Genomic DNA, 55,801 nt, shown 5'->3' on the forward strand with positions numbered 1-55,801 from the left:
CGACACGGTGCGCACCGTGCGCGCCGCGTCGGTCGCCGACGCCGAATAGCCGGACACCATCCGCTGCACGCGCTTCTCGCGCATGTCGTGGTCGTCGAACACGTAGTTCAGCGTCGCCGCGAAATCGGTCGCGTCGGGATCGATCGGCACCACGTAGTGGCCGGCCGGATTCCACAGGTCGAGCCATGCGCGGTAGTCGCGGCGGTCGAGCATCTCGGCTTCGCGCCACACGAATTCGACCGCGCGGGAGAAGGTCTGCTCGGAAAAGAGGGCGTTGCGGTCGTCCATCACTGTTGCTCCATCATCTTGCGCCATTGCTGGTAGGCCTCGCGCATGCCGGTTTCGTCGGTCGCATGCGCGGTCTTTTCGCCGTTCGCGGCGGTCGTCTCGCGGTTCAGCCCGCGATTCACGAGGATCGGCACGTCGGGGCCCGCATGCGCGCCGCGCTGCACGCGCTCCCAGGCTTCCGCGTCGTCGGGGCTGCCGAAGCCGAACGGGCCCTGGAAATGCTCGTGAATGCGCAGCCGCTCGCGGTTCGCTTCGTCGGGGCCGCCGTCCATCGCGAGCGCGACGTGGCGAATCTCGGTTTCGTTCGCGGAGATCGGCCGCAGCACGCGGAAGAACGCCATCGACAGCGCGAGGTTCGGGAACAGGTTCAGGTTGAAGCCGACGCCCATCAGCGAGCGCACGATGCGGCGCACTTCGTCGGGCGAGTGGCGTTCGGCGAGCTTCGCCGCGAGCGGCGCGAAGCGTTCGGGCAGCGGCGCGCCGTCGTCTTCATCGAGATCGATCAGCTCGGGCATCAGCACCGCGAGGCTGTGACCGTTGCCGAGCCCTCGGCAGAACGCGTCCTCGCTCGTCATGAAGCTGGTGATCGCGGCAGCCGTCTCGTCGTCGATCGACTTCATCCACGACTTGTGCACGACCGGGAAGTGGTAGAGGTCGGTGGTGTTCTCGAGCTGGATCTTCCAGTTGCCCTTGAACTTGAACTTGTGCTCGCCGTTCGCCTTGATCGGGTAGCCGGCACCCTGTTTCATGAACAGGTCGATCCACGGCTTCGCGCCGCCGAGGAAATCCTCCAGCGGCTCGATTGCATCGTTGAAGCTCGCGAAGATCAGCCCCTGGTACACGCCGACGCGCAGCTTCACGAGCGGCAGGTCGCCTTTCTCGCACACGCCTTCGTAGCCGTCGCCGTACGGCAGCGCGCGCAGCGTGCCGTCGAGCGCGTACGACCAGCTGTGATACGGGCACGTGAAGCCCTTCGCGTTGCCCTTGTGCGATTCGCACACGGTCGCGCCGCGATGGCGGCAGCGGTTCTGCAGCACGTTGATCTCGCCGGTCTTGTCGCGCACGACGATCACCGGCTGGCGGCCGATCGTCGTCGTGATGAAGTCGCCCGGGTTCGGCAGTTCGCTTTCGTGTGCGACCCAGATCCAGGTGCGGTAGAAGATGCGGTCGAGCTCGGCTTCGAACAGCGCGGGATCGTGATACATCGCGGGCGCGATGCGGTCGGGCTGCGCGAGACCATGCAACGCGCGGGTGTCGATCGTCTGGTAGGCAATGTCGCTCATTGTCGTCGTGGGAAAGAGTCGCGAGGAAGTGCAAGGCCCGGTGGGGCGGACCTCGTGCGGATAGCAGAGCCAGTTTCGTCGTCGCGATCCCATCCGTCAAATTGATCTAAAAAAGGCAATCAAATAAGCCGTATGGATAATTGAATGGTCGGCTCTCGGGAGGCGGCATGCTTCCGACGCGTGACGACGATGCCCCACGCACGTGCGTCAACATCCGCTTCACTGATTTAGAATGCGTTCACGCATCAATTTGACGAATAGCGGAGGCGGTCATGACGTCGGTCGATCATCTCGATCTGAACCTGTTGCGCGTATTCCAGGCGATCGTCGAGGAACGCAGCCTGACGAAGGCCGGCGAGCGGCTCGCGCTGTCGCAGCCGGCGGTCAGCTATTCGCTCGGCCGGCTGCGTACGCTATTCGACGATCCGCTGTTCGTGCGTACGCGTTCGGGCATGCAGCCGACGCCGGTCGCGCTCGAGCTCGCGGGCATCGTCGGCAAGGCGCTCGACATGGTGCGCGTCGCGCTGCGCTACGCGGAGCGCTTCGATCCGGCCACCAGCACGCGCACGTTCCGGCTGTCGCTATCGGATGCGGGCGAGATGGCGTATTTGCCGGCGATCTGCCAGGCGCTGCGCGAGCGCGCGCCGCGCGTGACGCTGAGCGTGCAGCCGTTGCCGGTGGAGGAGATCGAGGAAGCGCTGCGCGCGAGCCGGCTCGATTTCGCGATCGGCAACCTGCCGGAGCTGATGCCGCGCACGCGCCATCAGGTGCTGTTCGAGGAAACCTACGTGTGCATGACGGGGCGCCGGCGCGGGTTGCCGGCCGCCGCGGCGCTGAGCCTCGAGCAGTTCGTGCGCGCCGCGCACGTCAACGTGAAATCGGTCGAGCACAGCCACCACGCGCTCGACGACGCGTTGCGCGTGCAGGGCGTGGGCCGCAACATCGCGCTCGAGGTGCCGCACTTCGTCGCGCTGCCGAGCGTGCTGTCGGTCACCGATCTGTATGCGACGCTGCCGAAGCGGCTCGCGCAGATCCTGAACCGCGACAACGCGTTTCGGCTGTACGACCTGCCGGTCACGCTGCCGCCCGCGCCGGTGACGATGCACTGGCACGAGCACTTTCACGAGGACGAGGGCAACGCGTGGATGCGCGCGCTGCTCGCCGAGATCGTCGAGCGTTTCGACGAATGAAGGCTGGGCCCGTGCGCCGCGTGCGGCTCGGGCGTTGCCATGGCTGAGTTTCAGCCGGTAGCGTGCTGACGCATCAGCGCATCAGCGCATCAGCGCATCAGCGCATCAGCGCACCAGCGCACCAGCGCACCCACGCGTCAGCGCATCAGAGATCGAGGACGAGCACCGCCGAGCGCGCACGCGACACGCAGCAGCAGATCACCGTGTTGCTCGCGCGCTCGGCCTTGCTCAGGCAGTGGTCGCGGTGATCGGGCTCGCCGTCGACGACGGGCACCATGCAGGTGCCGCATACGCCTTCGCCACATGACGTATCGATTTCGATGCCGATGCGCGCGAGCGCGTCGACGATCGACGTGTCGGGCGTCACGCGTACCGATTGCCCGCTGCGTTGCAGGCGCACTTCGAAACCGTCGGCAGAACCCGAGTCGGTTTCGGTCTTGCCCGCATCCGCGGCGACGGGTTCCGCCGCGAAGCGTTCGAGATGGATCGCCTCGTCGGGTACGCGCGTGGCGGCTGCGGCGACGACCGCATCCATGAACGGCCCCGGGCCGCACGTATAGACATGTGCGTGCGCATCGATCGACTCGACGCAGCGGCCGAGTTCGGCCGCGAGCGCATCGGGCTCGACGCCATAGTGGAACGTCACGTGCGACGCGAACGGTTCGGCCGACAGTTCGTCGACGAAGGCCGCGTGGTCGCGGCTGCGCGCGAAATAGTGCAGTTGATAACGCGCGCCGCGCTTGTGCAGCGCATACGCCATCGACAGCAGTGGCGTGATGCCGATGCCGGCCGCGACCAGCACGTGCTCGCTCGCGTCATCCGTCAGACGAAACAGGTTGCGAGGCGTGCCGATCGCCAATTCGGCGCCGACGCTCACGTCGTCGTGCAGCGAACGCGAGCCGCCGCGCGACTGCGCCTCCTTCTTCACCGCGAACAGGTAGCTGCCGCGCTCGTCGGGATTGCCGCACAGCGAGTATTGCCGCGTGATGCCGGACGGCGCGGTGACGTCGATATGAGCGCCCGGTTCGTACGCGTCGAACGGCTGGCCGTCGATGCGCGAGACCCGGAAACAGCGGATGTCTTGCGCCGCGTCGATCAGCGCGTCGATCCGGACCTGGTGGCGATTCGCTTGCATGGGAAATTCCGTGGGGTAGAGGAAAGCGGCGCGGCAGAGCCCCGCGCCGTCATGCAAGCGAGAATAGGGACGGGCATCGCATAAATCAAATCGATTAAAAAGCGATTCCTGAATCAGTGAGATGGATAATGCTCGGGCGCTCGATCGTGCCCGGCGCTCAACGCGCGGCGACCGCTTCGCCTGCGCTGGCCGCCTGCGGCGCCGCGGCCGACGCGTGACCGCGCTCGCGCTCGAGGCTGCGGCGATAGTGCCGGCAGCCGGCGGCGAGCAGCAGCGCGGCCAGCGTGGCCGCTGCGACGTTGACGATCGACATCGAATGGCCGACCGCGGCCGGCACGCCGAACACGCGATCGGTGAACAGCGCGACGACGGTCGTGCCGATCCCGAGCGCGATCAGGTTCGACACGAGCAGGAACAGCGCGGAGATCTGCGCGCGCATCTGGTTCGGCGCGAGCGTCTGCATCGCGGCGGTCGACGTCGGCATCGGGAACGACGCGAAGAACATCGCGACGACCAGCATCGCGAGCGACGCCGGCAGGCTGTCGAGCTGCGTGAACAGCGTCGCGGGGATCACCATGCACGCGGCGCCGATCGCACCGGCACGCATCGGCGCATCGCCGCGGCCGCGCCGCAGCAGCCAGTCGTTGAGCCAGCCGCCGCAAAACACGCCGGCCGTGTTGGCGACCAGCAGCACGGTGCCGAGCGTGTAGCCGGCTTCGACGGCCGTCATCCCGAAGCGGCGGATATAGAACGCGGGCGTCCAGCTCAGCAGGCAGTACAGCGCCATCGCGTAGAACGAGAAGCCGAGGTAGTGGCACGAGAAGGTCGCGCGATGCGTGCTGACGAAGCGCATCGAATCGCGCATCGACACGCGCCGCACGGCGCCCGAGCGATCCTGCGCGAGCCCCTTGCGCTGCGGGTCGCGCACGGTCGCGGCGAACAGCAGCGCAACGAGAATCCCCGGCAGCCCGACGATCAGGAACGTGACCTGCCATGCATGCACCTGCCCGACGACCGGCAGCGTGAACGCGCTCGCATGCTTGAGCAGCGCGATCACGTAGCCGCCGATCAGGAACGCGATGCCGCCGCCGATGAACGAGCCGAGCGAATACACGGCGACCGCGCGCCCGAGCTTCTCCTTCGGGAAGTAGTCGGCGAGCATCGAATACGCGCCGGGCGACAGCGCGGCCTCGCCGACGCCGACCCCCATCCGCGCGACGAACATCTGCACGAAATGCTGGCTGAGTCCGCACGCGGCGGTCGCGACGCTCCATAGCGCGATGCCGAGCGAGATGATGCGCGGGCGCGCATAGCGGTCGGCGAGATACGCGACGGGCAGCCCCATCACCGCGTAGAACAGCGAAAACGCGAAGCCGTTGAGCAGGCTGAACTGCGTATCGGACAGGTGCAGGTCGCGCTTGATCGGTTCGATCATCAGCACGAGGACCTGACGGTCCACGAACGAAAAGATGTACGCGAGCATGCAGATGACGACGACATACCATTCGTACGTATAGCGCTTGCCGTCGGCAGCGCGAGCCGTGGATGCGGACATGCGGGTTCTCCAGGAGCGGGCAGTGGAAAAGCGCGGCATCGGCCTCGCGGGCCGGGCGCCGTCGCGGCGCGAAAGCGTGCGGGTGACACGATCGGTGACGCAGCGTAGTCGGCCAAATTCGGCCGCCATAGCCGGAGTGACAGCCGCGCCACACGGACCTTTACCGACCCGGATAAAGAAAACACCGAGGCCGTGCGCGCGGGCCGCCGCGCAGCGCGCGTGCGGCGGGGCCCGCGTGTCTCATGCGGCGCATCTATAAGCGTTATAGAGCGCATTGCGTCGACGTCCGAAATTGTCGTTCCTAGACTCGGCCCGGTTTTGATCGGCAGCGTTGGCCGTTCGCGGCGAACGCGCTTCACACCACGCGGCGCGACGCTGACCGGCGCCGGCACTTCTACGGGACGACGAACATGAACCAATCGAACGGGCGGGCCGACCGGCTTGCCGTACCGCTTGCCGCGCTGCTCGCATGCATGACGCTGCCTGCCGTCGCGCAGTCGAGCGTGACGCTCTACGGCCGCATCGATACCGCGATCGAATACGCGAACGCCGGGCCGAACCACGTGACTCGCATGGGCAGCGGCAACCTGTGGGCGTCGCAGTGGGGGCTGAAGGGGGTCGAGAATCTCGGCGGCGGCTACGCGACGATCTTCAAGCTCGAGGACGGCTTCAACGCGGCGAGCGGTGCGTTGTCGAACAGCAGCGCGCTGTTCGGCCGCGAAGCGTGGGTCGGCATCACGGGGCCGTTCGGCGGCGTGCAGTTCGGCGAGCTCTACACGATCCTGCATACGACGCTCGTCACGTACAGCCTGCCCGGGCTCGGCGCGGGGCTCGCCTGGGGCAACGCGACCAACAACTTCGTCGGGCCCGCGTTCCTGCGCGTGCGCAACTCGATGCGCTACACGTCGCCGCGCTATGCGGGCTTCCTGCTGCGCGCGATGGCCGCGCGCGGCACCAACGGCGCGGCCGGGCAGCCGGCGACGCTCGGCGATACGTACGGCGCCGGCATCAACTACGTGCGCGGCGGCTTGTCGGTCGACGTCGACTACATGCAGCAGAAGTTCAGCCCGGTAGCCGCATCGACGCTCGGCGCTACGAGCACGGCCGCGAACGGCAACTACACGCTCGGTGCGATCGCGTACGACTTCAACGTCGTGAAGGTGGCCGCGCTGTACATGCGCCATCGCGGCGGCCCCGATGTTGCCACCGCGATCGACAGCCAGAGCGCGTATCCGCACAGCGACATCATGGAGCTCAGCGCGACGGTGCCGATCGGGCGCGCATCGCTGCTGCTGAGCGTCGGCCATTACCGGAAGGTGGCCGACAGCGACGGCAACGCCGATTCGTACGGCATCCGCTTCGACTATCCGCTGTCGAAGCGCACGGTGCTGTACACGGGCGCCGCGATGGTGCGCAACGGCGCGCATGCGCGCTTCGTCGTCAACGGCGCGGCGGGCGGCGGCGTCGCGGTGGCGAAGCCGGGTGCGACCGCGAGCTCGCTCGTCGCGGGCATCCTCACGTCGTTCTGACCGTTTCGGCGGACCCGCGCCCGCACCCGTGCGCGGGCCCGCTTGCGCCGCTATGCGCAGGCGGGCGGCTGCGGCGCGAGCCATGCATCGAACGGCGCCTGCTCGCCGATGTTGAACAATTCGAGCAGCAGCGCACGCAGCCAGCGATGACCGGGGTCCGCGTCGAAGCGGCGGTGCCAGTACGCGTTGACGGCCCATTCGCCGGCGCCGGCGATCTCGTACAGCACGCACGGCTGGCGTGCCGCGAACGTGATCGCGATCGTCTCCGGCAGGATCAGCGCGTAATCGCCGTCCTGCAGCAACGCCGGCACCACCATGAAATCGGGCAGCGCCGCGCGTATGCGCGGCATCAGTTCGTGCCGTTCGAGCAACTGCATCGATTGCGGATGCGACGAGACCGCGACGAAGCGCAGTGCATCGGGCGCCGTGCCGTCGAGCACGAAATCGTCGGGCAGCCCGACGCGCTGCGCGGTGCGGCGCGGCATCAGCAGCACGCAGCGCTCGTGCAACAGCGCGGTGCGCTGGAAGTGGCTCGACGCATCGGCGAAATGCCCGAGCGCGAAGTCGATGCGCCCCGATTCGAGCGCGACGTTGAGCTGGCATTCGTCGACGTGCAGCGTCTCGATCACGGCGCCCGGCGCGCGCCGGTCGAACGCGGCGAGTAGCGTCGGCAGGAATGCGCTCGCCGCGAAATCGCTCATGTGCAGGCGGAACACGCGCTGCGTGCTGTCGGGCGTGAAGCGCGAGCCTTCGTCGAGCACGTCCTGCAGGATCGCGAGCGCCTTGTCGACCGAGATCGCGAGCCGTTGCGCGCGCGGCGTCGGCTCGACGCCGGTGCCGGTGCGCACGAACAGCGCGTCGCGGAACATCAGCCGCAGCCGGCCGAGCGCGTAGCTGACGGACGGCTGCGTGACGCCGAGCCGCAGCGCCGCGCGGCCGACGTGCCGCTCTTCATACACCGCGCGAAACGTCTTCAACAGGTTGAGATCGAGATCCTGCACGCGCAGGCCGTCGGACGCGTCCGCGTCGTGCGGCGCAGGGTCGGAGCGGCCCGCTGGCCGGCTGGGGGCGGAGTGCGTCATCGAGCTTGCCTCGCGGTGACCGAAGGCGCATGGCCGTAACGCCGCGCATACGCCTTCGCGAAATGGCCGAAGCCATGGATGCCGTGCGCGATCAACACGTCGGTCACGCTGCGCGCGTCGCCGCGTTGCAGCGCCGCGTGCACGGCGGCGAGCCGGCGCTCGCGCACGTACGCGGCCGGCGTGGTGTGCAGGAACGCGCGGAACGCGTGCTGAAGCGTGCGCGGCGCGACCCCGGCGACGGCCGCCAGCGCGGCGAGCGCGAGCGGCTCGCCGAGGTGCGCATCGACGTGAGCGCACGCGCGCCGCACGTGGGCGGGCAGCGGCGGCGTGCCGCGCAGCAGCGCGTCGCTGTACGCGTGCGGCAGGTGTGTGAGCAGCAGCGACATCAGCCACGCGGTGAGGTCGGCGCCGAACACCGGCGAGGCCGCGCCGATGCCCGGCTGCGCGCCGAGCCGGCACAGGTATTCGAAGGCCGGCAGCACGAGCGCGGCGCCCGCGCCGCCGGCCGCGAGGTCGAATTGCAGCGGCCGCGTGAGCGTCGTGTGCAGCATGTCCTGCAGCTTGCGTTCGAGCGCGCCGCGTTCGAGCCGCAGCACGAGGTTGCGGCAATCGGGGCTCGTGCGCAGGCGGCTCGCGAGCGCGGGCGACGACACGGTCAGCGCGCCGGGGCCGGCGCGCGCGACGACGCTGCCGGCCTGCAACTCGCACGCACCGGCGAGCGTCAGCCGGAACAGGAAGTGATCGGCGTCGTCGCCGAAATCGATGCGCGTCTCGCGGCCATAGCAGAGTTCGAGCAGCGCGCCGTGATGCAGCGGCACCTCGTATAGCTCCGCATGAAACGGATCGCGGCCGGACGCGGCCATCCGGTGCGGCCCGAGCCGGTGCGCGACCGCGCGTTCGACTTCGTCGGGCGCCTGCAGCGTGCCGAGCCGGTTCGGCGCATGGCGGGAAAGGGCGATGTTCATGCCTGGACCTCGTAGCGGATGCAGGGGCGCGGCGGCATGCGCATTGCCGCGATTGCGTTGCGCGAACGGGCGTGTCGTTGCGCGTTTTGAAGCGACGCGGCGCAGGCGGCCGCGTAGTCTCGGACAGACTCGATCACCAGGAGAAGACGATGAAGGTATGTGTTCTGGGTGGCGGCCACGGCTGCCATGCGGCGGCCATCGACCTGCTCGAAAAAGGCCACGACGTGACGTGGTGGCGGCGCGATCGCGAGCCGCATGCGCGGCTGCGCGAGCTTGGCGTGCTGAACGTCACCGACTATCGCGGCAAGCGGGCGGTGCCGCTCGGCGATGCGCCGGGCGCGATCCGCCTGACCGACGATCTGGCCGCCGCGCTGCGTGGCGCGCAGCTCGTCGTGGTGCCGCTGCCGGCCACGTCGCACGACGCGCTCGCCGCGCAGGTCGCGCCGCTGCTGACGGATGGCCAGGTCGTGTTCTTGCCGCCCGGCACGTTCGGCAGCGTCGTGTTCGCCCGCGCGGCGGCCGACGCCGGCAACCGTTCGCGCGTCGCGTTCGCCGAAACGGGCACGCTGCCGTACCTGGTGCGCAAGCATGGCGACAACGATGTTGTGATCAGCGCGTACGCGACGCGCCTGCCGACCGGCGTGTGGCCGGCGGACGCGGCCGGCTGGGCGTTCGACGTGCTGCGCGCGGGCTATCCGTCGGTCGAGCCGGTCGAGGATGCGTTGTCCGGCGCGTTGATGAACGCAGGCCCCGTGATTCACCCGCCGCTGATCCTGATGAACGCCGGGCCGCTCGAACACTTCGACGCGTGGGACATCCACAACGAAGGCACGCAGCCGTCGATCCGCCGCGTGACGAACGCGCTCGACGCCGAACGCATCGCGGTGCGCGAAGCGCTCGGCTACCGCGCGCCGCATTTCCCGCTCGCCGATCACTATGCGACCGACGGCGACGAGTGGATGTACGGGCGCGGCGCGCACGGCAAGCTGACCGATAGCGGCGGCTGGCGCGAGAAGATCGATCTGCGCACGCATCGCTACATGCTCGAAGACACCCGGCTCGGGCTGTCGTTCATCGTGTCGTGCGGGCGCTGGGCCGGCGTGCCGACGCCCGTCGCGCAAGGGCTGCTGAGCATCGCAAGCGCGGTCGCGGTGCGCGACCTGTATGCGGAAGGCCGCACGCTGGAACGGCTCGGGCTCGCGGCGCTGTCGAAGGACGCGCTGCGCGCGCTGCTCGACGCGGGGTACGCGGCATGAAGGCGGCCGCCGATGTGACGCGCATCCACGTGCTCGGCGCGGGACGCATGGGGCAGGGCATCGCGCTCGTGTTCGCGTTCGCGGGCCTCGACGTGACGCTGATCGACTTCAAGCCGCGCGATGCGGCCGGCCGTCGCGCGTTCGACGATCGCACGCGCGACGAGATCGCCCGGCCGCTGCATGCGCAGGTCGCACTGGGCCGCATCGATGCCGCGCAGGCCGACGCCGTCGTCGCGCGCATCGCGCTTGTGGCGCGGGACGGCGCGGCGGACGCGGTGCGCGATGCCGAGATCGTGTTCGAAGCGCTGCCCGAAGTGCTCGATGCAAAGGCCGACGCGCTGCGCTGGCTCGGCGAACACGTCGATGCGCACGCAACGATCGCGTCGACCACGTCGACGTTCGTCGTGACCGAACTGCAGCGCCATGTCGCGCACCCGGAGCGAATGCTGAACGCGCACTGGCTGAACCCCGCGCTGCTGATGCCGCTCGTCGAGGTCAGCCGCAGCGATGCGACCGATCAAGCCGTCGTCGACGCGCTCGCGGCGCTGCTCGAACGCGTGGGCAAGAAGCCGGTGATCTGCGGGCCGGCGCCCGGCTATATCGTGCCGCGCATCCAGGCGCTCGCGATGAACGAGGCCGCGCGGATGGTCGAGGAAGGCGTCGCGAGCGCCGAGGACATCGACACGGCGATCCGCACCGGCTTCGGCCCGCGCTTCGCGGTGCTCGGGCTGCTCGAATTCATCGACTGGGGCGGCTGCGACATCCTGTACTACGCGTCGCAGTACCTGGCCGGCGAGATCGGCCCGCGCTTCGCACCGGCCGCGAGCGTCGTGCGCAACATGGAGGCTGGTCGCGACGGCGTGCGCACCGGTGCCGGCTTCCACGACTATGCGCAGGTCGACGTGCCGGCCTACATGCGGCAGCGGCTCGGCGAGTTCGCGCGGCTGCTCGATCATCTCGGGCTCGCGCCCGAATTCGACGGCGCACGGCGGCCGGTCGGCGAGTAGGCGTTGCGTCGAGGCGTCGTGCGCACGCGTTGCCGCGGTCGCGGACCAGGCCGGGCGACGTGGCACGCCGCGCCGCGAGCCGTCGACCGTCCCGGGCCGCGCGAGCGCATGCCGCGGGGGCACGGTCATGCCGCGTCGCCGCGCGAACCGTCGGCGGGCGTGGTGCGCGTCTCGCGCATCACGCACAGCGTCGCGACGGTCACGAGGCCGAGCGCGACGAGGAACAGCGACACCGGCCACGACGCGTGATAGCGCGCGAGCAGCGCGGTCGCGATCAGCGGCGACATCCCGCCCGCGAAGATCGACGCGACTTCGTGGCCGAGCGCGACGCCCGAGTAACGCACCTCGGTGCTGAACAGTTCGCCGACGAGCGCCGGCAGCGTACCGATCATCGCGCCGTGGCTCACCGCCGTGCCGACCGTCAGCGCGAGCCACACGAGCGGCGTCACGCGCGTGTCGAGCAGCCAGAAGAACGGAAACGCGCACGCGACGAGGCTCAGCGCGCCGATCAGGTACACGGGCTTGCGGCCGATCCGGTCGGACAGCCGGCCCCATGCGAGCATCGCGCCCATTTCGACGATCATCGCGATCATCACGCCGGTCAGCATCGTGCCGTTCGGAATCCCGACGTACTTGCCGTAGACGAGCGAGAACGCGAGGAAGATATAGGCGCCGCCGTTCTCGGCCACGCGCAGCCCCATCGCGAGCAGGATTTCCTTCGGATGGCGGCGGATGCACTCGACGATCGGCAAATGCGTGTGCGCGCCGCGCTTGCCGGCCTGCTCGAAGTCGCGGCTTTCCGGCAGATGGCGGCGGATATAGATGCCGATCGCGAAGATCGCGATGCTCGCGAGAAACGGCAGCCGCCAGCCCCACGTGCGGAATGCGTCGTCCGGCAGCGCCTGCGCGGCGAGAAACGCGGCCGACGACAGCACGAAGCCGCCACCCACGCCGAGCTGGCTCCACGCCGCGTAATAGCCGCGTTGCTCGGGCGGTGCGTTCTCGCTGATCATCAGCACGCCGCCGCCCCATTCGCCGCCGGACGCGATGCCCTGCAGCAGGCGCAGCACGACGAGCGCGGCCGGCGCCCACAGGCCGACTTGCGCATAGGTCGGCAGCAGGCCGATCGCGAAGGTCGACGCGCCCATGATCAGCAGCGTCCACACGAGCGACGCCTTGCGCCCGTAGCGGTCGCCGACGTGGCCGAACACGATCCCGCCGAGCGGCCGCGCGACGAAGCCGAGCGCGAATGCCGCGAACGCGGCGAGGCTGCCGGCGAGCGGCGATGCGCCGGGGGGAAAGAACACGTGACCGAACACCAGCGCCGCGGCCGTGCCGTATACGAAGAAGTCGTACCACTCCATCGCGTTGCCGGCGACGGAGGCGATGACGATCCGGCGCAGTTGCCGGTCGGCGAGCGGCCGGACGGCGCTCGGGGATTGCACGGTGTCGGTCGGGTACATGGCGGACTCTGAAGGGGAGCGGGCGCGTGCCGTCTGTTGCGGCGCTGCGGGCTAGTGTTGTCGGCCCGCCGCTCCCCGGTCAAATCCGCAGAAAAAGGGGAGTGTCATCACTCCGGCAAATGATGGTCGGGGCGCGCGGGGTAGTGCCAGCGCGCGCCGGGGCCCGTCACCGCTCGATCTGCCGGCTCCAGCGCGTATCCCACTGCGCGCGGCGCGCGTTGGAACCGAAGATGCTGTCGCGGGCGAAGTCGCTACTGAGCGATCACGTGGGCACGGCCGCCACCGACGTACCGGGAATGAAGTATCCGGTGTCGCCCCCATTCTCACCGAATGGCGTTTTTCGAGGGTTATAAGACCTTTGCGCCATTAGCCTCCCGTTCCATACTTCACCTGGACGATCAAGCCGGAACAACCACGCAAACGCAATGGCGCGTCGCGTATTCGGCCTGGTCAATCACGGACATGAAAAGGAACGGAAAATGAGACTCAAGAACAAGTCGGCGTTGATCACGGGCGGCACCAGCGGCATCGGTCTGGCCACCGCGAAGCTGTTCATTGCAGAAGGTGCGCGCGTCGCGGTGACGGGGCGCGACGAGGCCGTATTCGAGCGCGTGAAGGCGGAGCTGGGCGAGCATGCGGTCGTGCTCAAGGGCGACGTGCGGTCGCTCGACGACATGCGCGCGATTGCCGCCGAGGTCAACGAGACGTTCGGCGGCCTCGATGTCGTGTTCGCCAACGCGGGTTGGGCTTTCCCGTCCGCCGTCAACGACATCGACGACACGCTCTACAACGACATCATGGACGTGAACGTCAAGGGCGTGGTGGTCACGCTTCAAGCCGCGCTGCCGTATCTGCGCGAAGGTTCGTCGGTGATCCTCAATACTTCGTTCGTCGCGCAGACCGGCAAGCACGGCATCTCGTTGACCGCGGCGGCGAAGGCCGCCGTGCGATCGCTGGCCCGCAGCTGGTCGTACGAATTTCTCGACCGGAAAATCCGCTTCAACGCGATCGCGCCCGGCGTGATCGACACGCCTCTGCTCTCCAAGTGGGGCATGCCCGACGAATGGGTGCGCGAGCGCAAGGCCGAATTCGCCGAGGCGATTCCGGTGGGCCGCATGGGCAAGGCCGACGACATCGCGTACGCAGCGCTCTATCTCGCCAGCGACGAATCGTCCTTCGTCGTCGGCACCGAGCTGGTGGTCGATGGCGGTGCGTCGCAGCTTTAAGCCTGCGCTTCACGCTTCCTGAGCCCGGCACGTCATCCCGGCGCATCCCCATCCCGATTTCACGTCCGCCGCGCCGTTCGCCGTGGCGGTTATTCCATCCGGCCCGGCGGGGTTGCGCTCGCCCATGGGCCGAAGTGCAAGGAGCAATCATCTTGACCGACAGTAGCGATAACCCTGTCTCGGCCGGGCAACTCACGCGGGCAGGCCGTTCGCGCCGCGATGTCCTGAAGTTCGGCAGCGCCGCCACCCTCGGCGCCGTGCTGGGCGGCGGCGCGTTGCTCGGGCGCGTCACGCCTGCGCTGGCACAGACGGGCAGCGCAGGGCTGCTTGCCCCGAACGAGCCGCTCAACATCCTGATCGTCAATTACGACGGCGGCACGCTGCTCGACTTCGCGGGCCCCAGCGAGATCTTCCACCGGCTGCCGAATACGAACGTTCGCTACGCGAGCCTCGATGGCGGCAACGTGACGCTCGAATTCGGCGTCGTGTACGGCAAGACCGAACGGCTGGCCGATATCGACAGGACCGACGTGATCCTCGTGCCCGGCGGGTCCGATTTGTCGGCGCCGATGCGGCCGGCGTATCAGGCGCAGATCCGGCGTCTGGCGGAAAGCGCGAAACACGTGACGTCGGTGTGCAACGGCTCGCTCGTACTCGCCGCGACGGGCGTGCTCAATGGCAAGCGCAGCGCCTGCCATTGGGCGTTCGTCAACAAGCTGGCCGAATACGGCGCGATTCCTGTGCCCGATCGCTTCGTCGAAGACGACAACGGCCGCTTCATGAGCGGCGGCGGCGTGACGGCGGGTATCGACTTCGCGCTGCGCGTCGCGGCGAAGCTGCGCGGCCAGCAGGCTGCCGAATACACGCAGCTCGTCATTGAATACGATCCCGCTCCGCCGTTCCACTCCGGTCATCCGAGAGATGCACGGCCCGAACTCGTCGCGATGGTCGACAAGACGCTGCCCGGCGCGTCAAAGGGACTCGCACGCATTCCCGGCGTTCGCTGACACGCTTGGCGGCAACGCATGCAGGGTCGCCGCCTCTTTCATTCAAACCTGATTCGGAAATCACTCGATGCGACAGATTCATCTTGGTACGGCTGCGCTTGCAGCGTGCGTGTCCTTTTTTGCATTCACGGCGCCGGCTATCGCCGGAGGTACGCAACGCCCGCCCGAAGCGGCCATCAAGGCCGAAAACGTGCGATGGGCGGATGCTTTTGCGCGTGGGGACTACGACGCGATAGGCCGCCTCTATACCGACGACGGCACGCTGTTGCCGCCGGGAGGCGACAAGGTCACGGGGCACCGTGCGATCACCGAGTACCTCGTCAAAGGGTATGCCGGATCGAAACCCGGCACCGTGGCGTTCAGCAATTACGAGTTCTACGGTAATGACCGGGTCGTGACCGAGGTGTCGGACGCGGAGGTGCGCGATCACGACGGAAAGCTCACGGTCCGCGCGAAGCAGACGCTCATCTTCCTGAAGCAGGGCGGCATGTGGAAGCTGCATCGCGACATGTGGAACGCTTACCCGCCCGTCAAGGATTGACGGTCATCGACGTCCGGCGAAATGGCGCGTTGCGTACTCACGCGCCAATCATCCATTAGCGAGACGTCGACCCTGCAGCGCGCTGATCGGCAGACGGTCGATCAGCGCGCTGCCGCTGCGTTCGATCTGCTCTCGCGTCGAATCGCTTGCGGCGGGTGTCCAAGCAGCTTGATGAAGGCTCGGCGCATCCGTTCCGGATCGGTGAATCCCACCGCCAGCGCAATCTGTTCGATCGGTTCGCTGCCGCCCTGAAGGCGCAGCCTCGCGGCTTCGACGCGTAAACGCTCGACGGCCCTCGCCGGTGTTTCGCCGGTTTCCCGTCGAAACGCGCGCCCGAACTGACGCAAACTCAAGCTGGCCGCATCGGCGAGCCGTTCGACCGGCAACGCCTCAGCCAGATGTTCCCGGGCGAAATTCAGCGCGATGCGGATGCGATCCGATTCCGGCTCCATCTGCGACATCGCGGAGAATTGCGACTGCCCGCCGGGCCGCCGATACGGAACGACCAGAAGCCGCGAGACCTCGCGCGCGATCTCCGCACTCATGTCCCGTTCGATCATGCCGAGCGCCAGGTCGATGCCGGAGGCGATGCCCGCCGACGTCCAGACATGGCCATCGACGACATAGATACTGTCGCCGTCGACCCGTGTGAGAGGGAAGCGCGACTGCAATTGCGCGGCGTAGCGCCAGTGCGTCGCCGCTCTCAAACCGTCCAGCGAACCGGTTTCCGCAAGCAGAAATGCGCCCGTACACACGCTTGCCACCCGCGGCGTCTTGGCGGCGAGCTTGCTGGCCGCGGCGATATTTTCCGAAGTCTGCATCGGGGCGATATCGCCGCCGACGAACACGACGGTGTCGAACGCGCGCCTGCCGATCGGCTTCGTGTCGATCGAAAGGCCGGTATTGCCGGGAATCGGGCCGCCGGAAGGCGAGATGACGTGAAGATCGTATGGCGTATGGCCGGCGGCCGTGGCCACCTGATTGAAGGCCGACAGCGGCCCGCCAAGATCGAGCGCGTCGTAGCCGCGGCAGACGAAAAATCCAATTCGATGCATGACGAAGCAATGAGTCGATAACCCCGGAATGGCGAATTTTACCGGGAACCCTCGAATCATGTCATTTGGCTCGAAACGAGGGAAAGACGTCGTTTACGCCGTCATCGATTGGCTGTATTCGTTTGCGCCGCGCTTACGTGATGCCGACAGGAAGCGACGATCAGCGACGGTAGATGAACTCCAGATCGGTCGATTCGCCGACCTTGAAATCGTACGTGCCGACACGCTTGAAGCCGGCCTTCTCGTAGAACGCGATGGCCTTCGCATTGCCCGACCACACGCCCAGCCATACCGGGCCGGGGCGCGTCGCGGCGAGGTACGCGAGCGCGGCGTCGAACAACGCCCGTCCGGCGCCGGTTCCCTGCGTGCCGCGTCGAAGGTAGATCTGATGGATCTCGCCCGAACCGTCTGCCACTTCCGGGTGCGGAAGCTTGCACGGCCCTGCTTGCGCGTACCCGACCAGCGTGCCGTCGTCGCCTTCCGCGACCCACGTGCGGCACTGCGGGTCGCCGAGCTGCTCGGTGATCGCTGCAACCGAGTACGTACGGGCTTCGTACTCGGCCAGATCGTTCGGCGGGTAGTCGATGCCGAACCCGTCCTGCAGAAAGGTTTCGCGAAACGTATCGCGCTTCAATTCGGCAAGCGGGACGGCATCGGCCAGGGTCGCAACGCGGATCAACATGGAGCATCTCTCGGTTCGGTGTCGGGCCGACAGTTTATCCCGAGTGATCTCGAGAAGATGCATCGCCACCCCGCATCGCCTCCCCGCGTTGCCACCCGTTAACCGGCGACGGTCGCGGTCGGGCGCACGACGATTTCGTTCACGTCGACATCGGCAGGCTGCGCGATCGCATACGCAATGGCCGCCGCGATTGCTTCGGGTTCGAGCGCGATGCTGCGGTAGCGCGTCATCGCTTCGGCGGCGACCGGGTCGGTAATCGTGTCGGCCAGTTCGGACGTGACGACACCCGGGCAGATGCTCGTGACGCGCAGCTTGTCGTTCTCCTGCCGCAAGCCGTCGGAGATCGCGCGCACCGCGTACTTCGTCGCGCAATAGACGGCGGCCGTCGGCGATACCCGCAATCCGCCGATCGACGATACGTTGACGATCTGGCCGAACCCCTGCCGATTCATCACCGGCAGCGCGGCCGCGATGCCGTACAGCACGCCCTTGATGTTGACGTCGACCATGCGGTCCCACTCGTCGACCTTCAGCGACGCCATCGGCGACAGCGGCATGACGCCCGCGTTGTTGACGATGACATCGATCCGGCCGTACTCGGCGAGCGCGGCGTCGACGAAGGCGACGCTGTCGTCGCGCTGCGTGACGTCGAGCGCGCGCCAGGCCGCGGTGCCGCCACCGGCGCGAATGTCGTCGGCGAGCGCGGCAAGGCGTTCGGTGCGGCGCGCGCCGAGCATCAGGCGTGCGCCGCGCGCGCCCAGATAGCGGGCGGTGGCCTCGCCGATGCCGCTGCTCGCGCCGGTGATCAGGATCACTTTCTGTTCGATGTTGTGGTTCGTCATATCCGTTCCTCGGTGCGGGATGAAGAACCGACAGCATCGCGCGGAAACGGGCGCGGCCGTTATCTCGCGAGTCCGCATTTCTTGCACGATTCTCCGAGAATGCGCGGAGCACGATCCGGTGCGTGGTTGCGTATGCGGTTTTCCCACCCGGTAAAAAAACGTCGATTTTGCAGCGCAGCGAAAGTCGGCGACGCCCGTCCGGCCCGGCCTCGGTAACGAACCGAAACCGCCGGTGCGGAAATCATGCGGATGCCGATGGTTGACCGCCGGCGGACATGCTAGGATTTCCATCAAACAACTCCGGAGACTGCGATGCCGTTCATCTGCGAAAACGTTGAATGTCGTGCCGTGCTGGCTCGCGGGCAAGTCAGGCACCATCAGGAAGGCGCGGGCTGGTGCTTCTACTGCCCCGACTGCAACACCAGGAACGAGTTGATGAATATCGGCACGGTCAGCGGCCCGGTCGATCTGGTTCAGCCGGAGCGGGCGAGCCCGCCGCACAAGGTCGTCGCGAAGGCCCGACCGCTGGACGACGGCCGATACGCGGCGCAGTTGAGCGTCCAGCGGGCGCTCGCCGTGAAAGGCACCTACGCGGCCGAAGAGCACTGGGATCAGCTCGGCGTATTCGGCGACGCGCAGCAAGCCGTCGCGCATGCGAAGTCTTTCGCCACCGACCTGCTGCAGCGCGCGGCGTAGTCGGCACTTTTCCGTGAATGAACAAGGGGCGTCGCGCATTCGCGCGCGACGCCCCTTTGCGTTTTCCGCCCGCGTTCGTCAGTCGTGGGTACCGAACGAGCAGTGCCGCTTCGCGATCCGCTGATACGTGCCGTTCTGAATCAGGATCCCGAGAAAGCCATGCGCGGTCACGCAGCCGGCGCCTGCGCCGCGCGGGCCTGTTCGCGGGCCGCGACGAGCGCCCGGATCCGCGCACGGTCGGCCGGCGTCGCCGGCGTGAAGATCACGAGGCTCAGGTCGGGGCGGCCGGTGACCGAGAAAGCCGAATAATCGAGCGCGATCCGGCCGGCCTGCGGATGGCGGATCTCCTTCGTGCCTTCGTGATGCGAATGGATATCGTGGTCGCGCCACATCGCGTCGAATTCGGTGCTCGTCGCGCGCATCTCGTCGACGAACGTCTGCACGGCCTGCGTCGCGCCGCTGCGCGCGACGTCCGCACGAAACCCGCCGACCGCGAACCGCGCGATGCGCTCCCAGTTCGGCTGCGCGTCGCGCACGCGCCCGTCGACGAAGATCAGCCGCAGGATGTTGCGCGCGGCCGGCGGCAGTGTCGCGTAGTCGGTCAGCGTCGCGGCCGCCGCGTCGTTCCACGCGACGACGTCCCACGTCGCCGTGCGGATGATCGCCGGGCTCGCGTCGAGCGAATCGAGCACGTGCTGCAGGCGCGGCGTCACGCTGGCCGGCGCGTGATAGCGCACCTCGGGCGGATGGCCGACGCCGATCAGGAACAGGTGCTCGCGTTCGGCCTCGTTGAGCATCAGCGCGCGGGCGAGCCGGTCGAGCACGTCGGCCGACGGCGCGCCGCCGCGCCCCTGTTCGAGCCACGTGTACCACGCGGCGCTCACGTGCGCGCGCTGCGCGACTTCCTCGCGCCGCAGGCCCGGCGTGCGGCGGCGCGTGGCCGGCAGCCCGAGCGCGGTCGGGTCGAGTTTCTCGCGGCGGTCCCGCAGGTACGCGCCGAGCAGGTTGTCGGGGGCGTCAGCCATATCCTGTTAGTTCGTTTACCGGTAAACCGTCACGACTTCACCGTGAGCGGCCATCGGCAGATAGTAAGCCTCCATTTCATCCGGAGGTGCTGAACATGCGTGTCTTTGTTACGGGAGCGTCGGGATTCGTCGGCTCGGCCGTGGTGGCCGAACTCGTGGCGGCCGGGCACTCGGTGCTCGGGCTGGCGCGATCCGATGCGGCCGCGGCGTCGGTTGCCGCGGCCGGCGCCGACGTCCATCGCGGGTCGCTGGAGGATCTCGACAGCCTGACCCACGGCGCCGAAGCCGCCGACGCGGTGATCCACACGGGATTCAATCACGATTTCTCGCGCTTCGCGGAGAACTGCGAACTCGACCGCCGCGCGATCGAGACGATCGGCGCGGTGCTCGCCGGCTCGGCGCGGCCGCTGGTCGTCACGTCGGGCCTTGCGCTCGTCGCGCCCGGCCGCGCGGCGACGGAGGACGATCCGCACGTGCCGGTGTCGGCGAATTATCCGCGTGCGTCCGAAGCGACCGCGGTCGCGCTGGAAGCGCGCGGCGTGCACGCGTCGGTCGTCCGCCTGCCGCCGTCCGTGCACGGCGATGGCGATCACGGCTTCGTGCCGCGCCTGATTGCGTTCGCGAGGGAGAAGGGCGCGTCGGCGTTCGTCGGCGACGGCGCGAACCGCTGGCCCGCCGTGCACCGGCTCGATGCGGCGCGCGTGTACCGGCTCGCGATCGAACGCGGCGCGGCCGGCGCGCGCTATCACGCGGTCGACGATACGGGCGTGCCGTTCCGCGAGATCGCCGAGGTGATCGGCCGGCGGCTGAACGTGCCGGTCGTCGCGAAGTCGGCGGCGGAAGCCGGCGAGCACTTCGGCTGGTTCGCGATGTTTGCGGGAATGGATGCGCCGGCAACCAGCGAGCGCACGCGGGCCTCGCTCGACTGGGCGCCGACGCAACCGCGGCTGCTGGCCGACATCGACCGGCCGCAGTATTTCGAAAGCTGACGAGCGGCGCGCGCCGCCCGCCATGGGTGCGGCTCGGACAGCGGCTCAGACCGTGACGACGATCTTCCCGACCTGCGCACCGGCTTCCATATAGCGGTGCGCGTCCACGATGTCGTCGAACGCGAACGTGCGATCGATTCGCGGCTTCAGCGTGCCGGCCGCGAGCCCGTCGACGATGAAGCGCTTCGCGCGTTCGAGCCGCTGCACGTCGCCGGTGATCTCGAACAGCTCGTAGCCGCGCAGCGTCAGGTGGCGCGCGAGCAGGTCCATCACCGGCACCGGATGTCGCGCGTATCGAGCGCGCCGTACTGGAAGAACGTGCCGTCGGTGGCCAGCGCGCGCAGCCGCACGCCGAGCGCCTGTTCAAGCTGCTGCACGGTTTTCGTGACGGCCGGCCGATGCAGTTGCAGCGCGTCGGCGGCCTGCGTGAAGTTGCCGCGTTCGACGATCTGTACGTAGATCTGCATCGTTTGCAGGCGGTCCATGGCGTTCCCGGATGGCGTGGCGAGCGGCCTCTTCGCACACCGCCGGCGCGCGGCCGCCCGCCTGCGGTGCGTCATTCGACCGGATGCAGATCCTGCAGCAGCGTCGGCACCAGCTCCGACACGGTCGGGTGGATGTGCATCGCGCGGCTGATCGTCGTGTACGGCGCGCCGGCGGTCATCACATCGAGCATCCCGTGCACGACTTCGTCGCCGGTCACGCCGAGGATCGACGCGCCGAGGATCGCGTGACTGTCCGCGTCGACGATCACCTTCATGAAGCCCTGGCTTTCGCCTTTCTCGACTGCCCGGCCGACGCGCGTCATCGGGCGCGTGCCGACCAGCAGCCGGCGGCCCGTCTGCTTCGCTTGCGCGAGCGTCATGCCGACGCGGCCGAGCGGCGGATCGATGTACATCGCGTAGGCCATGACGCGGTCGGACACCTTGCGCGGATCGTCGTCGAGCAGGTTGGCCGCGACGATCTCGTAGTCGTTGTACGCGGTGTGCGTGAACGCGCCGCGCCCGTTGCAGTCGCCGAGCGCCCAGATACCGGGCACGTTGGTGCGCAACTGGTCGTCGACGGTGATGTAGCCGCGCGCATCGGTGTCGATGCCTGCGCGGTCGAGCCCCAGGTCGTCGGTGTTCGGCACGCGCCCGACCGCGAGCAGCAGGTGCGAGCCCGCGACCTCGCGGCCGCCGCCCGCACAGTCGAGGCCGACCACGATGCCGTCGCCGTCGCGGCGCGCGCTCAGGCAGTTCGCGTCGAGCTGCACGTCGATCCCTTCGTTTTCTAGGATCTCGCGCACGGCCTGCGACACGTCTTCGTCCTCGCGGCCGATCAGGCGCGAGCCTTTCTCGATGATCGTGACCTTCGAGCCGAAGCGGCGGTACATCTGGCCGAATTCGAGCCCGACGTAGCTGCCGCCGACGATCACGAGATGCTCGGGCAGGAAGTCGACGTCCATCATCGTCGAGTTGGTCAGGTACGGCACCGAGTCGAGGCCCGGCATGGCGGGCACCTGCGCGCGTCCGCCGACGTTGATGAAGATGCGTTCGGCTTCGAGCACTTCATCGCCGACGCGCACCGCGTTCGCGCGTTCGAACCGGGCATGACCCTGAAAGACGGTCGTGTTGTCGAGGCCGCGCACCCATTGCTCGACGCCGTGGTTCGAGCGGCCGGAGATCTGGTCCTTGCGCGCTTTCACGGCTTTCATGTCGACGGTGACGGGGCCGCCGACCGACACGCCGTATTCGCCGGCGCGCCGGGCGAGCTGCGCGGCGTATGCGCTCGCGATCAGCGTCTTGGTCGGGATGCAGCCGGTGTTCACGCAGGTGCCGCCGAAGCGGCCGCGCTCGACGATCGCGACTTTCATGCCGGCGCCGGCGAGCCGCGCGGCGAGCGGCGGCCCGGCCTGGCCGGTGCCGATGACGATCGCATCGAAGTGTTGCGTCATGACGTCCTCCTGTGCGGGGGCAACGAGGAAAGGGGCAGGCGCAAGCCGCATGCCGTGCCGGCGGTCGCGCGGGCGACGAGCGCCTATGGTAGACCTGTTGGCCGGGTGCCGCGAGCGGCGGGCGGGCGACGCGTCGCGTCGCGTTGCGTTGCGTTGAAAAACGGCACCGCCGCGGGCGTCACGGCGCTCAGCGTCTAGTCCTTGCGTTTCCATTGCCCGAACGACACCGGCCGGTGCGCGTCGGCGCGCGTGACGGTGACGTGGTCGGGCTTGTCGTCGAGCGGAAACGATTCGGTGACGATCTGGTTCGAAAACAGCCAGCCGTGCGTGCGCGGGTCGTAGCGGAACGTGATGTAGTCGGTCCAGTGCTGCCCGCACGCGACGAAGTTCTGCACGGTGAAATAGCGGCCCTTTACCGAAAGGCCGTTGTCGGCCGCATCGTCGGGGTCGAACGGATCGCACTGGCCGCCTTCGTTCGCGCGCAGCACGACCTGGTCGTTGCGTGCGGCGAGCCGGTAGGTGTGGTCGGCCTGTTCCTCGTAGATCAGCAGCGGGCGCGGCGATGGCTGCTCGCGCGTATCGACCGCGCGATGCACGACGACGAGGAAGCTGTGCCGTCCGTTGTCGAGATCGGGGCCCGGGTGCTCGCTCAGCATCTGGTAGCCGGGCGGCAGTTGCGCGGCGATCGACTTCGGCAGGCCGTCGGCGCGGGCGCCGAACGAGAGTGCGGCGAGCAGCGGGAGCAGCAGGGCAGAAAGGCGAAGAGCGCGCATGGCGGGCGGTCCGGTCGATGGAAGAAAAGGGGATGAGCCGCGCGGCGTTACAGATCGCGCCCGGGAAACTCGGTGCCGGGCGTCGGATTTCCGGGCGCATAGTCCTGGAGGGCGAAGCTGACGCTCGAGCGCGCGACGTACCCGCGAAAGATCGCTTCGACGGCAGCGGCATCGTCGGGATGGCGGGCGGCGCGGATCTCGATCATGGGGCGGCGCGGAATGATAGGAAAGAGGGCCAGCATAGCAGCGCACGGCCGCTTTCGGCCATGCGCGAAGCGTGCCAGAATCAGCGCTCCGACCGTCGGAAACGACACGCAGGCGCCGGCGAAGCGGCGTCGCTGACCAAGGAGGTTTCGATGACCGCATCGGCTGCCGTACTCGCCATCCTGGCTGCGCTGTTTCTCGGCGCGATGATTCCAGGCCCGAGCTTCGTGCTGGTTGCCCGCAATTCGATCGGGCTGTCGCGCCGCGACGGGCTGGCCACCGCGCTCGGCATGGGCATCGGCGGCATCGTGTTCGGCGGCGTCGCGCTGGCCGGGCTCTACACGCTGCTGCAGGCCGTCGAATGGTTGTATGTGGGCCTCAAGGTCGCGGGCGGCGTTTACCTGATCTACATGGCGTCGAAGATCTGGCGCGGCGCCGACCGGCCGATCGCCATGGACGATCCGCAGGCGATGGCCGGCGGCAGCGCGCGCAAGTCGTTCTGGACCGGCCTCACGACCCAGCTCAGCAACCCGAAGACGGCGATCTGGTACGGCAGCATCTTCGCGGCGCTGCTCCCGCAGCATCCGCCGCTGTGGTGCTACCTCGCGCTGCCGCCGCTCGTGTTCGCGGTCGAATTCGGCTGGTACATGCTCGTCGCGCTGTGCTTCTCGACGCGCCGGCCCCGCGAGCTCTACCTGCGCGCAAAGAAATGGGTCGACCGCATCGCGGCCGGCGCGATCACGCTGCTCGGGCTGCGGCTGATCCTGAATGCGCCGAAAGCGGGGATCTGAGCGCTTTCATTCCCGATCTGCGGCAGCGCGCGCGGCGGCCGATCATGGCCATCGTCGTCGCCGGCACGAACCGGCCGGCGACGGCCGGCCCGCCCGCCCGAGCGCGCGTCGGCGTTCCGCAAACGCGTTGCTTCCCGATGGCGCGGCCGCTCGCCGGCCGCCGCCGAACATGTTTTCCGCCCGTCACCGCCGCCCGCCGAGCCTTGCGCGACGGGCGTTCGCGTGGGTCGCACGACGCGCCGGACCGCGCCGCTTCCCCGATTCTGGCGGTCGACCGCCCGACGACGTGTAAACTGCTGCCTTTTTTGACGGTTTGCAGCATGGTGCAAGCATCTCCGCGCCCGGCGTTGAGCGGTCCGACGCTCGTCCGGCTGCTCGCGCGCCTGGCCGATGCCGACGTCGCGGAATCCCGGCAAACGCTGTCCGACCGGCTGAGCCAGTGGCTCGGCTGGACCGACGCGATCACGCTGTCGTCCGCGCTGAATGCGAGCCCGCCGGGCGTCGCGGCCGGCGTGCGCGGCTACGACGCCGAGCGCGACTGCGCGCGCGTGCGCCACGACCTCGCGCAGGCGATCACGGCCACCCACCGGCCGCGGGCGCGGCGCCGGCCGGGCGACCTGCCGCCGCCGGCCGCCGACACGGCCGATTTCGCGGATTTCCGCCAGCGTTATCTGACCCTGCAGCAGGACATGGAAACGGCGATCGGCCAGTTGCGCGGCCGCCTGCGGGTCGCGCTCGCCGCGCGCTCGTCCGGGATGGCGCGGCTTGCGACGCTCGACACGATCATGGAGCGTGTGCTCGGCGCGCGCGAGCGCAGCCTGCTGTCGGCCGTGCCCGCGCTGCTCGGCACGCGTTTCGCGCGGCTGCGCGACGCGGAGCGGCAGGCGCTGGCCGAGGCCGAATCCGCGGCCGCCGCTGCGCCCGACGCCGCCGACGCATCCGCTCCGGCTGCTCCGGCCGCGGAAGGCGCGGCGGCCGGCACCCCGGCCGTCGCGGCAATCGTGCCCGGCGCATGGCTCGATACGTTTCGCGACGAGATGCACAGCATCCTGCTTGCCGAACTCGAAGTCCGGTTTCAAACGGTAGACGGGCTGCTCGCGGCCCTTCGCACCAGCTAATCAACACGCTATGTCCAGAATTCGCCTTGATCTCGTTGTCTTCGTCGCCGGTCTGCTCGCAGTGGGCTGGATCGGTGCCGGCTATGTCGCGTCGAACCCGCTGGCGGCGGCCGTTACGCTGCTGATCGGCGCGTGCTACGTCGCCGGCGCATGGGAGCTGCTGCGCTACCGGCAGGCGACCGCCACGCTGTCGCGCGCGGTCGCCGGCCTGACCGAGCCGCCCACGAAGCTCGACACGTGGCTCGACACGCTGCATCCGGGCCTGCGCGGCGCGGTGCGCGCGCGTGTCGAAGGCGCGCGCGTCGCGCTGCCGGGCCCGGCGCTCACGCCTTACCTCGTCGGCCTGCTGGTGCTGCTCGGCATGCTCGGCACGCTGCTCGGGATGGTCGTCACGCTGAAGGGCACGGGCGCCGCGCTCGAGAGCGCGACCGATCTCGATGCGATCCGCGCGTCGCTGATCGCGCCGGTGAAGGGGCTCGGGTTCGCGTTCGGCACGTCGATCGCCGGTGTGGCCACGTCCGCGATGCTCGGGCTGCTGTCCGCGCTCGTGCGCCGCGAGCGGATCGACGCGGCCCAGCAGCTCGACGCGAAGATCGCGACGACGCTGCGCGTGCATTCGTCCGCGCACCAGCGCGACGAATCGTTCCGGCTGCTGCAGCGCCAGGCCGACGTGATGCCGGCGCTGGTCGACCGGTTGCAGACGATGATGACGACGCTCGAGGCGCGCAGCGTCGCGTTGCACGATCGTCAGATCGAAAGCCAGCAGGCGTTTTTCGACCGGACCGAGCGGGCGTACGCGGGCCTGGCGTCGAACGTCGGCGACGCGCTGAAGGAAAGCGCCGCCGAAAGCGCGCGCGTGGCCGGTGCGGCGTTGCAGCCGGTCGTCGCCGCGACGATGACGGGGCTCGCGCAGGAGATGGCCGCGCTGCGCGACACCGTGACGGGCGCGGTGCAGCGTCAGCTCGACGGGCTGACGGACGGCTTCGAGAAGACCACCGGCAACGTGACGGCCGTGTGGAACCGCGCGCTCGACGAACAGCGCCGCGCGGGCGACGCCGTCGCGCAGCAGTTGCAGACGACGCTCGGCCAGTTCACCGAGACGTTCGCGCAGCGTTCGTCGGATCTGCTCGACGGCGTCGCGACGCGCCTCGAATCGACCGAAGGCCGCCTGTCGGACGCATGGCGCGAGGCGCTGACGCGCCAGGAGCAGGTCGGCGAGACGCTGGCCGGCCAGCATGCGCGCGCGCTGGGCGAAGCCGCCGCGACGTTCGAACGCCATTCGGCCGCGACGCTCGCCGCGATGCACGAGTCGCACGCGGGTTTGCAGACGCAACTGGCTGCGCGCGACGAAGAACGTCTGTCGGCGTGGAACGATTCGCTCGCCGCGATGGCTGCGAAGCTGGGCGAAGAATGGCAGCGTGCGGGCGTGCATAGCGCGGGCCGTCAGCAGGAAATCTGCGACGCGCTTGCACAAACGACGCGCGATCTCACCGCACAGGCTTCGACGTTTGAACAACGCTCGAACGATCTGCTGTCGACGATTCGCGAGTCGCATACGGGTCTGCAATCGCAACTGGCTGCGCGCGACGAAGAACGTCTGTCCGCGTGGAACGACTCGCTGGCCGCGATGGCTGCGAAGCTCGGCGACGAATGGCAGCGTGCGGGCGTGCATAGCGCGGGCCGCCAGCAGGAAATCTGCGATGCACTCGCGCAAACGACGCGCGACCTTAGCGCACAGGCTTCGACGTTCGAGCAACGCTCGAACGATCTGCTGTCGACGATTCGCGATTCGCATACCGGTCTGCAATCGCAACTGGCTGCCCGCGACGAAGAACGTCTGTCGGCGTGGAATGATTCGCTGGCCGCGATGGCCGCGAAGCTGGGCGACGAATGGCAGCGTGCGGGCGTGCACAGCGCGGGCCGTCAGCAGGAAATCTGCGACGCACTCGCGCAAACGACGCGCGACCTTAGCGCACAGGCTTCGACGTTCGAGCAACGCTCGAGCGATCTGCTGTCGACGATTCGCGAATCGCACACCGGTCTGCAATCGCAACTGGCTGCGCGCGACGAAGAACGTCTGTCCGCCTGGAACGACTCGCTCGCCGCGATGGCCGCGAAGCTCGGCGAAGAATGGCAGCGCGCAGGCGTGCACAGCGCCGGCCGCCAGCAGGAAATCTGCGACGCGCTTGCACAAACAACGCGCGACCTCACCGCACAGGCGTCGACGTTCGAACAGCGCTCGAACGATCTGCTGACGACGATCCGCGAGTCGCACGCCGGCCTGCAATCGCAACTGGCTGCGCGCGATGAAGAACGCCTGTCCGCGTGGAACGATTCGCTCGCCGCGATGGCCGCCGCGCTGCGCGACGAATGGGCACAGACGAGCGCGCAGGCCGCCGCGCGCCAGCAGGACATCTGCGACACGCTGGCCCGCACCGCGAACGACATCACCGCGCAGGCGCAGGTTCACGCGAGCGACACGATCAACGAAATCGCACGTCTCGTGCAGGCTGCATCGGAAGCGCCGAAGGCTGCGGCCGACGTCGTCGCCGAGCTGCGCCAGCGCCTGTCCGACAGCATGGTGCGCGACACCGCGACGCTCGAGGAACGCAGCCGCCTGCTCGCGACGCTCGAAACGCTGCTCGGCGCGGTCAACCACGCGTCGACCGAACAGCGCACCGCGATCGACGCGCTCGTCAGCACGTCGGCCGATCTGCTCGACCGCGTTGGCGCGCGCTTCAACGATACCGTCGACGCCGAGACGCGCAAGCTCGATTCGGTGGCCGCGCAGGTCACGGCCGGCGCCGTCGAAGTGGCGAGCCTCGGCGACGCGTTCGGGATGGCCGTGCAGGTGTTCGGCGAATCGAACGACAAGTTGCTGACGCATCTGCAGCGCATCGAGGCCGCGCTCGAGAAATCGCTCGCGCGCAGCGACGAACAGCTCGAGTACTACGTCGCGCAGGCGCGCGAGGTGATCGACCTGAGCGTGATGTCGCAGAAGCAGATCGTCGAAGACCTGCAGCAGCTCGCCGGCCGGCGGGCGCCCGTCGGAGCGTAACGCATGCACGACGAAATCGACGGCGGCGCGCCATCGGCGCCGGTGTGGCCCGCGTTCGCCGACCTGATGTCGGTGCTGCTCGGCGCGTTCGTATTGATCCTGGTCGGCGTGATCGGCATGCAGCTTCAGCTCACGTCGAAGCTCGAGGAAGCGGTGCGTGCTCGCCAGCTCGAGGCGCAGCAGCGCAAGTCGCTCGAACAGGCCCTCGCCGGGCCGCTCGCGGCCGGCCGCGTGACGCTCGTGAACGGGCGCATCGGCATCAGCGGCAACGTGCTGTTCGCGCTGAACTCCGACCAGTTGCAGCCCGCGGGCCGCGACCTGCTGAAGACGCTGGCCGGCCCGCTGGCCACGTACCTGAAGACGCGCGACGAGATCCTGATGATCAGCGGCTTCGCGGACGACCAGCAGGTGCACGCCGGCAACCGCCTGTTCGCGGACAACTGGGAACTGTCGGCCAAGCGCGCGTTGACGGTCACGCGTGCGCTGATCGATGCCGGCGTGCCGGCGTCGTCGGTGTTCGCGGCCGCGTTCGGTTCCGAACAGCCGGTCAGCTCGAATGCGGACGATGAAGGCCGCGCGAAGAACCGCCGCGTGGAAATCGCGCCGGTGCCGCGCAAGTCGGCGTCGAACGGAGGAAAGGCAAAGTGACGGGCGACGCGACGCACGTGCGCGCGACGCTCGACGCATGGCGCGAGCAGGGCGCCGATCGGCTCGATCCCGTGCGATTTCACCGGATCGACGCGCTCGAACGGCGCGCGGCCGTGCTCGATGGCGCTGCACGCGCGCTGCTCGACGCGCGGCTGGCGACGCTGATCGAAGGGTTTGCGGAGATCGTCGCGCGCGTCGATGACGCTGACACCACGCGCGAGACGGCGGCAGCCGCGGCGGATGCGCCCGCGCGCGGCGCGCTTGCCGCGCTCGTCGAAGGGCTCGCGCGCGATGCGCAGGCTGACCGGCGCGGGCTCGATCCGGAACTGGTCGACTACTTCCGCGCGATGTGGTCGAAAGTCCGCACGGAACAGCAATACCGCCAGTCGCTCGACCAGGTGCCGCGCAATGCGGGGCCGCTCAATTCGAATAGCCTCGTGCACCGCTCGCTCGCGACGATGCGCGAGTTGTCGCCGGACTATCTGCAGCAGTTCCTGTCGTATGTCGATGCGCTTGCATGGCTCGAGGATCTCGCCGGCGGCGGCGCGCAGCCCGAGAAGGAAGCGCCGCGTGCGAAGGCGGCCAAACCGGCGAGAAAGACGACGCGCGCCAAGGCGCGATAACGCCACGGCGCACGCATTCAGCGTGTGGGTCGCCTACCGGTCGGCAGCAGGGTCGTCGATCGCCGCGCGCAGCGCGTGCAACGCTTCGACGAGCGCCGACGCGAACGGCGGATGCGCGGCGATGCCCGCCGCGTCGAGCTGGCTCCCGAGAATCGGCAGCGCGATCGATGCGGGCTCGACGATGCGCGCCGACATCACCGACAGCGTTTCGCGCAGCGCCGCGTCCGCATGCGTCGCGCGCGGCGACGCGTTCAACACCGCGACCGGCTTGTACACGACGGCCTCGCATCCCACGACCCAGTCCAGCGCGTTCTTCATCACGCCGGTTACGCCGTGCGCGTATTCCGGGCTGGCGATCAGCACGCCGTCGGCCGCGTTCAGGCGGTCGATCAGGTCGCGCACGGCGGCAGGCGTCGGGTATTCGGCATCGGGATTGAACAGCGGGAATTCGCCGAGACGATCGAAGCGCGCGATGCACATGCCGCACGGGGCGACGAGCGCGGCTGCGTCGAGGAGTGCGGCGTTGTACGACTGCGCGCGGAGACTGCCGCACAGCGCGACGATGTTGATGGGGCGCTCGGAATCGGTTCGGGTTTCGTTGGCCATCGCGGAACGTGTGGGGTAGGAGGCTCGCGCGGCGGCGCGCGGATCCGCCGAATTATCGCATTGGCGCGTGAGCCACCTGAGCCGCGTGAGCGACGGGCCGCGCGTGGCCGACGCTCCGCACGGGATGTCGTTCGTGTTCGCTGCGCCGCACATTCGCGTTCGCATATTCAGCGGCATCGACGCCGGTCATCCCGACCGCACGCGCGAATTCTCCGATTCCCCACCCATTCCCGAGCAACAGCCGCCGCGTATGCAGCGCACCGTGTACGTCGTCGGCCACGGTTTCGCCGAGATAACGTAGCGCGCGGCCTTCGACATCGACGAAGCCATGCCCGTAATCCTGCGCGAGCGCCGTCCACAACTGCGCGGCGCCGACCGACTGGCGCGCGCCGCTGATCAGACACAGGCCCGCGTCGAGCCCCCATCGATACAGCGTCGTCGCGAGCCCCTTGCGTTGCGCCGAGCCGCGCAGCCGCGTATGCGGCGCGCGCAGGTAGCGGTCCGCGCGGCGCGGGAGTTCGGGAAGCCGGTTGAACACCGTATAGCCGGCGAGCTGGCGGGCCGACGGATCCTCGACATACAGGAAGTATTCGCCGTCCGCTTCGCGGTGGCGGACGATCAGGCCCGAGCGGCCGAGCGCGACGGCCGGCAGGCCGTGCAGGCGATGGCCCGGCTGGTGCAGGCGTTCATAAAGGGTGTCGAGTTCGTCGTCGATGTCGTGTTGGGAATGCTGTACGTCGATACGCATGGCAAAAGGCGCCCGTCCCGGGCGCATCGAGAAAGGGGTTCATGGCAACGGGGAACGGAAATGGAAGCGGCCCCCGGGCTCGGCGAAGCGAGCCGGGGCCGCGAATCAGCTGGGGATGTGCTGGAAACCGGCGGCGATCGCGGCGAGGCCCGCGATGCAGAGTGCGAACAGGATCAGGACTTTGTGGATCACGCCTCTTTCCTCTTGAATGCACGGCGCCGGCGGGCGGCGTCGCGGAGACGGTGAGCGGCGGGCACGGCCCGCACGGCCGTCGTGCGGGACGACGGTCGGGCGTCCGGGCGACGGGCGCACGCGGACGGTCAGCACCATACGCGACGCGCCGGGGGCGGGCAATCGGACGGGCGGAGAAAGGTGACGAAAAGCGGAGAATTGCGATGTTTCGCGACAATTGGCCGCATGGGGGGCTGTGAGCACGCCATGATTCGCCGCGAAGATCCGGGATCGATCGCATAGCGGTTTCCAGTGGCAGCCCGCGTTCAAGCCGGGAAATCGCATACACTTCACCGCGAACGAACCCCACAAGGATCTGACCATGGGAGCAGGCCCGTCCACGGATCGCTGAGCCGCAACAACGTGCTTCACCCGGTTGTTGCGGCGATCTCCTCTCGTCGATGACTCAGCAGGCAGATTGCCGCCGGATTTCCCTTTTCCGAGCGGATGCTTCGTCATGCCTGATCAAACCCAAACTACGCCCGCATGGGCTTGCTCGCTGCCGTCGGCCTTGCTGCTGATGGCCCCTTTCGATCTCCTCGCGTCGCTGGCGATGGACGTGTATCTGCCGGTGGTTCCGGAGATGCCGTCGGCGCTGCGCACGTCGCCCGCCGTGGTGCAGCTGACGCTGAGCGTCTACATGGTCGTCCTCGGCCTGGGCCAACTGGTGTTCGGCCCGCTGTCGGACCGGTTCGGACGTCGACCCGTGCTCCTGGGCGGTGCGCTACTGTTCTCGGCGGCTTCGCTGGCGCTTGCGACGGCGGGCAGCGGCGGCGTGTTCGTCGCGTTGCGCCTGCTGCAGGCGCTGGGTGCGTCCGCCGCGCTGGTGGCGACCTTTGCAACGGTGCGCGATGTCTATGCCGACCGTCCGGAAGGCAGCACCCTCTACAGCCAGTTCGGGGCGATCCTGGCGTTCGTCCCGGCGCTCGGGCCGATGCTCGGCGCGGGCATTGCGCACGGTTTCGGATGGCGCGCGATTTTCGTGACCCTCGGCGGCGCCGGGTGTCTCGCGTTCGGCCGCGCGTTGTCGCACTGGTACGAAACACGGCCGCGGGCCGCCGGCAGGCCGCGGCAATCGGTCGTATCGATCCTGCGCAGTCCGTCTTTCCTCGTCTATTCACTCGGTTTCGGCACGGCCATGGGCGCTTTTTTCGTGTTCTTCTCGATTGCGCCGCGCGTGCTGGTCGGACAGGCCGGTTATTCCCGCACCGAATTCAGTGCAGCGTTTGCCACTGTCGCGATCGTGATGATCGTGGCCGCGCGTTTTGCGCGATGGTTCGTGTCGAACTGGGGGATTCCGGGCTGTTTCGTTCGCGGCGCCGGCATCATGATGGCCGGCGCACTCGCACTGGCGGCATGCACGGTCTTGATGGCGCCGTCGTTCATCGCGTTCGTGATGCCGATGTGGATCGTCGCGGTCGGCATCGTCCTGATGTCGTCAGTGACGGCAAACGGCGCGCTTCGGGATTTCGACGACGCGGCGGGGACGGCAGTTGCGCTGTATTACTGCGTCCAGAGCCTGATCGTCGGCGGGGCCGGCACGTTCGTGACGCTGGTGCTGCCCGGCGATACGCCGTGGCCGCTGGCGGCGTTTTGCTTCGTCATGCCGGCGGCATGCGTCGTCGCGCTCGCCGCATTGAAGCGCACGCGCGGATGAACCGGGGTGTGTGCGTTCCCGGCCGGGTCGATGCATCAGCGGCCCGGCCGGGAATCGCTCCGTCACACCGCCTGCCGCGCCCCAAACGCCTGCCTGATCCGCGCGAACAAGCCGTGCTGCGCGATCCACTCCGCATACGCGCGATAGTCGGGATCGCGCATCAGATGACGCTCTTCCGTCTTCGCGCGCGTGTAGTAGATCAGGTTGACCGCGACGAGCCCCGCGCAGTGCATGAGCCCGATCTGCCAGCCGAGCGGCTCGACGAACGGCACCGACACCATCCAGTACGACAGGTTCTTCGTGATGTAGGCCGGGTGCTTCGTGAAGCGGTACGGGCCCGACGTGATGATCCCGCGGTTGGTGAGGTTCGAGAATCGCAGCCCGAACGAGATCGTGCACAGCGCGTAGGTCAGCAGCAGCAGGATGATCACCGCGCCCCAGACCACGCGCAGCGTCGGCGCCGACAGCAGCCAGTTGTCCCAGAACACCGAGCCTTCGTAGCGGATGTAGTTGTTCGAGATCAGCGACCAGAATGGCTGGTAGCAGATCAGCGCGGCTACCCAGCCGAGCGTCGTCGGCTCGACGGTGCGCACGTGGCTGTCGAGGATGCGGAACGTGCACAGGTAACCGACGGTGCCGAACATCAGGTCCATCGTGAACGACAGGTCGTACATGAACACGAAGGTCGCGATCGTCATCGGCGCATGCATCGCATTCGCGAGCGACGCGCTCAGGTGATCGGCGTCCTTCGACAGGTACACCGTCATCAGCGGCAGGAAGAACGCCTTCACGCCCCAGCCGGCCAGCATCTCGCGCACCGGCTTCCAGCTCGCGGGCTGCTCGCGGCGAAACAGGAAGCGGCCCCACAGCAGGTACGCGTCGTCGGTCTCGCGCTGGTGGCGGTCCATCCACGCGAAGTAGAACGGCGCGGCGACGATCACGTACGGCGCGAGCGAGCGCAGCAGCGACCAGAACGGCAGGTAGAACGCGCCGTGGTATTCGGGCAGCAGCCAGTAGATCACGCCGATGCCCGCGTAGATCGACGTCAGCGCGCCGAGCCGCGTCGCGACGCGCGCGATGCCGAGCGGCCGGACGGCCTGCCGCGACAGCCCTGCGCTCGGGCGCAGGTAGACGCGCGAGATGAAGAGTTCGTGCAGCGCGATCGTGCCGATGATCGCGAGGCTCGAGATGACCGCGCGGGTGGCCGCGTCGAGGGCCGGGTGGTCGCGCGTAATCCACAGCGCGAAGAGTCCGGCCGTGATGCCGAGCAGGCCGGCGCGCAACGGCGTGGCAGAGCGGGGCGGGCGGTCCGGGGCAGCGACGATGCCGTCGAGCGTGGAGTTCATGATCGGATCCTCGTAGGGATGAGGGCCGGCGCCCCCGCTTGGCGGGTGACGCCGGCCGTCGGCCGGGCTGTTTATGGATGCGCGCCCGGCCATTGGCCTGTCGTTCTGATACGTGATGCGTTGACGCTTACTTCTTGGTGCCGCCGCCCAGCAGACCGCCGAGCAGGTTGGTCACCGGCGACAGCAGGTTGCCGGTGCCGCCTGCGGCGGCGCCGCTCGTGCTGCCGGTCAGGCCGGTCACCACGGAGCCGCTGCCGCCCGGCGTCGTCACGGTGCCGGCTGCGCCGCCGGGGCTGACCGTGCCGGTGGCGCCGGCCGCGCCGGCCGGCGTGCCCAGCGCACCCGTGAGCGTGCCGACCGGGCCGCTCGTCAGCACCCCGCCGAGCGTGCCGGACGCGTTGCCACCCGGCGTCGTGACGGTGCCGGTGAGGCTCGCGCCGAGCGGCGTCAGCGCGTTGACGAGGTTGGTGACCGGCGCCAGCAGGCCGCCGACGCCTGCGCCGCTCGTCCCGCTCGTACCACTGGTGCCGCTGGTGCCGCCCGTACCGCTTGAGCCGATGCTGCCGAGCGCACCCGTCACCGTCCCGAGCAGGCCGGTGATCGGCGCGAGCGGGCCGCCGCTGGTGCCGCTCGTTCCGCTGGTGCCGCCCGAACCGCTCGAGCTGCCGCCGCCGAGGCCACCCGTCAACGTGCCGAGCAGGCCCGTGATCGGGGCGAGCGGGTTGGTGCCGCTGCTGGAGCTGCCGCTGGACAGCAGGCCGCCGGCCGATGACACCGTGTTACCGAGCTGGGACACGCTGTTCCCGGCGCTCGTGCCGACCGGGTTGCCGGTTGCGCCGCCGACCTGCGAACCGGCGAGGCCGAGGCCACTGCCGAGCGTGTTCAGCAGGCTGCTGAGCGGAGCACCGAGCAAGGTCGTGTTGCCGAGCGTCTGCGTGACGCCCGGCGTCGTGACGCCGCCGGTCAGCGTGTTCGTGATCGGGTTGATCACGCTGCCGAGCTGCGTCTCGAGTTGCTGCACCGGCGAGCTGTTCAGCGCCGTGTTCAGCGCCGATGCGGTCGAATTGACCGCGGTGCCGACCGTGTTGACGAGACTGCCGACCAGGGTCGTCGCCGGTGCGAGCGGCGACAGCGGACCGGTGCCGAGGCTCGTCACTGCATTGCCGAGGTTGTTGACCGCACCGCCTGCGCCGGTCAGCAGGCCGGTGGTCGACGTGAGCGTCGGACCGAGCGGGTTCGGCGACACGCCGATCGAACCGAGGCCGGCCGCGATGCCGTTGCCGAGCGATTGCACGCCGTTGCCGAGACTGCCGACCGCGTTGCCGATGCTGGTGGCCGTCGTCGGGTTCGTGCCGGGAATCTGCACGCCGCCGATCTGACCGCCGCCGTTCACGATCGTCGTGCCGAGCGTCGTCACGACGTTGCCGGATTTCTGCAGGACGTTGCCGAGGGGAGTGACGCCGGTGCCGGAGGTGCCGGAGGTGCCGGACGTACCGGAAGTACCCGAGGTACCGGAAGTGCCTGACGTACCGGAGGTGCCTGATGTACCGGAAGTACCCGAGGTACCGGAAGTGCCTGACGTACCGGAGGTGCCTGATGTACCGGAAGTACCCGACGTACCGGAAGTGCCCGACGTACCGGAAGTGCCCGACGTACCGGAAGTACCTGACGTACCGGAGGTGCCTGATGTACCGGAAGTACCTGACGTACCGGAGGTGCCTGATGTACCGGAAGTGCCCGACGTACCGGAAGTACCTGACGTACCGGAGGTGCCTGATGTACCGGAAGTGCCCGACGTACCGGAAGTACCCGACGTACCGGAAGTACCCGACGTACCGGAAGTACCCGACGTACCGGAAGTACCCGAGGTACCGGAAGTGCCCGACGTACCGGAAGTGCCGGAAGTGCCGGAAGTGCCCGAGGTACCGGAAGTGCCCGACGTGCCGGAAGTGCCGGAAGTGCCGGAAGTGCCGGAAGTGCCCGAGGTGCCAGAAGTACCCGAGGTACCGGAGGTACCGGAGGTGCCCGAGGTACCAGAAGTACCCGAGGTACCGGAGGTGCCCGAGGTGCCAGAAGTACCTGACGTACCGGAGGTGCCCGAGGTACCGGAAGTACCCGACGTGCCGGAAGTACCCGACGTGCCGGAAGTGCCCGACGTGCCGGAAGTCCCCGACGACCCCGAACTACCGCCGCCCGAAGTCCCCGACGAACCGCCGCCCGACGTACCGGAAGTCCCCGAGGTGCCGCTCGTCCCGGACGTGCTCGGCTTGATCGTCGGCGGGGTCGTCGGTCCATCGACCGAGCCGCAGCCGTACAGCGCGAGCAGTGACGAGACGGCCATCGTTACCGTCGTCTTCTTGAAGAGAGTGTGCATGTTGGCCTCGACATTGGAAGTGTGTCCAGGCCTTCACTGCAAATTCCGCGCCATGACAGGTTTCGCGAAACGGTGTCGCGATTTGTTGCGGGAATCGGGAATATCGACGCGATTTAAACGGAGGAATGGCAGTTTCGCGCGACAGGCACCCGCGGTGCGCGAACGTCGCGGCTGCGATGTTCCCGTAAGGCGCCGTAACGCGCGGCCGGATGTTACGTAGCGTTCGGCCGCCCGTCACGCGAACGGCCGCGAACCGAGCGCCGCATCTTTGACGAAACCCGCCGACCCGATGAACATGACGCGACATCTCCCGGCTGCCGGTGACGCCGAAGCGGCCCCGCAGCGGCCCCGACTCCAACCAGGACACCGACATGAGCGAACAGGACAGGGAATACGGCAAGACGCGGCGGATCGACGTGATGGGCGAGGCGTTCGTCGAGCGCGCGATGCGCGACCTCGATGGATTCTCGCGTCCGCTGCAGAACTGGCTGAACGAACATGCGTGGGGCAGCACGTGGCAGCGGGGCGGGATCGACCTGAAGACGCGCAGCCTGTGCACGTGCGCGATGCTGGCGGCGCTCGGCCGCAGCACGGAACTGAAGGGGCATATTCGCGGCGCGCTCAACAACGGCGCGAGCCTCGTCGAGATCCGCGAGGTATTGCTGCACAGCGCGCTGTACGCCGGGGCGCCGGCCGCGGTCGAGGCGTTCCGCTTCGCGCGCGAGGTGCTCTCGGATCTCGGGCTGTCGATACCCGACGACGAAGCCTGATTCCGTCGCGGCGCCGGCTGCCCGGCGCGGGATCGGAATCAGGCCCCGCTTCGCTGTCGCGACCTACGCGATGCGTACCGTCTGCGCGGCGACGTCGACCGGCGCGGCGGCGACGTCGAGCAGCCAGTCGGCCGTCGCTTCGGGAATCGTGACCGGCAGCATGTGCCCGCCTTCGACGACCTTCAGCCGCACGCGCGCCGATTTCTTCGCGAGCGCGTCGCCGTGCTCGCGCCAGTTCAGGATCGGATCGGCGCGGCCGTACAGCACGTCGACCGGCAGCGCGAGTTCCGCATAGCGACGCTCCATCGCGGGCAGGTCGACGGGCGCCGACAGCAGGTCCGTCGCCGTCGCGTAGAACACGTGCGGGCGCATCCCGAGCAGGCCGCCGCCCTTGGTGGGGAAGTCGCGCGGCACGTCCTCCGGCGCGAACACCTGACGCACGGCCTTGCGGCCCGTCAGGATCGTCAGCGGGATCGCGAAGGTCCACGACACGAAACGGCGCACGAGCGGCGACGGCAGCATCAGCGGCTTGAACGGCGCGGGCGGCTCGGTCTGCTCGTGCGACAGCGGCGCGATCAGCGCGAGCCGGCTCACGCGGTCCGCATGGTTGAGGCCGACCGCGAGCGCGATCGCGCCGCCGAGCGAATGGCCGACCAGCACCGGCTTGTCGAGCTTCAGCGCGTCGATGAACGCGGCGACCGTGCGGGCCTGCGCGAACACGTTCGCCTGCGAGGCCGCGCCGCGCAGCGAGCGGCCGGCGCCCGGCCGGTCGATCAGGATCACGCGATGCTGCTGCGCGAGCCGCGTGAGCGGCAGGTACGCGAAATTGCGCCATTGCCCCGCGAGCCCGTGGACGAACACGATCGGCGGGCCGTTGCCGTATTCGACGTAGTGGATGCGGTCGCCGTCGATGTCGACGAAGCGGCCTTCGGGCGGAAACGCGCGCGTCACGCGACGGGCCACGTAACCGGAAAACAGCGCGAGCGCGGCGAGCACCGCGACGACGCCGAGCAGCACGTTCTGGATCAGATGGAGCACAGGAGTCATGTCGGCCTCAGCGGGTTTCGAGTGCGGGTTCGGCAGCCGGCGCGGTGGCGGCCGGGCCGGTTTGGGCGCGGCGTTCGAAATGCATCGCGGAATCGGCGAGCGCGCTGAACTTCAGCGACGCGAGATCGAGCACATAGTTCTGGTGGAATTTCCACGGCTTGCGGTACCCCTGCTTCGGCAGGATGCCGGCCGCGCGCTGGATATAACCGGAGCTCAGGTTGACGGCCGGCACGTCGCCAAGGTCGCCCGCGCCGAGCCGCGGCACGCACGTGTCGTACCCGTTCGCGCGCATGTGGTTGAGCAGCCGGCACACGTAGCGCGCGATCAGCTCGGCCTTCAGCGTCCACGACGCGTTCGTGTAGCCGAACGACGACGCGAGGTTCGGCACGTCGCTGTACATCATCCCCTTGTACGACACCGTTTCCGGCAAATCGACCGCGCGGCCGTCGACCGTCACCCGCGCACCGCCGAGCATCTTCACCTTCAGCCCGGTTGCGGTGACGATCACGTCCGCGTCGAGCTGCTGGCCGCTTTTCAGCTTGAGGCCGGTCGGCGTGAAGCGCTCGATCTCGTCGGTGACGATCGACGCGCGGCCCGCTCGGATCGCCTTGAACAGGTCGCCGTTCGGCACGAGGCACACGCGCTGGTCCCACGGCATGTAGCGCGGCGTCAGGTGCTTCGCGACGTCGAAATCGGGGCCGAGCTGCTTGCTCGCCGCGCGGATGATGAATTGCTTCGTCCGGTCGGGCTTGCGGCGCGACACGTTGTACAGGTACATCGTCAGCAGCACGTTCTTCACGCGCACGAGCCGGTGCGCGAGCCGCGACGGCAGCACGCGGCGCAGCGCGTTCGCGATCTTGTCGCGCGCGGGCAGCGACACGATGTAGGTCGGCGAGCGCTGCAGCATCGTCACGTGCTGCGCGTCGGCTGCCATCGACGGCACCAGCGTGACGGCCGTCGCGCCGCTGCCGATCACGACCACGCGCCGGTTCGCGTACGACAGATCCTTCGGCCAGTGCTGCGGATGCACGAGCTTGCCCTCGAACGTGTCCATGCCTGCCCAGTCGGGCAGGTAGCCGGCGTCGTAGTCGTAGTAGCCGCTGCACATGAACAGGAAGCCGCAGGTATAGACGAGCGTGTCGGTCGCGCCGTTTTGCGTGCGCTCGATGCGTACCGTCCAGCGCGCGCGGTTCGAATCCCAGTCGGCCGCGACGACCTTCTGGCCGTAGCGGATCGTCTTGTCGATGCCGTAGGTGCGCGCGGTGTCGCGGATGTAGTCGAGGATCGTCTGGCCGTCGGAGATCGCCTTGTCGCTGTGCCACGGGCGGAAGCTGTAGCCGAGCGTGAACATGTCGGAATCCGAACGAACGCCCGGATAGCGGAACAGGTCCCAGGTGCCGCCGATCGCGTCGCGCGCCTCGACGATCGCCACGCTCGCATGCGGGCAGCGCAGCTTCAGGTGATATGCGGCGCCGATACCGGACAGGCCGGCGCCGACGATCAGCACGTCGAGGTCGTTGTTGTCGCGGCGGGCGCCGGGAGCGGGCGGCGCGTCGCGCCGGTCGGTCGTCGTCGAGATCATGCGGGATCCTGGGTCGGCGTGGTCGGGCGCGCAGCCGGAGCGTGCGCGCGTTCTCCCACAGGGACTTCCTTCGGGCGGAGGTTGCGTGCGCGGGCGCGGCGCACGTGGCGCAGCATCAGCCACTGGTAACCGGCGCCGAGCAGCCGAGCGATCCTGTCGAGCCGGCGCGCGTCGGCGCCGACCAGCACGCGGCGCGCATTGCGTTCGACGCCCGCGAGGATCTGCCGCGCGGCCTCGTCGGCCGTCGTCGCGTTGATCAGGCGGTTCGCCTGGCGGCGATGGGTCGCTTCGTCCTGGCCCGTCAGCGCGTGGATGCTGGTATCGACGCGGCCCGCGTCGACGATGCTCGTCGCGACGCCGCCCGGATGCACGCAGGTCGCGCTCACCGGCGCGCCGTCGAGTTCGAGTTCCATCCGCAGCGCCTCGGTGAAGCCGCGCACCGCGAACTTGGTCGCGTTGTACGCGCTTTGCGTCGGCATCGCGACGAGCCCGAACAGGCTCGACGTGTTGACGACGTGGCCGTTGCCCGACGCGCGCAGATGCGGCAGGAACGCCTGCGTGCCGTGCACGACACCCCAGAAATTGATGCCGACGATCCATTCGAGATCGGCGAGGCGTGCGGTTTCGGCGCTGGCGGCCAGCGACACGCCCGCGTTGTTGAAGATCAGATTGACCTTGCCGTGCTCGGCGCGCACGAAATCGGCCCACGCGAACACCGCCTCGCGGTCGGCGACGTCGAGCCGGCGCGTGCTCACGCGCACGCCGTGCCGCGCGCAGGTGGCCGCCGTGCCGGCGAGCCCGACATCGTTGACGTCGGCGAGCGCGACCTCGCAGCCGCGCTGCGCGAGCTCGACCGCGAGGCTGCGGCCCATGCCCGAACCTGCGCCCGTGATCGCGGCGACCTTGCCGGAAAACCCCTTCATCCGTCGTCCCTCCCGTTCCGCTTGCGCTGTACCGGCGGCGCATCTATTGTGGTGTTGATCGTCACCACTTTAGTTTTCGGGTGTCCTGATGTCAAATAGCGGAATGGAGAAAGCACTCGAAACGGAAAAAAGGGGCCGGTCGTATGGCGGCGTGGCGCCCGAGGTACGGGCCGCCGAGCGGCGCGACGCGTTGATCCGCGCGGCGGCGCGCGTATTCGGCACGGTGGGTTTTCGCAAGGCGACCGTGCGGTCGATCTGCCAGGAAGCGAAGCTGAACGATCGCTATTTCTATGCGGCGTTTGACAGCACCGAGGATCTGTTGCGCTGCACCTATCTGCATCACGCGCAGCAATTGCATGACGCGGTCGCGCAGGCGGTTGCCGCGCGCGGCGGCGATCTGCGCGAGCGCGTTGACGCGGGGCTCGCCGCGTTCTTCGCGTTTCTGCGCGACCCGTGCGCGGCGCGCGTGCTGCTGCTCGAGGTGATGGGCGTGAGCGCGGATACCGACATGACGTACCAGCGCATGCTGATCGACTTCGGCAAGCTGATCATGGCGATCGGCGTGTCGCGCGAGGCCGTGACGCCGGCGGAGCGGACCGAGCAGCGGCTGATCGGGCTCGCGCTGGTGGGCGCGATGACGAACGTCGGCGCGGCATGGCTGCTGACCGACTATCGCGATTCGGAGGCGCAGATGATCGCCAGTTGCAGGAAGGTGCTGCTGGGGACGTTGCAGGCGGCGGCGTAGATTCGCGGGAACGGGGCCGGTCGCCCGCGATCATGGATGGTTGTCAATGGATAACAAGGAACTTATGCAAGCACGGAACCGATGGGGGCGCCGCACGATGTCGGCGGGGATGGCTGTTTCCGTCCTGATGCTGACGGGCTGCGGCTGCTGGCCGTTGAGTGAGTCCACGCGCTACGAAACCGAGTGGAAATCGCAAACGGTCACGGCGCTGTTCAGGGATTCGGACCGGGCGGGCGACGCCTGCCTCGATGCCCTCTATACACAACACCTCAAGGACACGGTGTCGGCCTGCAAGGACGGGGCGTATGAAAAGATCCGCAACCGCATCAGCGGGGAGCCCGTCAGGCTCTCCTTCGCGAAGGCGACCTGTGCGGAAGCGCAAGCCCAACTGGACCGAGGTATTCCCGCCAACGTTCAGGACCGGATCTTCAATCTGAATCCGTTTCCGGACGAGTTTGCTTCGTGCATGAGCGAAAAGGGATTCAAGCGCGAGGAAGTCGCCAAAAAACAGTGCTACTTGAGATTCATGTGACGGACGGCGAAACGCTCAGCCCCCCGAGCGTTTCGATCGCGGCGCACGCACGGGCGGCGCTGCCGGCGTCTCCCCGAGCCGCGTCTTCATCGCATCGATGAACGCCCGCACTTTCGGCGACGGCAGCCGCGTCGACGGATACACCGCATGGATTCCGGCCGGCGCCGTGCGCCAGCCGGGCAGCAGCCGCACGAGCCGGCCCGCCGCGACGTCGTCCGCGCTCGAGAAATCCGTCAGCAGTCCGAAGCCGCCGCCCGCGAGCACGATCGCGCGGCACGCGGTCGCGGTGTTCGATACGACCGGCGCGACGCAGCGCACCGATGTGTGGCCGCCGCGCATGTTATCGAGTTCGAGCGTATGCGGGCGCGGCAGCGACGACAACATCACGAACGGCAGCGCGGCAAGCGCATCCGGATCGCGCGGCAGCCCGTGTCGCGCGACGAACGCCGGGCTCGCGACCAGCCATTTCTCGTACGTGCCGAGCTGCACCGCGCGATAGTTCGAATCGGCGAGGCGGCCGATGCGGATCGCGACGTCGAGGTTGTCCGCGACGAGATCGACGACGCGGTCGTTCGCGACGAGTTCGACGGCGAGCGCCGGATGCCGGTCGCGCAGCGCGACGACGGCCGGCGCGACGACCAGCGCGCCATAGTCGATCGGCACGCTCACGCGCAGCGTGCCGCGCAGCGGCCCGGCGTCGGACGACACCGCGTCGAGTGCGGCTTCGGTCGCGCGCACGATGTCGCGGCACGCGTCGTAGAACACGCGCCCGGCATCGGTCACGCTCAGCCGCCGCGTCGTACGCACCAGCAGGTTCGCGCCGACCTCGGATTCGAGGCGCTGCATGTGCGTGCTGACGACCGTCTTCGCGAGGCCGAGCCGCTCGGCCGCGGCCGTCAGCGAGCCGGCCTCGACCACCGCGACGAAGATCGCCAGCCGGTTCAGGTTCACGTCGCGCAGATCGGCCATCGTCGATTGTCCTATGAAAGCGGATAATGTTTCCGCGATTATCCGTCTTCTGGCGACGAACGGCGAGCGCTACGCTGGAGCCGTTCGTCGCCGATCCCCGGCGGCGCGAGATTCCGGAGTGTTTCCATGTCTGCCGCCAGCAAGCCTGCCTCGCCGATCCGAGTCTATTCGTTCCTGTTGTCCGGGCACGCGCACCGTGTCCGGTTGTTCCTGTCGCTGCTTGGGCTGCCGTCCCGGACCATCGATGTCGATCTCGCGGCCGGCGCGCAGCGCGAACCGGCGTTCCTCGCGCTCAATCCGCTCGGGCAGGTGCCGGTGATCGACGATGGCGGCACCGTGATCGCCGATTCGAACGCGATCCTCGTGTACCTCGCGAAGCGCTACGGCGACGCGCACTGGCTGCCCGACGATCCGGTCGGCGCGGCCGTCGTGCAGCGCTGGCTGTCGTACGCGGCCGGCCCGATCGCGTCCGGCCCCGCGGCCGCGCGGCTCGTGACCGTGTTTGGCGCGCAGCTCGACCCGGAAGCGGCCAAGCGTACGGCCGCGAAGGTGCTCGACGTGATCGATCGCGAACTGGCCGGCAAGCCGTTCGCGGCCGGCGCGCAGCCGACGATCGCGGACATCGCCGCGTACACGTACATCGCGCACGCACCGGAAGGCGGCGTGTCGCTCGAACCGTATCCGCACGTGCGCGCATGGCTCGCCCGTATCGAGGCGTTGCCGGGCTTCGTCGCGATGCCGACGACGCGCGCGGGCCTGCTCGCCGCTTGACGCCCACTGCCACGCGTCTTTTCAGGAGAACGAAATGAATACGCCGACCGCCGCCGTACCGGGCTGGGAACTCGAGGCCGCACCGTTTCATGCGGGCGAGCTTGCCGTGCAGCAACGCGCAGGCGTGACGGACGCGGCGAGCGCGGCCGGCCGGCGCGGGATCCGGCGCTTCATGCCGGACCAGCACCGGACGTTTTTCGCGCAACTGCCGTTTTTCGTGCTCGGTGGCGTCGATGCAAACGGCCAGCCGTGGGCGACGCTGCGGGCCGGTGCGCCGGGTTTCGTCACGTCGCCGGACGCCCGCACGCTGCGCATTGCGGCGCGCGCGCTGCCGGGCGATCCGCTGGCCGGCGCGTGGCAGGCGGGCGCGCCGTTCGGCGGGCTCGGGATCGAATTCGATACGCGGCGGCGCAATCGCGTGAACGGCGTCGTGCGCGCGGTGGACGGCGATGCGCTGACGATCGCGGTCGAGCAGAGCTTCGGCAATTGCGCGAAGTACATCCAGGGCCGCAAGCCGACCTTCGTCGCGCGGGACGTCGAGGCATCCGTCGCGCCGGACGTGTCGGACGTGTCGGACGTGTCGGACGTGTCGGACGCGCTGAGCGATGCGGATCGCGCGCTGCTCGCGCAGGCCGATACGTTCTTCGTCGCGAGTGCGAACACGTCGGCGGAGGCGGGCGCGGCGCGCGGCGCGGACGTGTCGCATCGCGGCGGGATGCCGGGCTTCGTGCGCGTCGACGATGCGCGCACGCTGACGACGCCCGATTTCAGCGGCAACCGGTTCTTCAACACGCTCGGCAACCTGCAGCACGATCCGCGCGCGGGGCTGCTGTTCGTCGATTTCGACCGCGGCGATGTGCTGTATGTGGCCGCGCACGCGGAGATCGTGTGGGATGGGCCGGTCGTCGCGTCGTTCGACGGCGCGCAGCGCGTCGTGCGCTTCCATGTGCGGGAAGTGCGGCGCGTGCGTGCGGTGCTGCCGTTCCGGTGGTCGGCGGTCGAGCGCGCGCCGCAATTCGCGGCGATGGCGATGGCGTCGTCGTCGGGCGGCGCGGCGGCAACGGCCGGGCCGGCGCCGTCCGCGGCCGCGCCGGCATCGGCGCCCGCATGGCGGCCGCTGCGCATCGCGAAGATCGTCGACGAAGCGCGCGCGATCCGGTCGTTCCATTTCGAACCGGCGGATGGCGGCGCATTGCCTGCGTACGAAGCCGGTCAGCACCTGACGCTGCGCATTGCGCTGCCAGGCAGCGACGGGCCGTCGATTCGCAGCTACACGCTGTCCGATGCGCCGGGCGGCGCGCATTACCGGATCACCGTGAAGCGCGAGGGGCGCGTATCGGCGTGGCTGCACGATCATGCGCAGGCCGGCATGACGTTCGGCGCGCAGATGCCGCGCGGCCGCTTCACGTTCGATCTCGCGAGCCCGCGCCCGGCCGTGCTCGTATCGGCCGGCATTGGCATCACGCCGATGGTCGCGATGCTGCGCCGGGCACTGGCCGACGACACGCCGTCGCGCCGTGTCGTGTTCGTGCACGGCGCACGCGAAGCGACCGACCGGCCGGCCGTTTGCCGCGGAACTGGCGCGCATCGCGGCCGCCGATGCACGCCTGTCGCTTCACTGGTTCGACAGTCATCCTCACGAAGATTCGGTCGCGCGGGTCAGCCGCATCGACGTCGGGCAACTGAAGCGGGTCCTGTCGTTCGACGACTACGACTTCTACCTGTGCGGGCCGTCGGCGTTCATGCGCGACTTGTACGACGGGTTGCGCGCGCTGAACGTGCCGGACGAGCGCATCCGTTTCGAGGCGTTCGGGCCGTCGACCGTCTCGCGCAGTGCGACCCGCGCGGTTGCCGCGCCGACGGCGGCAAGCGTGCCGGTCGTGTTTCGGCGCACGGCGCGCGAAGCCGCGTGGACGCCTGCCGACGGCACGCTGCTCGAATTCGCGGAAGGGCAGCGCGTGGCCGTGCCGTCCGAATGCCGCTCCGGTTCGTGCGGCACGTGCGTGACGCGCGTGCTGTCCGGCGCGGTGGACTACGAGCAAACGCCCGATGCGCCGGTCGAACCCGGCTGCGCGCTGCTGTGCGTCGCGCGGCCCGCGCAAGGGGCCACGGAGCCGCTCGTGCTCGACCGCTGACGCGCGTGCGACATGCGGCCGCAGATGGCCTGCTGCGCGAAAAGCGCGCGCAACTGCTTCTTTTTTCGAATGTCGTCCGGATCGACGATAGCGTCAACCGATTCGATAAAGGAGCCCATCATGAAACTGCTCGGCATGGTCCGCCTGGTCCTGTGGAGTTTTTTCGGCGTACGCAATAGCAAGGCGCATGCGACCGATCTCGCGAACGCCAACTTCACGCTGCTGCCGTTCGTGGCGCTCCTGCTTGCGCTGCTGGTCGGCGCGGTCATTTACGGCGTCGTGCATCTGGTTGTCGATCCGACCGTGACGATGCAGGGGTTCTGAGCGAACGGCTGGTGAACCGGTAGCGGGCCGCCATTTCCGCTCCGGTTCCCGGCCGCCCGAGACCGGCGCATGATGACGCCGGTGTCAGCGGCCGGCGCGCACGACGCGAATCGCCGTCGCCGCCGCGGCCGCCGCCGACGTCGTAGCGTCGCCCGAACCGCCTGTCCCCGTTCCCGCCTTCTCCGTTTCCCTTTCCGCCCGATTCCGCGGCCCTTCGCCCCGCCCGGGGTAAAATGCGCGCCACGCCGCGATGTCGCGCGCCGGGCAGGCCGCCGTTCCGACGAACGGCCGGCGCGAATGCCCGCCGCCCGCACCGGGGCGTTCGAAGCGTCCCCCGCATGACACGACCGCGCGAGGCAGCCGGCCGCCCGACAAGCCGTCGACGAACCTGTCGGCCGCTGCGTCGGTGCCCGGCGCGTCATCCGAATTCGATGTCCCATCCTGCGTTGTTCCGACCGGTCGGCCCGCTTGTACGCCGCATGGTCCGGTTCGTCTGATGAATATCGTGTCGCCGCACGCGTCCGGCGACGGGTGCGGCGGCGTACGCGGGCGTACGCTTCGCAGCTTCGTAACGGGTTTCGACAGGGTCGAGTGGCGAGTTTTCCATCCAGAACAATGACGGTGAATAGAACAACAGCGGCGCCCGCACGGCGGCGGCGCGCGAAGGTCGGGCTCGGTGTCGGTCTCGGCGTCACGCTTTTCGCGGTGCAGGCTGCCGCGGCTCAGGGCGACGCGTCCACATCGGGCGCCGAGGCGGCCGGCACCGCGACGCTGCCCGCGATCACGGTGAGCGGCGAGCGCGGCCACCCGCTGCGGGCGCGCGAAGCGTCGGTCGCGGGGCTCGACGACGCGCCGCTGCGCGACACGCCGGCGTCGGTGAACGTCATCACGCGCGCGCTGATCGACGATCAGCAGGCGAAGCGGCTGAGCGACGTCGTGCGCAACGATGCGTCGGTCGTCAACGACTATGCGCCGGTCGGCTATTTCGAAGGCTTCGCGATCCGCGGTTTTCCGGTCGATCTCGCGAGCGCGATCCGGATCGACGGGCTGACGGTGTCCGGCGAGCAGAACGTGCCGCTCGAGAACAAGGAGCGCGTCGAGATCCTGAAAGGGCTCGCGGGCATCGACAGCGGCGTCGTCGCGCCGGGCGGCGTGATCAACTTCGTGACCAAGCGCTCCGCGAACGTCGCGAGCGTGACGGGCGGCGTGGATAGCCGCGGCTCGACGTCGGCGGCCGTCGATCTCGGCCGCCGCTTCGGCCCCGATCATCAGTTCGGGTTCCGGATCAATGCGGCGAAGGAGAACATGCACTCCTATATCGACGGCACGAACGGGCGGCGCACGTTCGGCTCGATCGCCGCCGACTGGGACATCAGCCCGCGCGCGAGCCTCCAGCTCAACGCCGAATTCCAGCAGTGGATCCAGCGTTCCGCGCCCGGCTACCAGTTGCTCGGCGGCACCGTCGTGCCGTCGGTCAAGACGACGTCGAAGGCGCTCGGCACGCAGCCGTGGGCGAAACCGGTGACGACCGATGCGCTGAACCTGAATGCGCGCTTCGACTACCAGTTCAACGACGACTGGAAGGCGTACATCGCCGCCGGCCGCAGCCGCACGATGATCGACGACAACAGCGCGTTCGCGTACGGCTGCTCGTATGCGGCGAGCTGCGCGGCCGGCGCGGCGTCGCCGTTCTTCTTCGGCGCGAACGGCGACTACGACGTGTACGATTTCCGCAGCCCCGGCGAATACCGGCGCAACGACGATCTGCGCGCGGTCACGACCGGCAAGTTCGCGACGGGGCCGCTGCGGCACGAGCTGACGCTCGGCGTGAGCGTGCAGCGCCGCGTCGTGCACATGGCCGACGCCGTGTACGACTACGTGGGCAGCGAGAACATCTACGGGCCCGACCTGACCTTCTCGCCGTCGCCGAATTCGCCCGGGCCGTCGTATCCGCGCCTCGACGCGTGGCAGTACGGCGTGTTCGGGCTCGACCGCATCAGCATCGGCGAACACTGGCAGGTGCTCGCGGGCGGCAAGGAAGTGCTGCTGCGCCAGCGCAGCTGGAGCAGCCTCGACGGCGATACGACGCATACCGACCGTTCGGTGTTCCTGCCGCAAGTCGCGCTCGTCTACAAGCCGGTGAACGTGCTGTCGCTGTATGCGTCGTACAGCAAGGCGCTGTCGCTAGGCGATCAGGCGCCGGTGCGCGCGACCAATGCGTATGCGTTCCTGCCGCCCGTCGAATCGCATCAGTTCGAGGTCGGCGCGAAATACGACTGGCTCGACCGGCTGAGCCTCACGGCCGCCGTGTTCTCGATCAGCAAGCCGTTCCAGTTCGCCGACCCGGACGCATCGGGTACGTCTTACACGTTCGTGCAGCGTGGCACGCAGCGGCACCAAGGGATCGAGCTCGGCGCGGCCGGGCGCGTGACCGAGCGGCTGGGGCTGACGGCCAGCGTCGCGGCGATTCGCGCCCGCGCGGTGGATTCGGGGTCGCCGGCCTACGAAGGGCACCAGATCATCAACGTGCCCGCGCTGCGCGCGTCGCTGTATGCGGACTACGCGGTGCCGGGCGTCGCGGGCCTGAACGTGCTCGGCGGCGTGGAATACAGCGCGGCGCGCAACGCGAACGAGGAAGGCACCGCGCGCGTGCCATCGTGGTTCGTGTTCAATCTCGGCGCGCGTTATACGACGAAGATCGGCGGCCATCGCACGGTGTTGCGCGTGTCGGTGGACAATCTGTTCAACAAGTTCTACTGGCGCGACGCGGGCGAGCAGCAGGGCGATGCGTACCTGTTCCCGGGGGCGCCGCGCACCGCGCGCGTGTCGTTGACCTATGATTTCTGACCGACCGGAATCGGCCGCGTGACGCGCGGCCCCGGCAGCCCACCAGGAGAGCACAGACGATGTCCCCACTCGAAATCGCCGGCGTGATCGTCAGCGCGCTCGCGATTTGGCTGACCGCGAAGCGGCGCATGCTGTGCTGGCCGGTCGGCCTCGCGTCGGTCGCGCTGTACGGCTGGATCTTCTTCGATGCGAAGCTGTACTCGGACATGCTGCTGCAGGGCGCGTTCGCGGTGCTGCAGGTGTACGGCTGGCAGCGCTGGCTCGCGCAGCGCGCGAGCGAGGCTGAAGGTGGTGCGGCGCCGGCCGGCGACGTGGCGCCCGTCACCGGCGTGCGGCCGCGACAGATGCTGCCCGACCTGATCGCGGCCGTCGTCGGCAGCGCGTTGCTCGGCGGGATGATGGCGCGCTGGACCGATGCGGCGCTGCCGTTCGTCGATGCGTCGCTGACCGCGTTCAGCCTCGTCGCGCAATACTGGACCGCACGGCGCTACATCGCGTCGTGGGGGCTGTGGATCGTCGTGAACGTCGTATACGTCGGGATGTTCGTGTTCAAGGAACTGTATCTGACGGCCGGACTCTATGCGCTGTTCATCGGGCTGGCCGTCGTCGGCTGGCGCGACTGGAGCCGGACGGCTGCCGCATTGCGTACAGCCGCCGGCGGTCCGCTCGCATCGGGCGGCGGCGCGCGCTGATTCGCGCACGGATTCAACTACGGAGCAACGCCGTTCATGTCATTCCCTCTCGAGCCGGACGGCCCCCTTTCGCGCGACGTCGCGCCGCCGCAATTCGGCGTGGACGGCGAGCAGGCCGAACGCGACTGGCCGTTGATGACGCACGACGAGGTGGCGGCCGTGCTCGCGCGGATCGACGGTGCGGGCGAGCCGGTGCGGCTGACGTGGCACAGCCCGCGGCAGTTCGCGGCGGCCGTGCTGGTGCGGATGGCGGACGGGCGCGGGTTGTTCGTCAAGCGTCATCACGCGAGCCTGCGCGATGTCGCCGGGCTCGAGGAAGAGCATCGCTTCATCGCGCATCTGCGCGAACGCGGGATGCCGGTGGTGGACGTGCTGGCCGATCGTAACGGCGCGACCGCGTTCGCGTCCGGCGAGTGGACGTACGAGGTGCACGTGCTCGCGCCCGGCGTCGACCCGTATCGCGGCGTGATGTCGTGGCAGCCGTTCACGCATCCTTCGCATGCGTATGCGGCCGGCCGCGCGCTGGCCGAACTGCATCGCGCGTCGGCCGGCTACGATGCGCCCGCGCGGCCCGTGCGCACGCTGCTGTCGAGCTTTCGCGTGCTGTCGTCCGCCGATCTGGCGGGCGCGCTCGAACGCTGGGTCGATGCGCAGCCGCTGCTCGTGCGTGCGCTCGGCTCGCGTGACTGGCGTGGCGACGTGGCGGACGCGATCGGCCCGTATCACGCGCGCCTCGTGCCGCTGCTGCCCGCGTTGCCGCCGCTGTGGACGCACGGCGACTGGCATGCGTCGAACCTGTTGTGGACCGATGCGGGGCCCGGCGCGCAGGTGCGCACCGTGCTCGATTTCGGCCTGTCGGATCGCACCTGCGCGGTGATGGACCTCGCGCTCGCGATCGAGCGCAATACGGTCGACTGGATGGCGCCGGCCGACGCGCGGCGCATCGAATATGACCAGATCGACGCGCTGCTCGACGGCTACGAATCGATCGCACCGCTGAGCGACGACGCGTATGCGGCGCTGGTCGCGCTGCTGCCGATCGTGCATACGGAGTTCGCGCTGTCGGAAGTCGCGTATTTCGGCTGCATCATCGATGCGCCGGCGATCGTCGACATCGCGTACGACGGCTACCTGATCGGGCACGCGCGCTGGTTCGGCGAACGCGACGGGCGGCAGTTGCTTGATTGGCTCGTGCAGCGGCGGCGGGGGAAGCAAGGGGCCGTTTGATTTACAAGAACGCGTTGATAGCTTCACCGGTTCGGCGATTGACATGTCGCTCGAATCGAACAGCGAAGTTTCGTCCGGATAGACTCGATGGATCGTCGCACGCGAGCGTTGGAACTGCGCCGTTCAACGCAAGCGCGGTGGCGATAAATGAGCCAACTTCATGTCAATGGCCCGTACAGCAGTTGTCGACGCAGCCGGGACTCACTTGAACGATGACCTCACGGGTTTCCGACGTTGATTCCGTTGTGCGATTGGCTGGATAAATTTGCGTTTTTATCTGAAGCGGGGCGTTTATCAGGCCATCGTCTATGACGACTTTCGCCGTCACGGAAGCACGTTTCGTTGCAAGTCGTTCGGGCTCGTCCTCATTTTTTGAAGCGCTGCCAATTATGTCGATCCAGTTTTGAATTGGATGCTTGGAATTCATTGTTGAGATCCATTGTCCAATTCGTATTTGCTCGGATTCGGATATCTCGTGACTGTTTCGAGGAAAAGCCACGAAAAATTGTTGTGATGGCAGGTTTTGTGATACCTGACATTCTGCTGCAGTATTTGTGGAGAAAAGAAGCGAGGCGGCGATAGGCGCGATTAATGCCGTGATAAAAATTCTCATGCAGTCTCGCCGTATAGGTTTTCAAGGGCGCCGCACGACCCGGAGTCGTAAAAACAGCATGATTCCGTTCGTGTTGCCGGAACCTTGAACATTCATCTTTTCGAGCGAAGACGTCTATAGAACTCGTTCGAAATTTCGGAATGAAAAAATTGTTCCGATTTTGATGTGACCGATTTGAATGATCGAAGGCGCTGCGACGAGTCCGATGAAATGTGACGACATCATCGGATCGCACGCGAACGCCTAGACGTCGCGTACAGACGATTGTCCGGGCAGATATGCATGCCGGTTCGGCGGTACAACGCGCCCAACATGACGGAAATATCATCTTCGCCTCATGTTCGCACTGCGGCCTGTCCGTAGCATCGGTCGCAAACCGTTACCGCAGAACCGAACATGCTCAAGCCCACCCTCCTCGCGACCATCGTCTTCGCGATGGCCGCGACGGCTCATGCGCAGTCATCGCTGTCGCCGGGGCCGGCCCCGGCTGCCGCCACCGCGCCGATCGGCGCACCGCCGTCCGATACGCTTTCCGCATCGTCATTGACACTGTCCGATGCGCTCGCGGTCGCGGCCCGGAACAACCCGGCGCTGCGCGGCGCGCGCGCCGACGTCGATGCGTCCGCCGGCGCGTTGATGCAGGCCGGCGCGCGGCCGAACCCCGAAATCTCGTTCCTGCAGGAAGGTTTCCGCCGCGCCGAGCGCACGTCGACCGTGCTGCTCAACCAGACGATCGAGCTGGGAGGCAAGCGCAGCGCGCGGCTCGATGTCGCGTCGTACGGACGGCAATCCGCCGATGCGTCGCTCGACGAGCAGGGTGCCGCCGTGCGCGCCGACGTGATCGCCGCGTTCTACGGGCTGCTCGCCGCGCAGCGCCAGCTTCAGGTGACCGAGGAATCGGCGGCGATCGCCGCGCGCTCCGCGGATCTCGCGGGGCGCCGCGCGCAGGCCGGCAAGGTGTCGCCGGTCGAGGCGACCAAGGCGCAGGTCGCGGCGGCCGGCGTGCAGATCGAAGTGGTGACCGCGCGTGGCCGTGTCGAGGTCGCGCGCGAGAAGCTGAACGCGGTGATGGGCGAAGCGCGCAACGACCGGCGCGCGGTGCGCGGCGACCTCGAAGCCGTGCGGCCGGTCGAGCCGCTGTCCGCGCTGACCGCGCAGCTCGACGACGCGCCGCTCGCGCGGATCGCGCGCGCCGAGATGTTGCGCTCGAACGCGGCCGTGTCGCTGGAGCGCGCGCGACGCATGCCGGACGTGACCGTCAGCGCGGGCATGAAGCGCGTGACCACGGGTGGTGTGCCCGACAACCAGGCCGTGGTCGGCGTGTCGATCCCGATTCCGCTGTTCAACACCAACAAGGGCGCGCTGCTCGAGGCGACGCATAAGGCCGAGCGCGCGAACGCCGATCTCGATCGCGAACGCACGCGCCTGCGGCTGGAGCTCACGCAGGCGTACGCGAATTTCGAGGCCGCCGAGCAGGAAGCGCAGCGGCTGAAGTCCGACATCCTGCCGGCCGCGCGTCTTGCGCTCAATGCGATGTCGCGCGGCTACGAACTCGGGAAGTTCGGCTTCCTCGACGTGCTCGACGCGCAGCGCACGCTGTTCCAGGGGCAGTCGCAATACGTGCGTGCGCTCGCCGACGCGCATGCGGCCCGCGCCGATATCGGCCGGCTCGTCGGCACGCCGCTCGCGGCCGTCGCGCAATAAGCGCCCCTCTTACCTGAAGGATCATCATGTCACGCAGCAGAATCTTCGTTATCGCGGCAGCCGTGCTCGGCGGCGCAGGGATCGTGATCGGCGCACTCGCCGTCACGCGGGGCGGCAGCAGCGCATCGGCGCCGACGGCCGTTGAGCCCGCGCAGCCGGCCGAGGGCGCCGGCGCGCGCGGCGGCGTCGTGCTGAAGCGCGGCACGCTGGCCGTCGAGATCGTGATGACGGAAAAGCCCGGCGACGCACGGCTCGTCGTCTATCCGTTCGTCGACGGCAAGCCGGTGGACAAGGGCGTGACCGTGTCCGGCACGCTGGTCCGGTACGACCGCACGCACGAACCGTTGCGGTTCGACGCGGCCGGCCAGAAGTTCGTGTCCGCACAGTCGATCGCGAAGCCGCACGTGTTCGACGCGACGATCGACGTGAAGGCCGGCAACGATGCCGCGTCGTTCCCGTTCGCGCGCGCCGACGGCGCGATCGCGCTGACCGACGCGCAACTGGCGACGTCGAAGATTGCGCTCGCGAAGGCCGGCCCCGCGCAGATCGCGGCGCCGTTCCAGCTTCCCGGCGAAATCAAGTTCAACGAGGATCGCACCGCGCACGTGGTGCCGCGCGTGGCCGGCATCGTCGAGCAGGTGTCGGTGTCGCTCGGGCAGAACGTCGCGAAGGGGCAGGTGCTCGCCGTGATCGCGAGCACCGATCTCGCCGACCGCCGCAGCGAGCTGCTGACGGCCGAGCGCCGGCTGTCGGGCGCGCGCGCGACCTATGAACGGGAACGCACGTTGTGGAAGGAACGCATCTCGGCGGAGCAGGATTACCAGCAGGCGCAGGTGCAGTTGCGCGAGGCCGAGATCGCGGTGCAGAACGCGCGGCAGAAGCTCGCCGCGCTGAACGCGCCGGTCGGCGGGGGCGCGCTGAACCGCTACGAGCTGCGCGCGCCGTTCGCGGGCACGATCGTCGAGAAGCATGCGACGCCGGGCGAGGCGATCGCCGCCGACGCGAGCATGTTCGTGATCTCCGACCTGTCGACCGTATGGGCCGAGATGGCGGTGCCGGCGCAGCGGCTCAACGACGTGCGCGTCGGCCGCGATGCAACGGTGATCGCGACCGCATTCGAATCTCGCTCCAGCGGCCCGATCGCGTACGTCGGTTCGCTGCTCGGCGAGCAGACGCGCACCGCGCCGGCGCGCGTCGTGCTGCCGAACCCGGACCGCGTGTGGCGCCCGGGGATGTTCGTGAACGTGTCGGTCGACGCGGGCAGGCAGGGCGTGCCGCTCGCGGTCGCGAGCGACGCGCTGCAGGACGTCGACGGCGCGCCGTCGGTGTTCGTGCGCTCGGCGAAGGGATTCGTCGCACAGGCCGTCGAAACGGGGCGGCGCGACGAACGCGCGACCGAAGTGCTGAAGGGGCTCAAGGCCGGGCAGGAATACGCGGCGTCGAACAGCTTCGTACTGAAGGCCGAACTCGGCAAGGGGAGCGCGGAACATGAATGAGCAGGAATACGCATGCGCCGTGGCGCGACTGGCGGCCTGCTATGCGGCCCGCTTTCCGATCCGCCGCGTGACGGGCCGCGCGGCCCGCCCGGTGCGGGCGACCGTTCCACGTTTCAAGGAATCCCGTCATGTTTGAGCGCCTGATCCGCTTTGCGATTGCACATCGCTGGCTCGTGATGCTGGCGATCGCGGCCGTGGCCGCGCTGGGCGTGTTCAGCTACCAGAAGCTGCCGATCGACGCGGTGCCCGACATCACCAACGTGCAGGTGCAGATCAACACGTCCGCGCCCGGCTATTCGCCGCTCGAGGCCGAGCAGCGCATCACCTATCCGGTCGAGACCGTGATGGCCGGGCTGCCGGGCCTCGAGCAGACGCGCTCGATCTCGCGCTACGGGCTGTCGCAGGTCACCGTGATCTTCAAGGACGGCACCGACATCTACTTTGCGCGACAGCTCGTCAACGAGCGCATCCAGGAAGCGAAGGACAAGCTGCCGG

Annotated in this window: 51 protein-coding genes and 3 pseudogenes (2 of these 54 only partly in view); 28 read left to right on the forward strand and 26 right to left on the reverse strand. The window is 68.5% G+C overall.

The annotated features are described in order from the left end of the window. On the reverse strand, nt 1–291 hold the 5' portion of the coding sequence (locus HWX03_RS00800) for an aromatic-ring-hydroxylating dioxygenase subunit beta (RefSeq protein WP_175869899.1). Its footprint begins 213 nt before the window's first position; 291 of the gene's 504 nt are visible here — the first part of the coding sequence; it begins with the start codon at nt 289–291; the stop codon falls past the left edge of the window. Then, complete coding sequence (locus tag HWX03_RS00805) at nt 288–1,571, reverse strand: aromatic ring-hydroxylating dioxygenase subunit alpha (RefSeq protein WP_175869900.1); 1,284 nt, start codon at nt 1,569–1,571, stop codon at nt 288–290. The genes HWX03_RS00800 and HWX03_RS00805 overlap by 4 nt, the downstream gene beginning before the upstream one ends. A 272-nt stretch (nt 1,572–1,843) precedes the next feature. Here HWX03_RS00805 and HWX03_RS00810 point away from each other — a divergent pair, with 272 nt between their 5' ends. Beyond that, on the forward strand, nt 1,844–2,761 hold the full coding sequence (locus HWX03_RS00810) for a LysR family transcriptional regulator (protein ID WP_174429283.1): 918 nt from the start codon (nt 1,844–1,846) through the stop codon (nt 2,759–2,761). Nucleotides 2,762–2,906: 145 nt separating this feature from the next. Here HWX03_RS00810 and HWX03_RS00815 read toward each other — a convergent pair whose 3' ends face one another. Together HWX03_RS00815 and HWX03_RS00820 are read right to left on the reverse strand one after the other, a co-directional pair. Beyond that, nucleotides 2,907–3,896: a PDR/VanB family oxidoreductase gene (locus HWX03_RS00815; protein WP_175869901.1), complete on the reverse strand. Its 990-nt coding sequence runs from the start codon at nt 3,894–3,896 to the stop codon at nt 2,907–2,909. A gap of 157 nt (nt 3,897–4,053) precedes the next feature. Beyond that, the gene (locus HWX03_RS00820; protein WP_175869902.1) at nt 4,054–5,451 is read right to left on the reverse strand and encodes an MFS transporter; all 1,398 of its coding nucleotides are present in this window, start codon (nt 5,449–5,451) and stop codon (nt 4,054–4,056) included. Between the two features lie 410 nt (nt 5,452–5,861). On the opposite strand from HWX03_RS00820, the gene HWX03_RS00825 reads away from it, so the two are divergent. After that, nucleotides 5,862–6,980: a porin gene (locus HWX03_RS00825; protein WP_175869903.1), complete on the forward strand. Its 1,119-nt coding sequence runs from the start codon at nt 5,862–5,864 to the stop codon at nt 6,978–6,980. A gap of 50 nt (nt 6,981–7,030) precedes the next feature. On the opposite strand, the gene HWX03_RS00830 is transcribed toward HWX03_RS00825, so the two are convergent. Then, complete coding sequence (locus HWX03_RS00830) at nt 7,031–8,062, reverse strand: LysR family transcriptional regulator (protein ID WP_175869904.1); 1,032 nt, start codon at nt 8,060–8,062, stop codon at nt 7,031–7,033. Further along, nucleotides 8,059–9,027: an AraC family transcriptional regulator gene (locus tag HWX03_RS00835; RefSeq protein WP_175869905.1), complete on the reverse strand. Its 969-nt coding sequence runs from the start codon at nt 9,025–9,027 to the stop codon at nt 8,059–8,061. Before HWX03_RS00835 ends, HWX03_RS00830 begins: the two co-directional genes overlap by 4 nt. A 149-nt stretch (nt 9,028–9,176) precedes the next feature. Between HWX03_RS00835 and HWX03_RS00840 the strand changes: the two genes are divergently transcribed. Together HWX03_RS00840 and HWX03_RS00845 are read left to right on the forward strand one after the other, a co-directional pair. After that, nucleotides 9,177–10,283 (forward strand): NAD/NADP-dependent octopine/nopaline dehydrogenase family protein, encoded by a 1,107-nt coding sequence (locus tag HWX03_RS00840; RefSeq protein ID WP_175869906.1) that lies wholly within the window; start codon nt 9,177–9,179, stop codon nt 10,281–10,283. Then, entirely contained in the window at nt 10,280–11,290 is a 1,011-nt protein-coding gene (locus HWX03_RS00845; RefSeq protein WP_175869907.1) for a 3-hydroxybutyryl-CoA dehydrogenase, read from the forward strand. The genes HWX03_RS00840 and HWX03_RS00845 overlap by 4 nt, the downstream gene beginning before the upstream one ends. 125 nt (nt 11,291–11,415) lie before the next feature. Here the strand turns inward: HWX03_RS00845 and HWX03_RS00850 are convergent, their stop codons facing one another. Continuing rightward, a complete protein-coding gene (locus HWX03_RS00850; RefSeq protein ID WP_175869908.1) occupies nt 11,416–12,753 on the reverse strand; it encodes an MFS transporter in 1,338 nt (445 codons plus the stop codon). Nucleotides 12,754–13,232: 479 nt separating this feature from the next. Between HWX03_RS00850 and HWX03_RS00855 the strand changes: the two genes are divergently transcribed. The 3 genes from HWX03_RS00855 (at nt 13,233) to HWX03_RS00865 (ending at nt 15,527) form a co-directional block, all read left to right on the forward strand. After that, nucleotides 13,233–13,979 (forward strand): SDR family oxidoreductase, encoded by a 747-nt coding sequence (locus HWX03_RS00855; RefSeq protein WP_175869909.1) that lies wholly within the window; start codon nt 13,233–13,235, stop codon nt 13,977–13,979. A gap of 152 nt (nt 13,980–14,131) precedes the next feature. Next, nucleotides 14,132–14,986, forward strand: a complete 855-nt coding sequence (locus HWX03_RS00860; protein ID WP_175869910.1) for a DJ-1/PfpI family protein — start codon at nt 14,132–14,134, stop codon at nt 14,984–14,986. A gap of 67 nt (nt 14,987–15,053) precedes the next feature. Beyond that, nucleotides 15,054–15,527 (forward strand): nuclear transport factor 2 family protein, encoded by a 474-nt coding sequence (locus tag HWX03_RS00865; protein ID WP_175869911.1) that lies wholly within the window; start codon nt 15,054–15,056, stop codon nt 15,525–15,527. A gap of 101 nt (nt 15,528–15,628) precedes the next feature. Here the strand turns inward: HWX03_RS00865 and HWX03_RS00870 are convergent, their stop codons facing one another. From HWX03_RS00870 to HWX03_RS00880, 3 genes are all read right to left on the reverse strand, one after another. Beyond that, nucleotides 15,629–16,582 carry a helix-turn-helix domain-containing protein gene (locus tag HWX03_RS00870; protein WP_175870490.1) on the reverse strand — a complete coding sequence of 318 codons (954 nt, stop codon included), beginning with the start codon at nt 16,580–16,582 and terminating at the stop codon, nt 15,629–15,631. Nucleotides 16,583–16,742: 160 nt separating this feature from the next. After that, nucleotides 16,743–17,264: a GNAT family N-acetyltransferase gene (locus HWX03_RS00875; RefSeq protein ID WP_174429262.1), complete on the reverse strand. Its 522-nt coding sequence runs from the start codon at nt 17,262–17,264 to the stop codon at nt 16,743–16,745. A gap of 98 nt (nt 17,265–17,362) precedes the next feature. Then, a complete protein-coding gene (locus HWX03_RS00880; protein ID WP_175869912.1) occupies nt 17,363–18,106 on the reverse strand; it encodes an SDR family oxidoreductase in 744 nt (247 codons plus the stop codon). 312 nt (nt 18,107–18,418) lie between these two features. On the opposite strand from HWX03_RS00880, the gene HWX03_RS00885 reads away from it, so the two are divergent. Further along, nucleotides 18,419–18,802, forward strand: coding sequence for a hypothetical protein (locus HWX03_RS00885; protein WP_174429260.1), 384 nt, complete (start codon nt 18,419–18,421; stop codon nt 18,800–18,802). A gap of 167 nt (nt 18,803–18,969) precedes the next feature. On the opposite strand, the gene HWX03_RS00890 is transcribed toward HWX03_RS00885, so the two are convergent. After that, on the reverse strand, nt 18,970–19,827 hold the full coding sequence (locus tag HWX03_RS00890; protein WP_175869913.1) for a helix-turn-helix transcriptional regulator: 858 nt from the start codon (nt 19,825–19,827) through the stop codon (nt 18,970–18,972). 95 nt (nt 19,828–19,922) lie between these two features. On the opposite strand from HWX03_RS00890, the gene HWX03_RS00895 reads away from it, so the two are divergent. Then, a complete protein-coding gene (locus HWX03_RS00895) occupies nt 19,923–20,816 on the forward strand; it encodes an SDR family oxidoreductase (RefSeq protein WP_175869914.1) in 894 nt (297 codons plus the stop codon). A 45-nt stretch (nt 20,817–20,861) separates the two neighbouring features. Here HWX03_RS00895 and HWX03_RS00900 read toward each other — a convergent pair. The 5 genes and pseudogenes from HWX03_RS00900 to HWX03_RS36800 all read right to left on the reverse strand — a co-directional run. Next, a pseudogene (locus HWX03_RS00900) lies at nt 20,862–21,160 on the reverse strand (zinc-binding dehydrogenase); the annotation flags it as partial. Beyond that, nucleotides 21,158–21,301 (reverse strand): annotated as a pseudogene (locus tag HWX03_RS00905) (LysR family transcriptional regulator); the annotation flags it as partial. The pseudogenes HWX03_RS00905 and HWX03_RS00900, both read right to left, overlap by 3 nt. A gap of 71 nt (nt 21,302–21,372) precedes the next feature. Continuing rightward, a complete protein-coding gene (locus HWX03_RS00910) occupies nt 21,373–22,752 on the reverse strand; it encodes an FAD-containing oxidoreductase (RefSeq protein WP_175869915.1) in 1,380 nt (459 codons plus the stop codon). Between the two features lie 194 nt (nt 22,753–22,946). Further along, nucleotides 22,947–23,525 carry a hypothetical protein gene (locus HWX03_RS00915; RefSeq protein WP_175869916.1) on the reverse strand — a complete coding sequence of 193 codons (579 nt, stop codon included), beginning with the start codon at nt 23,523–23,525 and terminating at the stop codon, nt 22,947–22,949. A 47-nt stretch (nt 23,526–23,572) separates the two neighbouring features. Then, the gene (locus tag HWX03_RS36800; RefSeq protein ID WP_244132553.1) at nt 23,573–23,767 is read right to left on the reverse strand and encodes a hypothetical protein; all 195 of its coding nucleotides are present in this window, start codon (nt 23,765–23,767) and stop codon (nt 23,573–23,575) included. Between the two features lie 114 nt (nt 23,768–23,881). Here HWX03_RS36800 and HWX03_RS00925 point away from each other — a divergent pair, with 114 nt between their 5' ends. The 5 genes from HWX03_RS00925 (at nt 23,882) to HWX03_RS00945 (ending at nt 29,967) form a co-directional block, all read left to right on the forward strand. Then, nucleotides 23,882–24,520, forward strand: a complete 639-nt coding sequence (locus HWX03_RS00925; protein WP_175869917.1) for a LysE family translocator — start codon at nt 23,882–23,884, stop codon at nt 24,518–24,520. 320 nt (nt 24,521–24,840) lie between these two features. Continuing rightward, nucleotides 24,841–25,638 (forward strand): DUF3348 domain-containing protein, encoded by a 798-nt coding sequence (locus HWX03_RS00930; RefSeq protein ID WP_175869918.1) that lies wholly within the window; start codon nt 24,841–24,843, stop codon nt 25,636–25,638. 10 nt (nt 25,639–25,648) lie between these two features. After that, nucleotides 25,649–28,696 carry a DUF802 domain-containing protein gene (locus HWX03_RS00935; protein ID WP_175869919.1) on the forward strand — a complete coding sequence of 1,016 codons (3,048 nt, stop codon included), beginning with the start codon at nt 25,649–25,651 and terminating at the stop codon, nt 28,694–28,696. Nucleotides 28,697–28,699: 3 nt separating this feature from the next. Further along, nucleotides 28,700–29,344: an OmpA family protein gene (locus HWX03_RS00940; protein WP_175869920.1), complete on the forward strand. Its 645-nt coding sequence runs from the start codon at nt 28,700–28,702 to the stop codon at nt 29,342–29,344. Continuing rightward, on the forward strand, nt 29,341–29,967 hold the full coding sequence (locus HWX03_RS00945; RefSeq protein ID WP_175869921.1) for a DUF2894 domain-containing protein: 627 nt from the start codon (nt 29,341–29,343) through the stop codon (nt 29,965–29,967). The genes HWX03_RS00940 and HWX03_RS00945 overlap by 4 nt, the downstream gene beginning before the upstream one ends. Nucleotides 29,968–30,000: 33 nt before the next feature. On the opposite strand, the gene HWX03_RS00950 is transcribed toward HWX03_RS00945, so the two are convergent. The 3 genes from HWX03_RS00950 to HWX03_RS00960 all read right to left on the reverse strand — a co-directional run bounded on the left by HWX03_RS00950 (nt 30,001) and on the right by HWX03_RS00960 (nt 32,011). Then, a complete protein-coding gene (locus tag HWX03_RS00950; protein WP_175869922.1) occupies nt 30,001–30,573 on the reverse strand; it encodes an NADPH-dependent FMN reductase in 573 nt (190 codons plus the stop codon). A 52-nt stretch (nt 30,574–30,625) separates the two neighbouring features. Continuing rightward, nucleotides 30,626–31,321 carry a histone acetyltransferase gene (locus tag HWX03_RS00955; protein WP_175869923.1) on the reverse strand — a complete coding sequence of 232 codons (696 nt, stop codon included), beginning with the start codon at nt 31,319–31,321 and terminating at the stop codon, nt 30,626–30,628. 105 nt (nt 31,322–31,426) lie between these two features. Continuing rightward, a complete protein-coding gene (locus tag HWX03_RS00960; protein ID WP_175869924.1) occupies nt 31,427–32,011 on the reverse strand; it encodes a hypothetical protein in 585 nt (194 codons plus the stop codon). Between HWX03_RS00960 and cml the strand changes: the two genes are divergently transcribed. Then, on the forward strand, nt 32,010–33,209 hold the full coding sequence (gene cml, locus HWX03_RS00965) for a CmlA/FloR family chloramphenicol efflux MFS transporter (protein ID WP_175869925.1): 1,200 nt from the start codon (nt 32,010–32,012) through the stop codon (nt 33,207–33,209). The genes HWX03_RS00960 and cml overlap by 2 nt on opposite strands. Nucleotides 33,210–33,271: 62 nt before the next feature. Here cml and HWX03_RS00970 read toward each other — a convergent pair whose 3' ends face one another. Together HWX03_RS00970 and HWX03_RS00975 are read right to left on the reverse strand one after the other, a co-directional pair. Next, nucleotides 33,272–34,555, reverse strand: coding sequence for an isoprenylcysteine carboxylmethyltransferase family protein (locus HWX03_RS00970; RefSeq protein WP_175869926.1), 1,284 nt, complete (start codon nt 34,553–34,555; stop codon nt 33,272–33,274). 127 nt (nt 34,556–34,682) lie between these two features. Further along, nucleotides 34,683–36,929, reverse strand: coding sequence for a collagen-like triple helix repeat-containing protein (locus HWX03_RS00975; RefSeq protein ID WP_175869927.1), 2,247 nt, complete (start codon nt 36,927–36,929; stop codon nt 34,683–34,685). A 371-nt stretch (nt 36,930–37,300) separates the two neighbouring features. On the opposite strand from HWX03_RS00975, the gene HWX03_RS00980 reads away from it, so the two are divergent. Continuing rightward, on the forward strand, nt 37,301–37,699 hold the full coding sequence (locus tag HWX03_RS00980) for a carboxymuconolactone decarboxylase family protein (protein ID WP_175869928.1): 399 nt from the start codon (nt 37,301–37,303) through the stop codon (nt 37,697–37,699). Nucleotides 37,700–37,762: 63 nt separating this feature from the next. On the opposite strand, the gene HWX03_RS00985 is transcribed toward HWX03_RS00980, so the two are convergent. From HWX03_RS00985 to HWX03_RS00995, 3 genes are read right to left on the reverse strand one after another with little or no spacing between them, the layout of a single operon-like run. Beyond that, nucleotides 37,763–38,746: an alpha/beta hydrolase gene (locus HWX03_RS00985; protein ID WP_175869929.1), complete on the reverse strand. Its 984-nt coding sequence runs from the start codon at nt 38,744–38,746 to the stop codon at nt 37,763–37,765. A gap of 7 nt (nt 38,747–38,753) precedes the next feature. After that, nucleotides 38,754–40,328, reverse strand: coding sequence for an NAD(P)/FAD-dependent oxidoreductase (locus HWX03_RS00990; RefSeq protein WP_175869930.1), 1,575 nt, complete (start codon nt 40,326–40,328; stop codon nt 38,754–38,756). Beyond that, nucleotides 40,325–41,251: an SDR family NAD(P)-dependent oxidoreductase gene (locus tag HWX03_RS00995; RefSeq protein WP_175869931.1), complete on the reverse strand. Its 927-nt coding sequence runs from the start codon at nt 41,249–41,251 to the stop codon at nt 40,325–40,327. Before HWX03_RS00995 ends, HWX03_RS00990 begins: the two co-directional genes overlap by 4 nt. 88 nt (nt 41,252–41,339) lie before the next feature. Here HWX03_RS00995 and HWX03_RS01000 point away from each other — a divergent pair, with 88 nt between their 5' ends. Beyond that, complete coding sequence (locus HWX03_RS01000; protein ID WP_175869932.1) at nt 41,340–41,996, forward strand: TetR/AcrR family transcriptional regulator; 657 nt, start codon at nt 41,340–41,342, stop codon at nt 41,994–41,996. Nucleotides 41,997–42,042: 46 nt separating this feature from the next. Then, nucleotides 42,043–42,528 carry a hypothetical protein gene (locus tag HWX03_RS01005; RefSeq protein ID WP_174434706.1) on the forward strand — a complete coding sequence of 162 codons (486 nt, stop codon included), beginning with the start codon at nt 42,043–42,045 and terminating at the stop codon, nt 42,526–42,528. Nucleotides 42,529–42,543: 15 nt separating this feature from the next. Here the strand turns inward: HWX03_RS01005 and HWX03_RS01010 are convergent, their stop codons facing one another. Continuing rightward, complete coding sequence (locus HWX03_RS01010) at nt 42,544–43,497, reverse strand: LysR family transcriptional regulator (protein ID WP_175869933.1); 954 nt, start codon at nt 43,495–43,497, stop codon at nt 42,544–42,546. Between the two features lie 126 nt (nt 43,498–43,623). Between HWX03_RS01010 and HWX03_RS01015 the strand changes: the two genes are divergently transcribed. From HWX03_RS01015 to HWX03_RS01040, 6 genes and pseudogenes are all read left to right on the forward strand, one after another. Beyond that, nucleotides 43,624–44,268, forward strand: coding sequence for a glutathione S-transferase (locus HWX03_RS01015; protein WP_174385945.1), 645 nt, complete (start codon nt 43,624–43,626; stop codon nt 44,266–44,268). A gap of 34 nt (nt 44,269–44,302) precedes the next feature. Continuing rightward, nucleotides 44,303–46,403, forward strand: a pseudogene (locus HWX03_RS01020) (pyridoxamine 5'-phosphate oxidase family protein). Nucleotides 46,404–46,523: 120 nt separating this feature from the next. Further along, a complete protein-coding gene (locus tag HWX03_RS01025) occupies nt 46,524–46,727 on the forward strand; it encodes a DUF2970 domain-containing protein (RefSeq protein ID WP_174434702.1) in 204 nt (67 codons plus the stop codon). 615 nt (nt 46,728–47,342) lie between these two features. Then, the gene (locus tag HWX03_RS01030; protein ID WP_175869934.1) at nt 47,343–49,574 is read left to right on the forward strand and encodes a TonB-dependent siderophore receptor; all 2,232 of its coding nucleotides are present in this window, start codon (nt 47,343–47,345) and stop codon (nt 49,572–49,574) included. A gap of 59 nt (nt 49,575–49,633) precedes the next feature. Beyond that, complete coding sequence (gene pnuC / locus HWX03_RS01035) at nt 49,634–50,266, forward strand: nicotinamide riboside transporter PnuC (RefSeq protein WP_175869935.1); 633 nt, start codon at nt 49,634–49,636, stop codon at nt 50,264–50,266. 36 nt (nt 50,267–50,302) lie between these two features. Next, nucleotides 50,303–51,493, forward strand: coding sequence for a phosphotransferase (locus tag HWX03_RS01040; RefSeq protein WP_175869936.1), 1,191 nt, complete (start codon nt 50,303–50,305; stop codon nt 51,491–51,493). 163 nt (nt 51,494–51,656) lie between these two features. Here HWX03_RS01040 and HWX03_RS01045 read toward each other — a convergent pair whose 3' ends face one another. Next, on the reverse strand, nt 51,657–52,106 hold the full coding sequence (locus HWX03_RS01045; protein ID WP_175869937.1) for a hypothetical protein: 450 nt from the start codon (nt 52,104–52,106) through the stop codon (nt 51,657–51,659). 396 nt (nt 52,107–52,502) lie between these two features. On the opposite strand from HWX03_RS01045, the gene HWX03_RS01050 reads away from it, so the two are divergent. The 4 genes in view from HWX03_RS01050 to HWX03_RS01065 are tightly spaced (at most 26 nt apart) and all read left to right on the forward strand, a layout consistent with a single transcriptional unit that may run on beyond the window. Further along, nucleotides 52,503–53,810 (forward strand): TolC family protein, encoded by a 1,308-nt coding sequence (locus HWX03_RS01050; RefSeq protein ID WP_175869938.1) that lies wholly within the window; start codon nt 52,503–52,505, stop codon nt 53,808–53,810. A 26-nt stretch (nt 53,811–53,836) separates the two neighbouring features. Continuing rightward, nucleotides 53,837–55,306, forward strand: a complete 1,470-nt coding sequence (locus HWX03_RS01055) for an efflux RND transporter periplasmic adaptor subunit (RefSeq protein WP_175869939.1) — start codon at nt 53,837–53,839, stop codon at nt 55,304–55,306. Beyond that, nucleotides 55,299–55,442 carry a hypothetical protein gene (locus tag HWX03_RS01060; RefSeq protein ID WP_175869940.1) on the forward strand — a complete coding sequence of 48 codons (144 nt, stop codon included), beginning with the start codon at nt 55,299–55,301 and terminating at the stop codon, nt 55,440–55,442. The genes HWX03_RS01055 and HWX03_RS01060 overlap by 8 nt, the downstream gene beginning before the upstream one ends. Next, a protein-coding gene (locus HWX03_RS01065; RefSeq protein WP_175869941.1) for a CusA/CzcA family heavy metal efflux RND transporter crosses the window boundary here: on the forward strand, nt 55,435–55,801 show its 5' portion. Its footprint extends 2,846 nt past the window's final position; 367 of the gene's 3,213 nt are visible here — the first part of the coding sequence; the start codon lies at nt 55,435–55,437; its stop codon lies beyond the right edge, outside the window. Before HWX03_RS01060 ends, HWX03_RS01065 begins: the two co-directional genes overlap by 8 nt.

Origin of the sequence: Burkholderia sp. BCC0397, from assembly GCF_902832865.1 — a bacterium.
Classification (GTDB): Bacteria; Pseudomonadota; Gammaproteobacteria; order Burkholderiales; family Burkholderiaceae; genus Burkholderia.

Coding starts and splice junctions, on each gene's coding strand:
- HWX03_RS00990 (WP_175869930.1), bottom strand. CDS start 40,328: ATGATCTCGACGACGACCGACCGGCGCGACGCGCCGCCCGCTCCCGGC.
- HWX03_RS00850 (WP_175869908.1), bottom strand. CDS start 12,753: ATGTACCCGACCGACACCGTGCAATCCCCGAGCGCCGTCCGGCCGCTC.
- HWX03_RS00985 (WP_175869929.1), bottom strand. CDS start 38,746: ATGACTCCTGTGCTCCATCTGATCCAGAACGTGCTGCTCGGCGTCGTC.
- HWX03_RS01005 (WP_174434706.1), top strand. CDS start 42,043: ATGGATAACAAGGAACTTATGCAAGCACGGAACCGATGGGGGCGCCGC.
- HWX03_RS01045 (WP_175869937.1), bottom strand. CDS start 52,106: ATGAGAATTTTTATCACGGCATTAATCGCGCCTATCGCCGCCTCGCTT.
- HWX03_RS01000 (WP_175869932.1), top strand. CDS start 41,340: ATGTCAAATAGCGGAATGGAGAAAGCACTCGAAACGGAAAAAAGGGGC.
- HWX03_RS00855 (WP_175869909.1), top strand. CDS start 13,233: ATGAGACTCAAGAACAAGTCGGCGTTGATCACGGGCGGCACCAGCGGC.
- HWX03_RS01025 (WP_174434702.1), top strand. CDS start 46,524: ATGAAACTGCTCGGCATGGTCCGCCTGGTCCTGTGGAGTTTTTTCGGC.
- HWX03_RS01060 (WP_175869940.1), top strand. CDS start 55,299: ATGAATGAGCAGGAATACGCATGCGCCGTGGCGCGACTGGCGGCCTGC.
- HWX03_RS00955 (WP_175869923.1), bottom strand. CDS start 31,321: ATGCGTATCGACGTACAGCATTCCCAACACGACATCGACGACGAACTC.
- HWX03_RS00980 (WP_175869928.1), top strand. CDS start 37,301: ATGAGCGAACAGGACAGGGAATACGGCAAGACGCGGCGGATCGACGTG.
- HWX03_RS00940 (WP_175869920.1), top strand. CDS start 28,700: ATGCACGACGAAATCGACGGCGGCGCGCCATCGGCGCCGGTGTGGCCC.
- HWX03_RS00885 (WP_174429260.1), top strand. CDS start 18,419: ATGCCGTTCATCTGCGAAAACGTTGAATGTCGTGCCGTGCTGGCTCGC.
- HWX03_RS01010 (WP_175869933.1), bottom strand. CDS start 43,497: ATGGCCGATCTGCGCGACGTGAACCTGAACCGGCTGGCGATCTTCGTC.
- HWX03_RS00960 (WP_175869924.1), bottom strand. CDS start 32,011: ATGACGAAGCATCCGCTCGGAAAAGGGAAATCCGGCGGCAATCTGCCT.
- HWX03_RS00815 (WP_175869901.1), bottom strand. CDS start 3,896: ATGCAAGCGAATCGCCACCAGGTCCGGATCGACGCGCTGATCGACGCG.
- HWX03_RS00975 (WP_175869927.1), bottom strand. CDS start 36,929: ATGCACACTCTCTTCAAGAAGACGACGGTAACGATGGCCGTCTCGTCA.
- HWX03_RS00820 (WP_175869902.1), bottom strand. CDS start 5,451: ATGTCCGCATCCACGGCTCGCGCTGCCGACGGCAAGCGCTATACGTAC.
- HWX03_RS00840 (WP_175869906.1), top strand. CDS start 9,177: ATGAAGGTATGTGTTCTGGGTGGCGGCCACGGCTGCCATGCGGCGGCC.
- HWX03_RS00830 (WP_175869904.1), bottom strand. CDS start 8,062: ATGACGCACTCCGCCCCCAGCCGGCCAGCGGGCCGCTCCGACCCTGCG.
- cml (WP_175869925.1), top strand. CDS start 32,010: ATGCCTGATCAAACCCAAACTACGCCCGCATGGGCTTGCTCGCTGCCG.
- HWX03_RS00910 (WP_175869915.1), bottom strand. CDS start 22,752: ATGACGCAACACTTCGATGCGATCGTCATCGGCACCGGCCAGGCCGGG.
- HWX03_RS00935 (WP_175869919.1), top strand. CDS start 25,649: ATGTCCAGAATTCGCCTTGATCTCGTTGTCTTCGTCGCCGGTCTGCTC.
- HWX03_RS01050 (WP_175869938.1), top strand. CDS start 52,503: ATGCTCAAGCCCACCCTCCTCGCGACCATCGTCTTCGCGATGGCCGCG.
- HWX03_RS00895 (WP_175869914.1), top strand. CDS start 19,923: ATGCGTGTCTTTGTTACGGGAGCGTCGGGATTCGTCGGCTCGGCCGTG.
- HWX03_RS01055 (WP_175869939.1), top strand. CDS start 53,837: ATGTCACGCAGCAGAATCTTCGTTATCGCGGCAGCCGTGCTCGGCGGC.
- HWX03_RS00880 (WP_175869912.1), bottom strand. CDS start 18,106: ATGACGAACCACAACATCGAACAGAAAGTGATCCTGATCACCGGCGCG.
- HWX03_RS00805 (WP_175869900.1), bottom strand. CDS start 1,571: ATGAGCGACATTGCCTACCAGACGATCGACACCCGCGCGTTGCATGGT.
- HWX03_RS00970 (WP_175869926.1), bottom strand. CDS start 34,555: ATGAACTCCACGCTCGACGGCATCGTCGCTGCCCCGGACCGCCCGCCC.
- HWX03_RS00810 (WP_174429283.1), top strand. CDS start 1,844: ATGACGTCGGTCGATCATCTCGATCTGAACCTGTTGCGCGTATTCCAG.
- HWX03_RS00845 (WP_175869907.1), top strand. CDS start 10,280: ATGAAGGCGGCCGCCGATGTGACGCGCATCCACGTGCTCGGCGCGGGA.
- HWX03_RS00865 (WP_175869911.1), top strand. CDS start 15,054: ATGCGACAGATTCATCTTGGTACGGCTGCGCTTGCAGCGTGCGTGTCC.
- HWX03_RS00890 (WP_175869913.1), bottom strand. CDS start 19,827: ATGGCTGACGCCCCCGACAACCTGCTCGGCGCGTACCTGCGGGACCGC.
- HWX03_RS00875 (WP_174429262.1), bottom strand. CDS start 17,264: ATGTTGATCCGCGTTGCGACCCTGGCCGATGCCGTCCCGCTTGCCGAA.
- HWX03_RS00930 (WP_175869918.1), top strand. CDS start 24,841: ATGGTGCAAGCATCTCCGCGCCCGGCGTTGAGCGGTCCGACGCTCGTC.
- HWX03_RS00995 (WP_175869931.1), bottom strand. CDS start 41,251: ATGAAGGGGTTTTCCGGCAAGGTCGCCGCGATCACGGGCGCAGGTTCG.
- HWX03_RS00835 (WP_175869905.1), bottom strand. CDS start 9,027: ATGAACATCGCCCTTTCCCGCCATGCGCCGAACCGGCTCGGCACGCTG.
- HWX03_RS01015 (WP_174385945.1), top strand. CDS start 43,624: ATGTCTGCCGCCAGCAAGCCTGCCTCGCCGATCCGAGTCTATTCGTTC.
- HWX03_RS00925 (WP_175869917.1), top strand. CDS start 23,882: ATGACCGCATCGGCTGCCGTACTCGCCATCCTGGCTGCGCTGTTTCTC.
- pnuC (WP_175869935.1), top strand. CDS start 49,634: ATGTCCCCACTCGAAATCGCCGGCGTGATCGTCAGCGCGCTCGCGATT.
- HWX03_RS00870 (WP_175870490.1), bottom strand. CDS start 16,582: ATGCATCGAATTGGATTTTTCGTCTGCCGCGGCTACGACGCGCTCGAT.
- HWX03_RS00825 (WP_175869903.1), top strand. CDS start 5,862: ATGAACCAATCGAACGGGCGGGCCGACCGGCTTGCCGTACCGCTTGCC.
- HWX03_RS00950 (WP_175869922.1), bottom strand. CDS start 30,573: ATGGCCAACGAAACCCGAACCGATTCCGAGCGCCCCATCAACATCGTC.
- HWX03_RS01040 (WP_175869936.1), top strand. CDS start 50,303: ATGTCATTCCCTCTCGAGCCGGACGGCCCCCTTTCGCGCGACGTCGCG.
- HWX03_RS36800 (WP_244132553.1), bottom strand. CDS start 23,767: ATGCTGGCCCTCTTTCCTATCATTCCGCGCCGCCCCATGATCGAGATC.
- HWX03_RS01030 (WP_175869934.1), top strand. CDS start 47,343: ATGACGGTGAATAGAACAACAGCGGCGCCCGCACGGCGGCGGCGCGCG.
- HWX03_RS00915 (WP_175869916.1), bottom strand. CDS start 23,525: ATGCGCGCTCTTCGCCTTTCTGCCCTGCTGCTCCCGCTGCTCGCCGCA.